At 71.2% G+C, this 57671-nt stretch carries 51 protein-coding genes (2 of these 51 running past the window's edge); 28 read left to right on the plus strand and 23 right to left on the minus strand.

All coding sequences use genetic code 11. From position 1 onward, the window contains the following. The 3 genes from BCD48_RS06810 to BCD48_RS06820 all read left to right on the plus strand — a co-directional run. Positions 1-1082: the 3' portion of an aldehyde dehydrogenase gene (locus BCD48_RS06810; protein ID WP_071047437.1), read on the plus strand. 370 nt of this gene lie to the left of the window's left edge; 1082 of the gene's 1452 nt are visible here — the last part of the coding sequence; its start codon lies off the left edge, out of view; its stop codon occupies positions 1080-1082. Between the two features lie 382 nt (positions 1083-1464). Next, complete coding sequence (locus BCD48_RS06815) at positions 1465-2760, plus strand: cytochrome P450 (protein ID WP_071047438.1); 1296 nt, start codon at positions 1465-1467, stop codon at positions 2758-2760. Then, positions 2757-2948: a ferredoxin gene (locus BCD48_RS06820; protein WP_312627215.1), complete on the plus strand. Its 192-nt coding sequence runs from the start codon at positions 2757-2759 to the stop codon at positions 2946-2948. The genes BCD48_RS06815 and BCD48_RS06820 overlap by 4 nt, the downstream gene beginning before the upstream one ends. A gap of 151 nt (positions 2949-3099) precedes the next feature. Here the strand turns inward: BCD48_RS06820 and BCD48_RS06825 are convergent, their stop codons facing one another. The 3 genes from BCD48_RS06825 to BCD48_RS06835 form a co-directional block, all read right to left on the minus strand. Continuing rightward, positions 3100-3390: a DUF1330 domain-containing protein gene (locus BCD48_RS06825; RefSeq protein WP_071047601.1), complete on the minus strand. Its 291-nt coding sequence runs from the start codon at positions 3388-3390 to the stop codon at positions 3100-3102. 96 nt (positions 3391-3486) lie between these two features. Further along, on the minus strand, positions 3487-4392 hold the full coding sequence (locus BCD48_RS06830) for an LLM class F420-dependent oxidoreductase (RefSeq protein ID WP_071047440.1): 906 nt from the start codon (positions 4390-4392) through the stop codon (positions 3487-3489). Between the two features lie 9 nt (positions 4393-4401). Further along, entirely contained in the window at positions 4402-5616 is a 1215-nt protein-coding gene (locus BCD48_RS06835; protein WP_083418267.1) for a cytochrome P450, read from the minus strand. A 294-nt stretch (positions 5617-5910) separates the two neighbouring features. Here BCD48_RS06835 and BCD48_RS06840 point away from each other — a divergent pair, with 294 nt between their 5' ends. After that, positions 5911-8376, plus strand: coding sequence for a CoA transferase (locus BCD48_RS06840; protein WP_071047441.1), 2466 nt, complete (start codon positions 5911-5913; stop codon positions 8374-8376). Between the two features lie 192 nt (positions 8377-8568). Continuing rightward, positions 8569-9948, plus strand: a complete 1380-nt coding sequence (locus BCD48_RS06845; RefSeq protein ID WP_083418268.1) for a TetR/AcrR family transcriptional regulator — start codon at positions 8569-8571, stop codon at positions 9946-9948. Positions 9949-10110: 162 nt separating this feature from the next. On the opposite strand, the gene BCD48_RS06850 is transcribed toward BCD48_RS06845, so the two are convergent. Continuing rightward, positions 10111-11319 (minus strand): amidohydrolase family protein, encoded by a 1209-nt coding sequence (locus tag BCD48_RS06850; protein ID WP_071047442.1) that lies wholly within the window; start codon positions 11317-11319, stop codon positions 10111-10113. A 79-nt stretch (positions 11320-11398) separates the two neighbouring features. Then, entirely contained in the window at positions 11399-11923 is a 525-nt protein-coding gene (locus BCD48_RS06855) for a nuclear transport factor 2 family protein (protein ID WP_071047443.1), read from the minus strand. A 147-nt stretch (positions 11924-12070) separates the two neighbouring features. On the opposite strand from BCD48_RS06855, the gene BCD48_RS06860 reads away from it, so the two are divergent. Next, the gene (locus tag BCD48_RS06860; protein ID WP_071047444.1) at positions 12071-12958 is read left to right on the plus strand and encodes an LLM class F420-dependent oxidoreductase; all 888 of its coding nucleotides are present in this window, start codon (positions 12071-12073) and stop codon (positions 12956-12958) included. A gap of 24 nt (positions 12959-12982) precedes the next feature. Here BCD48_RS06860 and BCD48_RS06865 read toward each other — a convergent pair whose 3' ends face one another. After that, positions 12983-13969, minus strand: coding sequence for an SDR family NAD(P)-dependent oxidoreductase (locus tag BCD48_RS06865; protein ID WP_071047445.1), 987 nt, complete (start codon positions 13967-13969; stop codon positions 12983-12985). A 101-nt stretch (positions 13970-14070) separates the two neighbouring features. Here BCD48_RS06865 and BCD48_RS06870 point away from each other — a divergent pair, with 101 nt between their 5' ends. Further along, on the plus strand, positions 14071-14463 hold the full coding sequence (locus tag BCD48_RS06870) for a nuclear transport factor 2 family protein (protein ID WP_071047446.1): 393 nt from the start codon (positions 14071-14073) through the stop codon (positions 14461-14463). A gap of 51 nt (positions 14464-14514) precedes the next feature. Here BCD48_RS06870 and BCD48_RS06875 read toward each other — a convergent pair whose 3' ends face one another. After that, entirely contained in the window at positions 14515-16098 is a 1584-nt protein-coding gene (locus BCD48_RS06875) for a flavin-containing monooxygenase (RefSeq protein ID WP_071047604.1), read from the minus strand. Between the two features lie 330 nt (positions 16099-16428). Between BCD48_RS06875 and BCD48_RS06880 the strand changes: the two genes are divergently transcribed. The 3 genes from BCD48_RS06880 to BCD48_RS06890 all read left to right on the plus strand — a co-directional run bounded on the left by BCD48_RS06880 (position 16429) and on the right by BCD48_RS06890 (position 19277). Continuing rightward, positions 16429-17955, plus strand: coding sequence for an acyl-CoA synthetase (locus BCD48_RS06880; protein WP_083418269.1), 1527 nt, complete (start codon positions 16429-16431; stop codon positions 17953-17955). A gap of 122 nt (positions 17956-18077) precedes the next feature. After that, a complete protein-coding gene (locus BCD48_RS06885) occupies positions 18078-18632 on the plus strand; it encodes a Uma2 family endonuclease (protein ID WP_198543134.1) in 555 nt (184 codons plus the stop codon). 144 nt (positions 18633-18776) lie between these two features. After that, positions 18777-19277: a DinB family protein gene (locus BCD48_RS06890; RefSeq protein ID WP_198543127.1), complete on the plus strand. Its 501-nt coding sequence runs from the start codon at positions 18777-18779 to the stop codon at positions 19275-19277. A gap of 331 nt (positions 19278-19608) precedes the next feature. Here BCD48_RS06890 and BCD48_RS54775 read toward each other — a convergent pair whose 3' ends face one another. Further along, complete coding sequence (locus BCD48_RS54775; protein WP_274536498.1) at positions 19609-19734, minus strand: hypothetical protein; 126 nt, start codon at positions 19732-19734, stop codon at positions 19609-19611. A gap of 44 nt (positions 19735-19778) precedes the next feature. Here BCD48_RS54775 and BCD48_RS52085 point away from each other — a divergent pair, with 44 nt between their 5' ends. Continuing rightward, entirely contained in the window at positions 19779-20135 is a 357-nt protein-coding gene (locus BCD48_RS52085; RefSeq protein WP_071047448.1) for an MDR/zinc-dependent alcohol dehydrogenase-like family protein, read from the plus strand. A gap of 22 nt (positions 20136-20157) precedes the next feature. Here the strand turns inward: BCD48_RS52085 and BCD48_RS52090 are convergent, their stop codons facing one another. Continuing rightward, positions 20158-21954 (minus strand): protein kinase domain-containing protein, encoded by a 1797-nt coding sequence (locus BCD48_RS52090; RefSeq protein WP_083418270.1) that lies wholly within the window; start codon positions 21952-21954, stop codon positions 20158-20160. Between the two features lie 91 nt (positions 21955-22045). Between BCD48_RS52090 and BCD48_RS06905 the strand changes: the two genes are divergently transcribed. After that, positions 22046-23746, plus strand: coding sequence for a serine/threonine-protein kinase (locus BCD48_RS06905; RefSeq protein ID WP_071047450.1), 1701 nt, complete (start codon positions 22046-22048; stop codon positions 23744-23746). A 626-nt stretch (positions 23747-24372) separates the two neighbouring features. Here the strand turns inward: BCD48_RS06905 and BCD48_RS06910 are convergent. Then, on the minus strand, positions 24373-25422 hold the full coding sequence (locus tag BCD48_RS06910) for a cyclase family protein (RefSeq protein ID WP_071047451.1): 1050 nt from the start codon (positions 25420-25422) through the stop codon (positions 24373-24375). A 221-nt stretch (positions 25423-25643) separates the two neighbouring features. On the opposite strand from BCD48_RS06910, the gene BCD48_RS06915 reads away from it, so the two are divergent. Beyond that, positions 25644-26348 carry a TetR/AcrR family transcriptional regulator gene (locus BCD48_RS06915; RefSeq protein WP_071047452.1) on the plus strand — a complete coding sequence of 235 codons (705 nt, stop codon included), beginning with the start codon at positions 25644-25646 and terminating at the stop codon, positions 26346-26348. An 82-nt stretch (positions 26349-26430) separates the two neighbouring features. Here BCD48_RS06915 and BCD48_RS06920 read toward each other — a convergent pair whose 3' ends face one another. The 6 genes from BCD48_RS06920 to BCD48_RS06945 form a co-directional block, all read right to left on the minus strand. Then, positions 26431-27234 (minus strand): SDR family NAD(P)-dependent oxidoreductase, encoded by an 804-nt coding sequence (locus tag BCD48_RS06920; protein ID WP_083418271.1) that lies wholly within the window; start codon positions 27232-27234, stop codon positions 26431-26433. A 15-nt stretch (positions 27235-27249) separates the two neighbouring features. Further along, the gene (locus BCD48_RS06925) at positions 27250-28029 is read right to left on the minus strand and encodes an SDR family NAD(P)-dependent oxidoreductase (protein ID WP_083418272.1); all 780 of its coding nucleotides are present in this window, start codon (positions 28027-28029) and stop codon (positions 27250-27252) included. Continuing rightward, on the minus strand, positions 28026-28859 hold the full coding sequence (locus BCD48_RS06930; RefSeq protein ID WP_071047453.1) for an enoyl-CoA hydratase-related protein: 834 nt from the start codon (positions 28857-28859) through the stop codon (positions 28026-28028). The genes BCD48_RS06925 and BCD48_RS06930 overlap by 4 nt, the downstream gene beginning before the upstream one ends. Beyond that, positions 28852-29046 carry a ferredoxin gene (locus BCD48_RS06935; RefSeq protein WP_116271445.1) on the minus strand — a complete coding sequence of 65 codons (195 nt, stop codon included), beginning with the start codon at positions 29044-29046 and terminating at the stop codon, positions 28852-28854. Before BCD48_RS06935 ends, BCD48_RS06930 begins: the two co-directional genes overlap by 8 nt. 61 nt (positions 29047-29107) lie before the next feature. After that, positions 29108-30391 (minus strand): cytochrome P450, encoded by a 1284-nt coding sequence (locus BCD48_RS06940; protein WP_071047455.1) that lies wholly within the window; start codon positions 30389-30391, stop codon positions 29108-29110. A gap of 108 nt (positions 30392-30499) precedes the next feature. After that, positions 30500-32470 carry an alpha-ketoacid dehydrogenase subunit alpha/beta gene (locus tag BCD48_RS06945; protein ID WP_071047456.1) on the minus strand — a complete coding sequence of 657 codons (1971 nt, stop codon included), beginning with the start codon at positions 32468-32470 and terminating at the stop codon, positions 30500-30502. Positions 32471-32643: 173 nt separating this feature from the next. Between BCD48_RS06945 and BCD48_RS06950 the strand changes: the two genes are divergently transcribed. The 11 genes from BCD48_RS06950 to BCD48_RS07000 all read left to right on the plus strand — a co-directional run bounded on the left by BCD48_RS06950 (position 32644) and on the right by BCD48_RS07000 (position 44713). Continuing rightward, complete coding sequence (locus tag BCD48_RS06950) at positions 32644-33801, plus strand: acyl-CoA dehydrogenase family protein (RefSeq protein ID WP_071047457.1); 1158 nt, start codon at positions 32644-32646, stop codon at positions 33799-33801. Positions 33802-33838: 37 nt separating this feature from the next. Beyond that, entirely contained in the window at positions 33839-34198 is a 360-nt protein-coding gene (locus tag BCD48_RS06955; protein WP_071047458.1) for an EthD domain-containing protein, read from the plus strand. Further along, on the plus strand, positions 34198-35166 hold the full coding sequence (locus BCD48_RS06960; protein ID WP_071047459.1) for a quinone oxidoreductase family protein: 969 nt from the start codon (positions 34198-34200) through the stop codon (positions 35164-35166). The genes BCD48_RS06955 and BCD48_RS06960 overlap by 1 nt, the downstream gene beginning before the upstream one ends. Positions 35167-35339: 173 nt before the next feature. After that, positions 35340-36590, plus strand: a complete 1251-nt coding sequence (locus BCD48_RS06965) for an amidohydrolase family protein (RefSeq protein ID WP_071047460.1) — start codon at positions 35340-35342, stop codon at positions 36588-36590. A 26-nt stretch (positions 36591-36616) separates the two neighbouring features. Continuing rightward, complete coding sequence (locus BCD48_RS06970; RefSeq protein WP_071047461.1) at positions 36617-37174, plus strand: MarR family winged helix-turn-helix transcriptional regulator; 558 nt, start codon at positions 36617-36619, stop codon at positions 37172-37174. Then, complete coding sequence (locus BCD48_RS06975; protein WP_071047462.1) at positions 37131-38069, plus strand: 3-carboxyethylcatechol 2,3-dioxygenase; 939 nt, start codon at positions 37131-37133, stop codon at positions 38067-38069. The genes BCD48_RS06970 and BCD48_RS06975 overlap by 44 nt, the downstream gene beginning before the upstream one ends. Before the next feature lie 164 nt (positions 38070-38233). Further along, positions 38234-39910, plus strand: coding sequence for an FAD-dependent oxidoreductase (locus tag BCD48_RS06980; RefSeq protein ID WP_071047463.1), 1677 nt, complete (start codon positions 38234-38236; stop codon positions 39908-39910). Positions 39911-39939: 29 nt separating this feature from the next. Further along, positions 39940-41754: a flavin-containing monooxygenase gene (locus BCD48_RS06985; protein WP_071047464.1), complete on the plus strand. Its 1815-nt coding sequence runs from the start codon at positions 39940-39942 to the stop codon at positions 41752-41754. A 236-nt stretch (positions 41755-41990) separates the two neighbouring features. Beyond that, complete coding sequence (locus BCD48_RS06990) at positions 41991-43055, plus strand: alpha/beta hydrolase (RefSeq protein WP_241841565.1); 1065 nt, start codon at positions 41991-41993, stop codon at positions 43053-43055. Positions 43056-43547: 492 nt separating this feature from the next. Continuing rightward, on the plus strand, positions 43548-44051 hold the full coding sequence (locus tag BCD48_RS06995; protein ID WP_198543128.1) for a sigma-70 family RNA polymerase sigma factor: 504 nt from the start codon (positions 43548-43550) through the stop codon (positions 44049-44051). Next, on the plus strand, positions 44048-44713 hold the full coding sequence (locus tag BCD48_RS07000; protein ID WP_071047465.1) for a zf-HC2 domain-containing protein: 666 nt from the start codon (positions 44048-44050) through the stop codon (positions 44711-44713). The genes BCD48_RS06995 and BCD48_RS07000 overlap by 4 nt, the downstream gene beginning before the upstream one ends. A gap of 255 nt (positions 44714-44968) precedes the next feature. On the opposite strand, the gene BCD48_RS07005 is transcribed toward BCD48_RS07000, so the two are convergent. Further along, positions 44969-45562, minus strand: coding sequence for a COG4315 family predicted lipoprotein (locus BCD48_RS07005; protein WP_083418274.1), 594 nt, complete (start codon positions 45560-45562; stop codon positions 44969-44971). Positions 45563-47026: 1464 nt separating this feature from the next. On the opposite strand from BCD48_RS07005, the gene BCD48_RS51090 reads away from it, so the two are divergent. Beyond that, a complete protein-coding gene (locus BCD48_RS51090; protein WP_157910444.1) occupies positions 47027-47194 on the plus strand; it encodes a hypothetical protein in 168 nt (55 codons plus the stop codon). Between the two features lie 5 nt (positions 47195-47199). On the opposite strand, the gene BCD48_RS07015 is transcribed toward BCD48_RS51090, so the two are convergent. The 6 genes from BCD48_RS07015 to BCD48_RS07040 all read right to left on the minus strand — a co-directional run bounded on the left by BCD48_RS07015 (position 47200) and on the right by BCD48_RS07040 (position 53400). Then, positions 47200-47910 (minus strand): IclR family transcriptional regulator, encoded by a 711-nt coding sequence (locus BCD48_RS07015; RefSeq protein ID WP_241841566.1) that lies wholly within the window; start codon positions 47908-47910, stop codon positions 47200-47202. Positions 47911-47977: 67 nt separating this feature from the next. Next, complete coding sequence (gene dmpG, locus BCD48_RS07020; RefSeq protein WP_071047469.1) at positions 47978-49030, minus strand: 4-hydroxy-2-oxovalerate aldolase; 1053 nt, start codon at positions 49028-49030, stop codon at positions 47978-47980. Beyond that, positions 49030-49968, minus strand: coding sequence for an acetaldehyde dehydrogenase (acetylating) (locus BCD48_RS07025; RefSeq protein ID WP_071047470.1), 939 nt, complete (start codon positions 49966-49968; stop codon positions 49030-49032). Before BCD48_RS07025 ends, dmpG begins: the two co-directional genes overlap by 1 nt. After that, positions 49965-50765: a 2-keto-4-pentenoate hydratase gene (locus BCD48_RS07030; protein ID WP_071047471.1), complete on the minus strand. Its 801-nt coding sequence runs from the start codon at positions 50763-50765 to the stop codon at positions 49965-49967. The genes BCD48_RS07025 and BCD48_RS07030 overlap by 4 nt, the downstream gene beginning before the upstream one ends. After that, positions 50762-51613, minus strand: coding sequence for an alpha/beta fold hydrolase (locus BCD48_RS07035; protein ID WP_071047472.1), 852 nt, complete (start codon positions 51611-51613; stop codon positions 50762-50764). Before BCD48_RS07035 ends, BCD48_RS07030 begins: the two co-directional genes overlap by 4 nt. Further along, positions 51610-53400 (minus strand): bifunctional 3-(3-hydroxy-phenyl)propionate/3-hydroxycinnamic acid hydroxylase, encoded by a 1791-nt coding sequence (locus tag BCD48_RS07040; RefSeq protein WP_083418275.1) that lies wholly within the window; start codon positions 53398-53400, stop codon positions 51610-51612. The genes BCD48_RS07035 and BCD48_RS07040 overlap by 4 nt, the downstream gene beginning before the upstream one ends. Positions 53401-53696: 296 nt before the next feature. Between BCD48_RS07040 and BCD48_RS07045 the strand changes: the two genes are divergently transcribed. The 3 genes from BCD48_RS07045 to BCD48_RS07055 all read left to right on the plus strand — a co-directional run. Continuing rightward, positions 53697-55373 (plus strand): class I adenylate-forming enzyme family protein, encoded by a 1677-nt coding sequence (locus BCD48_RS07045; protein WP_071047473.1) that lies wholly within the window; start codon positions 53697-53699, stop codon positions 55371-55373. A gap of 194 nt (positions 55374-55567) precedes the next feature. Continuing rightward, the gene (locus BCD48_RS07050; RefSeq protein WP_071047474.1) at positions 55568-56659 is read left to right on the plus strand and encodes an acyl-CoA dehydrogenase family protein; all 1092 of its coding nucleotides are present in this window, start codon (positions 55568-55570) and stop codon (positions 56657-56659) included. Beyond that, positions 56643-57671, plus strand: the 5' portion of a protein-coding gene (locus BCD48_RS07055) for an acyl-CoA dehydrogenase family protein (RefSeq protein ID WP_071047475.1). Its footprint extends 147 nt past the window's final position; only the first 1029 of its 1176 coding nucleotides appear in the window; the start codon lies at positions 56643-56645; the stop codon falls past the right edge of the window. Before BCD48_RS07050 ends, BCD48_RS07055 begins: the two co-directional genes overlap by 17 nt.

Raw genomic sequence — 57671 nt, forward strand, 5'->3', positions numbered from 1 at the left:
TCTGGGAGGAGAAGCGTCCCGGCTTCTACGGCCAGGACATCCTGGTACGCAAGGAGCCGGTCGGCGTCGTCGGCGCGATCGTCCCGTGGAACATGCCGATGCACCTGACGATCGGCAAGCTGGTCCCCGCGCTGCTCGCCGGCTGCTCGGTCGTGCTGAAGCCGTCGCCGGAGACGCCGCTGGACGCGTACTGGCTCGCTGGCCTGCTGGAGCAGGCCGACATCCCGCCGGGTGTCGTGAGCATCCTGCCCGCCGGCCGCGAGATCGGCGAGTACCTGGTCTCGCACCCGGGGATCGACAAGGTCTCGTTCACCGGCTCCACCGCCGCCGGCCGAAAGGTCGCCGCCGCCTGCGGGGCGAACCTCAAGCGGGTCGGCCTGGAGCTGGGCGGCAAGTCCGCCGCCGTCGTACTCGACGACGCCGACCCGGCAGCGATGGCCAAGGGCGTCGAGGTCGCCGGCCTGATGAACAGCGGTCAGGCCTGCGTCGCCCAGACCCGGGTGCTGGTCCCCCGGTCGCGCTACGCCGAGTATGTCGACGCGCTCGCCGCCATGGTCGAGTCGCTGCCCACGGGCGACCCGACCGACCCCGCCACCGCGGTCGGCCCGCTGGTCGCCCAGCGCCAGCAGGAGCGGGTCCGCGGCTACATCGAGGTCGGCCAGAAGGAGGGCGCCCGGCTCGTCGCCGGCGGCGCCGACCTGCCCGCCGGCGTCGACCGCGGCTGGTACATCCGGCCGACGCTGTTCGCCGACGTCGACAGCTCCATGCGCATCGCGCAGGAGGAGATCTTCGGCCCGGTCCTGTCCGTCATCCCCTACACCGACGAGGCCGAGGCCGTCAGGATCGCCGACGCGACCGAGTACGGCCTGTCCGGCTCGGTGTGGACCGCCGACGTCGAGCGCGGCCTCGGGGTCGCCCGGCGGGTGCGCAGCGGCACCTTCGGCGTCAACGAGGCCTACAGCATGGACCCGGCGGCGCCGTTCGGCGGCGTGAAGGCCTCCGGCATCGGCCGCGAGCTGGGCAAGGAAGGCATCGAGGGCTTCCTCGACTCCAAGTCGATCTCGATCGCGGCGAGGCGCTGAACGCGCTCGCCCGCGTGTCGGGCGCTAGGGCGCCCTCCCTGCGCTGGTCCGGGGTGAGGCCATGTGGCGGTGGCTGGCCCGATCTGGGGCCGACGGGGTGGTTGCGTTGGCGCTGCGCCGATGCGCTGTCACCTTCTGTGGCTGGGTTTGCGCTGTGTGCCCACGCGGAAGGCGCCGCGGCCGGACGGTGTCATGCCGGCCGGCCGCGGTCGTTTCGGTCTCGGACGCGTCTGCCGCGCGGGCGTCGTACGGTAGGTTGAGATAGCAGCTTCCGTTAGTCGAGAATGCTGCTCTCAGCACTTTTTAACGCCGTTGCCCCCTCTGGCGGCGGAGAAACAGGTCCCGCGCCCGGCCGGCGTCGCGGTGTCGAAGGGAGCCTTCAGTGGCGAACGACCTCGAGTCGTTGGACTTCTTCCTGGGCAAGGAGCTTGTCGATAACCCGTACCCCTACTTCGACGAGCTGCGGTCCAAGTGCCCCGTGCACCGGGAGCCGCACCACAACGTCGTGATGGTCACCGGCTACGACGAGGGCATCGAGGTCCTGCAGGACAGCGAGAACTTCTCGTCCTGCACCTCGGTGACCGGCCCGTTCCCGGGGTTTCCGGTCCCCATCGAGGGCCGCGACGACGTCGCCGAGCTGATCGCGCAGCACCGGGACTCGCTCCCGTTCTTCGACCAGCTGCCGACGATGGACCCGCCGCTGCACACCGACCATCGCGCGCTGCTGATGAAGATGATCACCCCCAAGCGCCTCCGCGAGAACGAGGAGTGGATGGGTGTCATCACCGACCGGCTGCTCGACAGCCTTCTCGAGGGTGGCAAGGGCGAGTTCATCGGCGACTTCGCCGGCCCGCTCGCGCTCCTGGTCATCGCCGACCTGCTCGGCGTACCCGAGGAGGACCACGCCGAGTTCGTCAGCCACCTGAACCGGGCCGCCAGTGGCACCATCGGCGGCACCAGCGGCGAGTCGATCTCGCACACCCCGCTGGAGTTCCTCTACGAGAAGTTCAAGGTCTACATCGAGGACCGCCGCAAGGAGCCGCGCGGCGACGTGCTCACCGGGCTCGCGCAGGCGACGTTCCCCGACGGGTCGACGCCCGAGGTGATGGACGCCGTGCGGGTCGCGGCGAACCTGTTCTCGGCCGGCCAGGAGACCACCGTCCGCCTCGTCAGCACCGCGGGCAAGCTGATCGCCGAGGACCCCGAGCTGCAGGCCAGGCTGCGCGCCGAGCCCGGCCTCATCTCGAACTTCCTCGAGGAGACGCTGCGGACGGAGAGCCCGATCAAGGGCGACTTCCGGCTCGCCAAGGTGCCGACGACCGTGGGCGGCGTGGACGTCCCCGCCGGCGCCACACTCATGGTGGTCAACGGCGCGGCCAACCGCGACCCGCGGCACTTCGAGGACGCGGACAAGTTCGACATCAGCCGGCCGAACTCCCGGCACCACATCGCGTTCGGCCGCGGCATCCACACCTGCCCCGGTGCCCCGCTCGCCCGTGCCGAGGCCCGGGTCGCGATCGAGCGGCTGCTCGCCCGCACGAGCGACATCCGCGTCGACGAGACCGTCCACGGCCCCGCGGACGCCCGCAAGTACCGGTACCTGCCGACTTTTATCCTGCGCGGCCTCGGGTACCTACGCCTGGAGTTCACCCCGGCGGAGAACCCGAGCGAGGCATGATGAAGGTCTTCATCGACGAGGACATCTGCCGCGGGCACGGCGTCTGCGCGGCGGAGTGCCCGGCGGTGTTCGGCATCAGCGACGACGGCTACGGCGAGGTCCTGGTCGACGAGGTGCCCGCGGATCTCGAGGCGGAGGTCCGCACCGTCTCGGGCCACTGCCCCGAGCGGGCCATCACCGTCGAGTAACACGCCGACGCGCCAAGGGGCGGTGGTGGGCTCAGGCCCACCACCGCCCCTTCGTCGTTATCGGACAGACCGCCAGCCAGGCTCGCTCAGCTCGACGCCCAGGGCCGGCTCGCCCGTCGGCGCTCTTCTTCGTCTCAGAAGCTTCTTCGTGTCAGAAGCCGGGAACGATCGCGGCATTGCAGTCCGCGGCGGCCTGGCGCAGCGGGATCGCCTTGGCATAGGCCTCGGACGTGTACCAGGCCTTGGCCTCCTCGACCGAGTCGAACTCGAGGATGACCGTCTGGTTGCCATGCCACTCGCCCTCAAGGACCTCGGAGACCGGGCCGAGGGCGAGTGGCCGCCCGGCGACGCCCGCGAACGAAGCCCCGGCGACCTTCGCGTACTCGGCCATCCCGTCCGGGTCCTTGATCGCCTCTGTCAACACGACATACGCCTTCGGCATGGCCCGCTCCTTCATGTCCGCACAAAACGTCCCGCGGCGATGCAACCACAGCCCTCCACCACGCGCAGCCGCCGTCATCGCCGGGCCGGTCCCCGGTCAGGACAGGTATGTCCCGCCGAATGCCTCGATGAAGTCGAAGGTCTGCTCGGGGGAGGTGGAGTGGCAGGAGATCACCAGCCAGGTGACCCCGATCTTCTCCAGCTCCGCCCACTGCTCGCGGTGCCGGTCGGCGTCCGCCGTCGGCGCGTCGGTGAACGTGGCGTCGTTGTAGGACGACGTGAAGTCCAGCGGACCGGGGCGCCCGGCGGCGGCGGCCGCGTCCTTGACTCCCTGGATCAGGGTGGCGAGCTGCTCCCGCGAGGTGATCGCCATCGTCTGGGCGGTGACGGCCACCTGGGGGCTGGCCATCATTGGCAGCCAGCCCTGCCCCTTCTCGGCGGCGCGGCGCCGGGCACGGCCCGAGTTGCCGCCGACCCAGATCGGGATCGGGTCCTGGACGGGCTTCGGCCGGGCGATGACGTTGCGGGCGTCGAAGTGCAGGCCCTTGTAGCTGAACGGCTCGCCGCGCCAGTGCAGCGGCAGCACGTCGAGCGTCTCGTCGAACAGCGCGGCCCGTTCCGCCAGGTCGACGCCGAGGGCGAAGAACTCGGACTTCTGGTAGCCCGTGCCCATGCCCAGGATCAACCTGCCGCCGGAGAGCTTGTCGACGGTCGCGGCGGCCTTCGCCAGCGTGAACGGGTTGTGGTACGGCGCGACGACCAGGTTCGTCATCAGCCGCAGCCGGGTGGTCGCCGCCGCCGCGAAGCCGAGCGCGACGAACGGGTCAAGGCTCTGGTGCCCGCCCGTCTCCAGCCACTTGGCGCCGGGTACCGGGTGCTCGGTGAGCGAGATCGCGTCGAAGCCGGCCTTCTCGGCGGCGACGGCGACCTCGTCCAGCGGCCCGGCGTCGAGCATGTCGCGGCTGGTCCCGTTGGTCTCCGGGTAATGCAGGATGAAGCGCATATAACCCTCCTACACCGTGCGGATCGGCAGACGCATCCAACCGCGTGTCGTGGACGTGTGGTCGAGGACCGCGTTCGGATAGTCCACCTCCCAGTCCGTCCACCGCTTGAGCACTTCCTCCAGCACAACCCTGCCCTCGGTGCGGGCAAGCGAGGAGCCCATGCAGAAGTGGATGCCCCGGCCGAACGCGAGATGGCGCTCGGCGTCCCGGTTGATGTCGAACCTGTCGGCGTCGGGGAAGCGCCGCTCGTCCCGGTTGGCCGAGCCGTTCAGCAACAGCACGATGCTGCCCGCCGCCACGTCCTGGCCGTGCAGCTCGACGTCCCGCGACAGGACCCTGGCCTGCACCGGCGACGGCGACTCGTAGCGCAGGATCTCCTCGATCGCCTGGTTGACCGTGGAGGTGCCGGCGGCGATCGCCCGGCGCTGGTCCGGGTGGTCGGCGAGCAGCTGGCCGGTCCAGCCGATCAGCCGGCGGGTCGTCTCATTGCCGGCGCCGGCCAGCAGAATGACGTAGAGAAGGATCTCGGTACGGTTCAGCCGGCGGGTCGTCCCGGTCTCGTCGCGGAACTCGACGTTCAGCAGCGTGGTCATGAGGTCGTCCGACGGGTGGTCGACCCGCCAGTCGACGTACTCGGCGAACTCCGCCATCGAGGCGGTCATGTCGGAGATCCTCGGGACCTCGCCCTGCCTGAGAGTGTGGCGCGCGTTGCTCCGGTCTCGGATCGCCTCCTGGTCGCTCTCGGGGATGCCGAGCAGCATGCCGATCACCCGCATCGGGATGTAGGCGCCCAGGTCGGCGACGAAGTCGAACCCCGGCTCGCCAACGAACTGGTCCAGCGTGCGAACGGTGAGCTCGCGCACCCGCGGCTCCAGGGCGGCCATCCGCTTCGGGGTAAACACCCGGGACAGCAGCGCGCGGTGCAGGTCGTGCAGCGGCGGGTCCTCGGCCAGGATCATGCCCGGCGGGATCGGCGCGTCAGATTTGATCATCTCCAGGACGGAGCCCTGGCCGGACAGATAGGTCCGGTGATCGACGAGCGCCTCGTCGACGTCGTCCCACCGGCTCAGGGCGTAGAAGCCGTGCTCGGCGTTGTGGTACAGCGGCGCCTCGTCGCGCATCCGCTTCCACACCGGGTACGGGTCGTTGTCGATCTCCACGTCGTAGGGGTCGTAGTAGACCCCCCGGTCCGCCACGGCGGCCGATAAGTCGAGCTCCGTCACGCCTGAACGCCTCCATCCGCCCCAGGGCACCGACCACCGGCCACAGCGGCAGCCAAGCCATATTCGCGGCAGCAGCATGTCACCGATATGAAGGCCGAGGCAACCATGGTGGACGCCTCCGCCGCGCGCCGAGTCATCGCCGACGGCCGCCCACGGCCGCTTCCGGCCGCGGGCGGGCAGGCGAAGGGCAGGTCGCCTGTTGCGCGCATCTGCACCGGCCGATGAGTATCTACTCATTAATGATAAATCCGCGGCCAGCCCGGTGCCGGCCGCCGCGAGGCGGAAGGAACGCGGATGACCACCGAGACGATGGGTCAGGGCCCGCTTGCCGGCATACGAGTTGTCGAGGTCGCCTTCGGTACCAGCGTGGTCGGGGCCGGCCTGGCCGGTAGCCTGCCGGGTGCGATGCTGCGCGATTTCGGTGCCCAGGTGACCCGGGTCCGCTCGGCACGGCGACCGGCGCTCGACACCGGGGTGGAGTTCGCCCGTGTCTGGGACCGCGGGAAGGAGATCGTCGAGGTCGACGACGACGCGGACCCCGAGGGCGCCGCGACGACGGCCGCGGCGCTCGCCAGGTCCGCCGACGTCCTGTTCCTCACCGGCCCGGAGGAGGCGATCGAGCGCCGCGGGCTGGGCTACCCGGACCTCGCCCGCGCCAACCCGGCCCTGGTGGTGGTCCGCACCCGGCCCAGCTACACCGCTCGCGGCGCGCTCGCCGACCTGGAGCTGCTGCTCGCCGCCCGCACCGGGCTGCTCACCCAGATCAGATGCCACCAGCCTGGCCGCCCGGCCTTCGCGGACCTCACGGTCGCGAGCGCGGGCGCGGGGCTCGCGGCGACGGTCGGCGCGCTCGCCGGGCTTTACGAGCGGGCCGCGACCGGGCGCGGCGGCTGGGCGGAGACCTCGCTCGCCGACGGCCTGCGCGCCCTGCTCCCCATGATCATCGGCCGCGTGGAGCACCCCTCCCCCACGACGACGCTGCTCTGGAAGGATCAAGGCCCCAAGGAGAGCCTCGCCTACCGGTGTGCCGACGGCGAGTACATCCAGCTCTGGTTCGGCGCCAAGGGCGCCTACGAGGAGTTCCTCGCGTACCTCGGCGAGCCTCCCAGTGAGCGCGGCTACAACGCCGACCTGATGAGCGGCGCGATGGTCGAGCGCGGCGCCCGCTGGGCCGCGGCGTTCGCGGGCCGACCCCGCGCCGCCTGGCTCGCCGACCTCGCCGGCCACAACTTCCGCTGCGAGCCGGTGCTGCGCCCCGGCGAGGCGCTCCTGGACGACCACGTACGCCGCACCGGGCTGTCCGTCGGCCATGGCGACCCCGACCACGGCCGGATCACCGTCCTAGGCCCGATAGCGCGCGTCACCCCCGCGGCCCCCGCCGCCTCGCCCGTCCCCGCGCCGACGAACGGCCCCACGGCGGGCACCGGGCGGCTGCTGTCGGGTGTGCGGGTGCTCGACCTGTCCGCCTACCTCGCCGGGCCGGTCGCGACGGCGGTGCTGGCGGAACTGGGCGCCGACGTCGTCAAGGTCGAGCCGGTGACCGGCGACATCCACCGGAACATGGAGCCCATGTTCGCCGCCGGCCAGCGCGGCAAGCGGGCCGTCGCGCTCGACCTCAAGGCGCCCGGCGCCGCGGGCGTCCTCGCCGCGCTCTTCCGCGACAGCGACGTCGTCCACCACAACGCGCGGGTGGGGCTCGCCGAACGGCTCGGCTACGACGAGGCCACCGTGCGCGCTGCCAACCCGAACGCCGTCTACTGCCACGCGAGCGGCTTCGGCGCGACCGGCCCGCGCGCGAAGCTGCCGGCCAACGACCACCTCATGCAGGCGCTCTCCGGTGTCGAGGGCTCCCAGGGCGGCGCCGGCCAGGCGCCGACGTTCCTCGTCTGGGGCGCGATCGACTCGGCGAGCGGCTGGGTCGCGGCCTGCGGGATCCTCGCGGGCCTGTACGCGCGCCGCCGCCACGGCGGCGGGCAGTCCGTCAGCACGTCACTGCTCGGGGCCGGCCTGATGCTGAAGTCCGGCGCGTTCGTCGTCAACGCCGGCGACCCAGCCGACGCGAGCGACCCGGCTGACGCGGGCGGCCCGACCCGCCTGGGCGGCCCGGGCTCGGACGGCGCGCCGGCCGGCGGGGCCACGGTGGTCGCCGGGCCGGCGCTCGACGCCGAGCAGACCGGCTACGGCGCGGCCTACCGGATCTACCAGGCTGGTGACGGCGCCTGGCTCGCCCTCGCGGTCCCGGACGCCGAGGCGTGGGGGCGCCTGCGCGACGCGGTCACGGCCGGTCTGCCGGCGGGGCGGGGGACGCTGCTCGCGAACCTGCCCGCGACGCCGCCACCGCTGCGGACCCTGCCGGGCGAGCGCCAGCCCGCCGAGGAGATCCTCGAGGCCGCCTTCCGCGAGGACGGCGCGGCGGCCTGGACAGCCCGGCTGCGCGCGGCCGGCGTGCCGGCGGAGCTGGTCGCCGAGGTGGACCGGTCGGGATTCGTCTCGAACATCGTCGACGACCCGGTGGACCGCGAGCTCGGCCGCACGGTCGCCTTCGACTGGGGAGCGCGTGGCCTGACCGAGCAGCCCGGGTTCGCGCTGCGGCTGGGCCCCGAGGGCCGCCCCGCCGTACGGGTCGCGATCCCCGGCCTCGGTGAGCACACCGCCGAGGTCCTCGACGCCGTCGGCTTCGACGCGGACGCCCGCGCGGCCCTCGCCGCCGGCGGCGCGATCCCCGCCGAGGCACCGCGCGCCGTCGGCACGCCTGGCTGACGCCTCCCGGCCACGAGCCCGCCCGTTCCCAGGCCGGGCTCGTGGCCGGTCGTCGGCTTCGTAGCCAGGCCTTCGTCTCATGGCCAGGCCTTCGCTTGATGGCCAGTGACGGCCAAGCCTTCGTCACACGCTCCAGGTCGCTGGTGAAGTCCGTACGTTCGTTCTCGTTCAATTTGAGATACTGACAGGATCATGGCGAGCGATCCGACCCGCTCAGCGGGCCGGCCCGTGGAGCGGGCACCCATCGTCGACGCAGGGGGTGTACCCGCGCCGGAGTCGATCGCCCGCCGCGTCCCGTTCGCCAACAACCCCACGGTCGGTCAGCGCGGGCGGCTCACCCAGCAGCGCATCGTGGCGGCGGCGCTGCAGGTGTTCGGCGAGGGCGGCTACCACACCGCCAGCGTCGCCGACCTCGCCAAGCGCGCCGGCTGCTCCCGGGTGGCGTTCTACCAGTACTTCTCCAGCAAGGAGGACGTGCTTCGGTATCTGGCCGGGCAGGTGGCCCGCCAGGTCGGCGCCTCGGTCGAGGCGATGGGGCCGCTGACCCCGGACGCGGCGGGCTGGACGACGATCCGCGAGTGGGTGGAACGGTACGCGGACATCTACGAGCACTTCGGCGCCGTGTTCCACGTCTTCGAGAGCGCGGCCAGGGAGACCTTGAGCCTCAAGGCGCTCAATGTGCAGGCCGCGACGACGAACATCGCGCTGATCCGGTCCAGACTCACCTCGACCACGCTGGCCCACCACGAGGCCGACGCGGTGATCGGCCTGCTCCTGGGTGCCACGGCCCGCACCTACTACTCGGCCGAGATCCTGCGCCACGCGGCCCCGCGTGCGTACCCCCGCGCGCGGGTCGAGGACGCGCTCGCGGACGTCATCCACCGGGCCTTCTTCGGCCTCGTTCCCGGCGTGAACGCGCACGGCCACGACGCCGGCGAGGTGCCGTTCATCGACTTCGACCGCCGGGCGGGCGCGGCGCCGGCCCGGCGCTCCGCGCTCACCGACGCCGCGCGGGCCACCTACGACGCGCTGCTCTCGGCCGGGTACGAGGTCTTCAACAAGCGTGGGTACCACGGCGCCCGCGTCGACGACGTGGCCGCGGCCGCCGGCCTGTCGCACGGCATCTTCTACCGCTACTTCGCCAACAAGGCCGACCTCGCGCGCACTCTCGTGCTGACCGCGATGACGCCGCTGTCCAGCACGCTCGCCGCGATCCCCACACCACCCGCGCCCGGGTCAGGAAAGGCCTGGTCGACGGCGGCCCTGCGGGACTGGCTGCGCACGTACAACGAGACGCAGGTCTCCGAGGCCGGGATCATCAGGATCTGGGTCGACGCGACACTGCACGAGGCGGTGCTCGGCACCGACGCGGCCGCGGCCCTCGACTGGGGCCGCCGCCAGCTCGCCCACTTCCTGGCGCCGCGTGGCTTCGGCGACGTCGACGCCGAGGCGATCGTGGCGATGGCGCTGCTGGACGTGTTCGGCGGCGGCCACCGCTCGGCGGAGACATTGGAGGCCGCCGTCCACGTGCTCGAGGGCGGCCTGCTCGGCCAGCAGCGCGCATCCACCTGACGGACGGCCAGACACACGGCCCCGCGGCCGAGTCACGGGCCGTCGTGGCCGGTCTCCCGCCCGCTCTGAAAAAAGCTCCGGACCGGTACCGCGTCATCGGCGCGGCACCGGTCCGGAGCGATGGACTCGAACGTCCGGGACTCGTGCGGCTCCCGTCGCGTCTCAGACGCCGACGGGGCTTTCGAGCTTTGCCGGGTAGCCCAGGAGCTTGGCCATGTTGCCGCCCATGAACTTGGCGACCCGCTCCTCGTCGTCGATGTAGGCCAGCAGGTCCTCGGCGTACTTGGCCGGCTCGGCCAGGCCCTCCGGGTGCGGGTAGTCCGACCCGAACAGGACGTGCTCCTCACCGAGCAGCTCGGCGAGCTCCGCGTAGTTCTCCTCCCAGAAGGGGGAGATGTAGATGCAGCGGCGGATGGCCTCGACCGGGTTCTCCGGGAAGTCCTGCGGCATCTTCTTGTAGAGGTCCTTCAGCGCCTTCATCAGCGGAGCCACCCAGGCGGCGCCGTTCTCGATGACGGCGACCTTCAGGTCCGGGAACCGGGTGAGCGCGCCGTGGCAGGCCAGGGCCGCCACGGAGTCCTCGATCGGGCGCCACGCGGAGAGCATGCGGAACGCCTGCGGCTGGAACGGCAGGAACTCGCTGTTGTTGCCGTACCAGTCGTTGGTGTAGCGCTCGTAACCCGAGTCGGACGAGTGCATGCCGACGACCAGGTTGTTGTCGACGATCTTCTGCCACACCGGGTCGAACTCGGGGAAACCGAAGGACCGCGAGCCACGGAAACCCGGCACCGGCGCGGGCCGGATGAGCACGACCTTGGCGCCGCGCTCGATCACCCAGTCCAGCTCCTCGAGGGCCTTGTCCACGATCGGCAGGGTGATGACCGGCGTGGTGAAGATCCGGTCCTCGTAGTTGAACTGCCACGTCTCGTAGATCCACTCGTTGAGCGAGTGGACCACCGCGTGAATCAGGTCCGGGTCGTCGCGCATGCGCTCCTCGACCAGGCTGGCGAGGGTCGGGAACAGCAGCGTGCGGTTGACGCCCTGCTCGTTCATGAGCTCCAGGCGCGCGGCCGGCTCGCGGAAGGCCGGGAGCGCCTTGATCGGTGCGCCGAAGATCTCCCGGCGGCTCTTACCGTCCGGATTTCCCTTCCGGTAGTACTCCTCCTGGGCACCGGGGCGCGCGACCACATCGAACGTCGGGTTCGGAATGTAGTTCGAGATCTGCCCCCGCACCACGATCTTCGTGCGGCCGTGCACGTCGACGTAGTCGATGGCGCCCTTGTACCTGTCGGGCAGGTACTTCGTGAGTGCATCGCGCGTCTCGTACAGGTGGTTGTCCGCGTCGAACACAGGGAACCTGGCACTGGTCATGTTCCGACCATAGGGCGTTTCTAACACTCGTGTCAACACCCGGGCAGGATGGCGAAGCCTCCTGCCCGGAGGCCGCGCTTCAGGTGTCGGCGCGCAGGCCGCGGAACAGCTCGTAGGACGGGTCGGCGGTGTCGCGGCTGCCACCACCGGGCAGCCGGGCCGTCGCCGGCCGGTCCTGCTCGTCGAATTCCAGGACCCACACGCGATGGTCGACGGCCCACCGGCCGTCCCGGCGCGACCAGCGGTCCAGGTAGCGGCCGACGTAGAGCTCCTCGGTGAAGCCACCGGCCACGGCGGTGCGAAGGCGCACCGTGACGTACGACTCACTGGCCGCGCGGTCCCCCCGGACCTCGATCCCGATGGTCGCGATCTGGTGGGAGTGCGCCGAGCGCCGGAGATGGTTTCGCGACACCTGATCCACGAAGTCGCGGCCCGCGCCCTGGAAGACCGACGCGCCGTAGTCCGCCGTGCCGTCCTCGTGCCAGACGGCGTATCCGAGCTCGTCGTCGCGGCGGTCCATCGCGCGGCAGTAGTTGTGCAGCTGCTGGCGAATCGCCTCACGCGCCGCGAGCTCCGCCAGCGTCTGGGCCTCCGTGCCGCTCACCGTCGTCTGATCGCTCTCCGCTCGGTGTGGACCATATAGTGCACGGCCAGGTGCATCATATGAACCGTCGACCTGGGCCGCCAGGGCTCGGACGCACTGCGCCGCGACCATGAGGGGCCCCGTGCAGGGACTACGGAGGCGATCTGGATGAGGCTGGGCGTCACCTTCCCGCAGAACGAGCTGGCCGGCGATCCCGAGGCGCTCCGCCAGTTCGCGGTGGCCGCCGAGCAGCTCGGGTACGACCATCTGCTGCTGTACGACCACGTCGTCGGCGCCGTCCACGGCGTGGACCGGCAGCCGCCGTTGCCGGAGCGCTCCTATGACGAGAAGGACCCGTTCCACGACCCGCTGGTCGCCTTCGGCTACCTCGCCGCCGTCACCCGGCGGATCGAGCTCGTCACGGGCATCCTGGTGCTCCCCCAGCGCCAGACCGTCCTGGTCGCCCGGCAGGCGGCCGACGTCGCCCTGTTCTCGGATGGACGGCTGCGGCTCGGCGTCGGCATCGGCTACAACGCCGTCGAATATCACGCGCTCGGGCGGGATTGGACCACCCGTGGCCGCCGGCTCGACGAGCAGATCCCCTACCTTCGCCGGCTGTGGTCCGGCGAGCCCCAGCAGTTCAGCGGCCGGTTCGACCAGATCGACCGCGCCGCCCTGTGTCCACCGCCGAACGGGCCGATCCCCATCTGGCTCGGCGGCTCGTCCGAGGCCGCGTTCCGCCGCGCGGCCCGCCTCGCCGACGGGTTCATCTTCGGCTACGGACTTCGCGAGGAGGCCACGCTCGCCTGGCAGCGGGTCCAGGAGCTGCTGCGCGCGGAGGGCCGCGCCCCGGAGGACTTCCGGGCGTTGTTCAACCTGCTGCCGAACGAACCGGGCAGCTGGCTCGGGCAGACGGTGGCGGCCCTCCCGCGGCTGCGCGACGCCGGCGCGACCGACGTCGCCGTGACCAGCGCCCGCAACGGGCTGACCACCCTCGACCAGCACCTCGACTTCATCGCCGAGATGAAGCAGCGAGCCGACGCCGTCCTCGGCTAGCGACGCCGCTACTCGTAGAGGTGGCTACTCGTAGAGGTGGCTCATGAAGTGCGTCGACCAGTCCACGGGGTCGCTCGGCACGTAGTAGCCGGTCTCGTCCTGGATGGCCGCCCAGTTGGCGGCGACGTCGTCGACGTCGACCTTGGCCGGGTCGGGGTTGAGGTAGCCCTCCGTGACACCGACGAAGAGCCGGGCGAACCGGCCCCCACCCGCCAGGTACACCTCGCCGCTGACCCCGCACTCCTCGTGCGCCAGGTAGGCGACCATGGGGGCGACCGCGGCCGGGCTCAGGTCCAAGACGGGGCGGAATCCCTCGCTTATCGGGGCGTCGTTGCGCGGGGCGGCGTCCACCGGCGCATCGCCCGTCGGGGTGCCGTCGGTGGGGGCGCTGGCCGCGGGCTTGTTGGCAAGCCGGGTCATCGCGTTCGGGCCGATGCAGTTGATCCGGATGTTCTGCTTGCCGGCCGCCGCGGTCATGCTCCGGGCCATGCCGATCATCGATGCCTTCGACGTCGCGTAGCCGAGGTTGTCCGAGAGCCCGAACATGCCGATCGACGTCGTCAGCACGATGCGCCCGTAGTCCTGCTCCACCATGTACGGCCACGCCGCGCGCACGGTGTTGAACGAGCCCTTCACGTGTACGTCCAGATGCGCCTCGAGATTGGCGAGGTCGATGTCAGGGAGGCCCGCCCACACCATGTTCCCGGCATTGTTGATCAGGACGTCGATGCGCCCGAACTCGCCGATGGCGGCGTCCACGACCGACTGTCCGCCCTCGACGGTCGACACGTCGCTGAGGTTCGCGATCGCGGTGCCACCGGCGGCACGGATCCGGTCGACGACCTTGTTCGCCGGGGCCGGATCGGCCCCCGCGCCCGTCGAGGAGCCGCCGAGGTCGTTGACGACCACCTTGGCCCCGAGCTGGGCCAGCAAGACCGCGTAGGCCCGTCCGATGCCGCGGCCGGCGCCCGTCACCGCCGCGACCCGTCCGTCGAAGGAGATCCTGCTCATCGGGGTGGCACCCTTCCTCTCCACGGCGGGCGCCCGCACCAGGGCGGACGTGACGCTAGGCTTTCTTGTACCGATCGGTCAACCTACTCCGGAGGAGCCGCATGAGCGCCGACTATGCCGATGCCGTCGCGAGGATCCGCGACACCATCGCCGCGTACGCGCAGGCTGTGGACGACGCCCGCACCGAGGACGTCGTCGCCACGTTCCTGCCCGACGGGTCGGCGTCCTTCCCCGGCTCGGAGGTGCTGCACGGCCACGACGCGATCCGCGCGACTTACTCCAAGCTGACGCCGGGGGTGCCCCAGCGGCACGTCGTGCTGAACATCCACGTGACCGACTTCGACGGCGAGTCGGCGTCGGCGACGAGCGACCTGCTCTTCCTGGTCAAGGGCGAGAAGGGCTGGTCGGTCAGGCTCGTCGGCCGTTACACCGATCGCCTGCGCGCCAGCGGCGAGCAGTGGCTCTTCGCGAGCCGTGAGCTGGTCTTCGTCTGAGCGGTTCGAGATCCTGGGCCACGCGGCCGCGTGGCCCAGGATTCGGCCCGGTCAGGCAAGGAAGCCCGCGTAGCCGCTCTCGCCGGATTTCGCCATCACCCGCAGCAGGGCCGGCCGGCCGGCCGGGTTCAGCAGGAACCGCCGTGGCTTGCCCGGCACGTTCGTCCCGTAGTACTGGCCGTGTTCGATGAAGGTGGAGTACTGCAGGGCCTTCGTCATCGTGGCGGCCCATCTCTCCTCGGCCTCGAGCGGGACCTCGATGCGGTCGTGGCCGTGTTCGCGCGCGTGGTCGAGCAGATCGGCGACGAAGTCGACCTGGTCGCCGCCGTAGCGCGGGTTGTTGCCCGCCGCCCCATGCGGGCCACCCGGGAAGAAGAAGTTCGGGAAGTGATGGCACATCACGCCCAGGAAGGTATGCGGGCCGTCCGCCCAGTACTCGTTCAGGGTCAGCCCGTCCGCGCCGCGGATGCCCATCCGCAGCATCGCGCCCGTGCCGAAGTCGAAGCCGGTCGCCCAGACGATGATGTCGAACTCACGCAGTCCGTCCGTCGTCTCGATGCCGGCCTCGGTGACGCGGACGAACGGGGTGTGGCGGGTGGAGACCAGCTCGACGACCGGGTTGTTGAACATCTCGTAGTAGCCGGCGACGAACGGCGGCCGCAGGGCGCCGTACCCGAGGTCGGGAACGAGCAGGTCGGCGACCGCCTGGTCCTTGACGAGGCCGCGGATCTTCTCCTCGAGGAAGTCGCACCATTCCTTGTTCGCCTTCGGGTCCAGCAGCATGTCCTCGTAGTTGCCGCTCATCTTGGCGAACCCGGGGCTGTTCCAGACGCGCTCGTAGAACTCCCAGCGCTGTTCCCGCGTGTCGTCGAAGGTCTTGCGGCCCGAGGGCTCGTGCAGGAAGCCCGCGACCGAGACCGCGAGAGCGTCCCGGATCTTCTCGAAGCTGGCCTTGAGCTCGGCCTGCTGTTCGGCGGAGATCGGGTGGTTGTTGAGCGGGGTGCACCACGACGGTGTCCGCTGGTACAGCGTGAGCGACGCCGCCTGCTCGGCGATGAGCGGCGCGACCTGCACGCCGGAGGACCCCGTGCCAATCACCGCCACGCGCTTGCCGGCGAAGTCGACGGGTGTCGCCGGCCAGCGCCCGGTGTGGTATTGCTCGCCGGCGAACTCGGCGCGGCCGGGCACGTCCGGGTAGAACGGCACCGAGAGCACGCCGGTCGCGCCGATCAGGTAGGTCGAGCGGACGACGTGACCGTCAGCGGTCCGCGTCGTCCATGTCCGCGAGGCCTCGTCCCACTCGGCGGCGACGACCTTGCTACCGAACCTGATGGAGCCGCGAAGGTCGAACCGGTCGACCACGTGGTTGATGTAACGCTCGGTCTCCGGCTGGGCGGCGAACTCCTCGCTCCATTCCCACTCGCGCCAGAGCTCCTCCGAGAAGAGGTATCCATAGGTGTAGCTCTCGGAGTCGAAGCGGCACCCGGGGTAGCGGTTCCAGTACCAGGTACCGCCCACGCCGTCACCCTGTTCGAGCAACTGCACGGAGTACCCGTCCCGCCGCGCACGGTAGAGCTGGTTGATCCCCAGGATGCCCGCGCCCACGATGACGATGTCGACGTCTGCTTTTCCCATGTCTCCCACATCGGTCGCGGCGGCACTCATGGAGATCTCTTGCATCGAGATTCTCTGAATCAAGATCTTTTGTACCGACCGGTCCAGAGATTCCATGAAGCTATCCCGACGCGCTCAGGAGCGTCAAGGCGACGAAGTTCCCGGCCGGACGGGCCAGGCGGGCCCCCGCCTGGCCCGAGACATCGCGGGCACCCATTGAACCGGCCGGGAGATCCGGCTACCGTCACGCTGTTTGTACCGGTCGGTCCAGAGGCCAAAGGGTGTGCGAAAATGATCTTCTTTCGCACACGGAGGCCGCTGTCTCGAGATCACTAGGTGGAGGCAGGCACGATGAGCGCTCCGGACATGAACTGGGTCGGCGTCCTCGCCCACCACGCGGACCGCGCTCCGGAGAAGTCCTTCGCCGTCTATGAAGGCGCCACCGTCACCTACCGGCAGGCGCTCGAGGACGCGGCGGCCGTGGCCGCCGGCCTGCGGGCGCGCGGGATCGGCGCGGGTGACGTCGTCGCCCTGCTCGCCTACAACAGCGTCGACTTCCTGACGACGATCTTCGCGGCGAACTACCTCGGCGCGGCCGTCATGCCGCTCAACTGGCGGCTCGCCGCGCCGGAGCTGGAGTACATCCTCGACCACGCCCAGGCCCGCGCCCTCGTGGTGGACCACGAGCTGGTCACGCTCGGAACCGACGCGACCAAGCAGCTGCCGGCCCTGTCTCGCATCGCCATCGCGCCGGAGGCCCCCGACGGGTGGGAGCGCTTCGCCGACCTCGGCGACGACTCGGCGCCGCCGGCCGAGCGCGCCCAGACCGCCGGCGACGACCTCCAGCGGCTCATGTACACCTCGGGCACCACCGGCCGCCCCAAAGGCGTGATGATCACGCACGCCAACCTCGCGTGGAAGAACTACGCACACATCACCGAGTTCGGCTTCACCGCCGCGGACATCGGCCTCGCCTGCGGCCCGCTGTACCACGTGGGCGCCCTCGACCTCGTGACCACGTCGATCATCGCGGCGGGCGGGACGACCCACATCCACCAGACCTTCGACGCCGCCCGCGTGGTGGGCGACATCGAACGGTCACGGATCACCGTGGTGTGGATGGCGCCGGCGATGGTCCGCGCGGTCCTCGACCTGCCGGGGGTCGACGAGCGCGACCTGTCCTCGGTCCGCGTACTCATCGGCGGCGGCGAGAAGATGCCGCTGCCCCTCATCGACCGCATCCAGAAGGTCTTCCCGTCGGCCTGGTTCGCCGACGCCTACGGTCTCACCGAGACGGTCTCCGGCGACACCTTCCTCGACGCCGGCAGCATCCGCGCGAAGCGCGGCAGCGTCGGCCGGGAATGCCTGTACCTGGAGCTCGACATCTGGGACGAGGACGGTCGGCCGCTGCCCGCCGGCGAGGCCGGCGAGATCGTGCTGCGCGGGCCGAAGGTCTTCAAGGGCTACTGGCGGGACCCCGAGGCGACCGACCGTGCCTTCGCCGGCGGCTGGTTCCACACCGGCGACATCGGCACGCGCGACTCCGACGGCTACGTCTTCATCGTCGACCGCCTCAAGGACATGATCCTCTCCGGCGGGGAGAACATCGCCGGCTCCGAGGTCGAGCGCGTCCTCTACGAGCACCCGGCGGTGCTCGAGGCCGCCGTCGTCGGCCGTCCCGACGAGAAGTGGGGCGAGGTGCCGGTCGCGTTCGTCGCGCCGCGGCCGGGAGTCTCCGTCACCGCGGACGAGCTCATCGACCACTGCCGCGGCAGCCTCGCGAAGTTCAAGGTGCCGAAGGCGGTCACCTTCATCGACGCCCTCCCCCGCAACCCGTCAGGCAAGATCCTCAAGCGCGAGCTGCGCGGCCAGCCGTAAGAGCGGTCCGAGAAGCCTGGTCACCGCGTCAACGCCTCGGTGCCATGGATCGGCCGCGCTACCCTGACAGGGGAGATCAGAGGATCGCTGTGGAGTCCCGGGAGGCCGTCGTGAGCACGGAGATGGTCGCTCCCGCCTGGATGCACGAACAGATCACGGCGGAGCAGTACGACTCGTGGTCCAAGGAGCAGAGCGCCGGCATCGAGATCGTGGACGGGATGGTCGTCGTGGCCCCCAGCGCCCTGAAGTACCACAACCGGCTGGCCCGGACCGTCGCGAACGCGCTGGACGCCTCCGGTCGGCCGGACTGGATCGCGGATACGGACTTCGATGTCAGATTGCAGGACGTGCCGCTCACGGTCCGGCGCCCGGATGTCGTCGTGTATCGCGCCGACACGCTTCATATCTATCCGACCCGTCCGGAGCACGTGCTGCTCGTCGTCGAAATCGTGTCACCCGGCTCGGAGGCCACCGACCGGTTCTTCAAGCCCACCCAGTACGCCAGGGCCGGCATCCCCTTCTTCTGGCGGATCGAGGTATCTCCATCCGGCGTGCCGCTCGCGCACACCTATGCCCTCGACCAGGCGACTGCGAGCTACCGCGCCGGCGTCAGTCACACGGGCATCGTCGAGGCCACGGCTCCGTTCCCCGTGAAGATCGACCTGATCCACCTGTAGCCGTGCGCGGCCTTCGCCCTCCACGGTCGTGACCGGGGCCGGCTAGATAGCTGCTGGCCCGCTGGCGGCACGCCTGTACACGGACCACGGATCGAATCTCCACCGGTGCCGCGCAGGATGGTGTCGCGGGCTACGGTCCTCGGCATGGAACCATCTCCGCGCCCGCCGGCCCTGCGGGTGATGCAGGCGAACACCGCCGGGGAACGCGAGATCCTGGAGGCGTTCCTGGACTTCTACCGGGACGTCGTCGCGCACAAGGTGCTGGGCGTCGGCGACCAGGAGGCCAGGCGGCGGCTCGTGCCGTCGGCCACCACGCTCGCGGGCCTGGTCCGGCACCTGACCACGGTCGAGCGCAACTGGTTTCACCGGCTGACGGGCGAGAACCCGGATCTGCCCGAGAGCTCCTGGGCGCTCACCGACGCCGACGCGCTGGGCGCGCTGCTCAAGGAGTACGACCAAGCCTGCGCCCAGTCCCGTGCGGCGGCGGCCGGGTTCGCGCTGGACCACGTCGTGCCGCACCCAGACGCGGGCGAGGTGTCGGTGCGCTGGATCTACGTCCACATGATCGAGGAGACCGCCCGCCACGCGGGCCACGCCGACATCCTGCGCGAGCTGACCGACGGCGCCACCGGCGTTCTCGGCTGACCCCTCGCCCGTCTCGCGACTGCGACGGGTCAAGCCGGGGTCAAGCTGGAAATCCGCTACTCATTGCGCCCCGCTCAAACCCGGCCGACGGCGAACCGGGGGCGCCCGTTCCCCTACCCAGCCGGCGATCATCATGCTGGCGCCGACCGGGTCGAGCCCGTGATCTCCCGCTGGGTATGCGGTCGGGCGCGCCATCGCCCGATTTGTCGCATTTCCGCATACACAACCGCTGATCAAGCTCGCGGCGCGCTGATGCCGCCTGGGCCGGTTCGAGTGGCTGAGCGAGACGTCGACGTCGGCGTCTGTCTTCCGCCGGGAGTGTGCGAACCCGCTACCACGCCGTTTCCGGAGGGTCGAAGAACTGGCAGGTGGTGATCGTCTTGGTCTGTTGCGGCCCGGTGAGGTCTATGCCGTGGGCGGTCAGCACGGTCGCGGTACGCGCGGCGTCCGAGAGCACTTCCGGCCGCCGTCGTCACCGACCTCGCGGACGTGGCGGGCCCGGTGGACATCGTGATCGACATCGTCGGTGGCGCCGTCCTCGCGGCCGCCGTGCCGCTGCTGGGCGAGGGCGGGGCGGCGGTCGCGGTCGGCGCGATCTCCGGCGAGCCGACGGTGCTCGCGCCGGATGTCCTGGCGAGCCCGGCGCGCCGGCGGGTGCAGGGCTACTGGGGCCACTGGCCGGTCGGCGACGAGCTACGTGAGCTGACCGGGCTGGTCGCGGGCGCCACCCGGAGGCGTTGGCCGTCTCAGGACCGGGAGCCTCCTGGCCGGATGCCGGGCTGGCCGGACGGCGCGTCGGGCTCCGCCGCCTGGCCGCCGCCGGCCCGCAGGCCGTCGAGAATCACCGTGGTCAGGTAGTCGTCGGCGCGTGCGCCCGGGACTACCACTGCCAGTAGAAGTCCTGGGCATTGCTCGGTCCCACGGCACTGATGGAGTTCGTGCCGGGAGCCACGTCGAACAGGACCACTCCGTCGGCACCCGCCGTCGCGGTCGCGCAGTTCTGGTTCGGATCGCTGGCGGATGACGCCGTTGACGGGAACGGGAAGAACATTGACGGAAAACCAGCCGGCACGACGAACGGGTTCTCCATACCGCCGATCGACATCAGGCCTAGGATTCGGCCGGTTGGCGGGCCAGCTGAGAACGCCAGCAGCGAGAAGGAGCTCCGGGTGCACTGCGTGGCCTGGACGCGTACCGACGCGACGATCCACATGCCCTTGCGCGCGGCGGAGACAGCGCCGTTCGCGAGCCGGAGCGTCGGGGATGTTCGCACGTCACGGACGGTGAGAACGAGGGTGGTTCCCACCGGCCCGGCGGCGGACGGGCTGACCTCGGAGTAGACGCCGATGGCGTCGGTGCCGAGCGGGAGCGCCGCCGGTTCGGGGCGAGACGACGTGGCGGTGGGAGTGGGCACCGGAGTGCGTGCCGCGGCCGGCGGGCTCGATGTTGGCCGACTGGTCGGCGTCGCGACCCCTGGGAGTGCTGTCGTCGGCTCGCCGCCCGCCGGCGCGGACCTGACGACGGCGAGCCAGGTAGCGGCCACGGCCGTGACCACGGCGACCACGGCCAGAATGATCATGATGGCGACGGCCCGGGAGCGCGGTTTCCGGGCCGTCGTGTCTCCGGTCCGGTGGCTCCTCGCCTCCGGGGTGCCCAACGACCGCCACCAGCCCTCGGACGTGGGCGCCTCAGGCCCTGGGCCGGCGGAGTCCAGGACCTCTGAGGCGAGGGCAGCCGCCAGGTCGGCGGCCGGCATCCGTACGGCCGCCCGCTCGATGTCGTCGACGACTGCCGCCGGCAGCCATTCGATGTCATCGGAGGCGTCGGCCTGCGTCCCGTCGGCCGACGCCCCCGACTCCGGCGTCAGGAGTCCGTCACCGGGATCCAGCCGGTCGAGTACCTCGGCTGGTGTCGGCCGGCGAGTGGGATCCTTGTGGAGACACGCGGCGGCCAGCCTACGAATGTCCGCGTCGGCGATTCCGTCCAGGGCCGGTGGCGAGTGGACGATGCGGTACAGCAGCTCGTGGCTCGCCCCGCGACCGAACGGGTTGGCGCCGGTCGCGGCGTAGGCCAACACCGCGCCCAGGGAGAAGACGTCCGCCGCGAAGGTGACGCGGGTGCCCAGTGCCTGCTCCGGTGCGAGATAGCCGGGGGAGCCGATGGCCACACCGGACTGGGTGAGCCTGCTCTCGTCGACGGTGCGGGCTATGCCGAAGTCGATGACCCTCAGCCCGTTGATCGCAAGCATGATGTTGGACGGTTTGAAGTCGCGGTGGACGACTCCGGCGGCGTGGATGACACCAAGCGCCTCGGCGAGGCCCCCGGCGAGTACCCGCACGGATGACGATGGCAGTGGTCCCCGCTTGGCCACGGCCACCGAGAGCGGGATCCCGACGAGGAAGGCGGTTGCCAGCCATGGAATCGGCGCATCCGGGTCGGCGTCGATCACCGGCGCCGTGAACGCGCCGCTTACGGCGCGAGCCGCGGACACCTCCCGCGCGAATCGGGACCGAAACTCGGAATCATTCGCAAACTCTTCGTGCACCATCTTGACCGCCGCCAGGCGTCCGCCGGGCGAGCGACCCAGATACACCTGCCCCATGGCGCCCGAGCCCAGGCGGGCTTCCAATCGGTAGGGGCCCACCTGTGTCGGATCCTCGGGGAGGAGTAGTTCCACGGCTCTCCCGTCCAGCGCGTGACCCTGCAACTGATCATAGTGGTCCGAGGTGAAGACTGATCCGTAACCCGCCTCTTGGCGGAGGACGACTGTGGCAGACTCGGCGACATCGGTCTCGGCCGGCTGGCGGAGGTTTCCGCCAGCCGGTTACGCGCCGACCAAGGCCGCGAACCTTCCCGCCGAGGCCGGCGGCATCCGGGGAGGGCATGTGCAGCCGCTGCTGCCCGTCGATCCACCGCGCATCGGCAGGTACCGGCTTGCCGGGCGCATCGGCGCCGGCGGAATGGGACGGGTCTACCTCGCGTACTCGGCCGGTGGCCTCGCGGTCGCCCTCAAGGTGATTCACCCACACCTCGCCGGCAACCGCGAGTTCCGCTCCCGTTTCCGCCGCGAGGTCGCCGCGGCCCGGGCGGTCAGCGGCGCGTTCACCGCCGCGCTCGTCGACGCCGACCCGGACGGCCCGGTCCCGTGGCTGGCCACGGAGTTCATCCCAGGTGTCTCCCTGCACGAAGCCGTCACCACGCACGGTTCGCTGCCCGGACCGGCGGTGCGGAGCCTCGGAGCCGCGCTCGCCGAGGCACTCGCCGCCATCCATGCGGCCGGAGTCATTCACCGAGATCTGAAGCCGACAAACATCATGCTCGGCGTGGACGGGCCGCGGGTCATCGACTTCGGCATCGCCCACCCTTCTGAGTCCACGGTTCTCACCCGGAAAGGAGCGACGATCGGCTCGCCGGGCTTCATGGCTCCCGAGCAGGTGAGCGTGGGGAATCCGCCGGTCGGCCCCGCGGCGGACGTTTTCGCATTGGGTGCGGTGCTCATCTATGCGGCGACCGGCGAGAGCCCGTTTGGACGAGGATCGGCCGCCGTACTGCTCTATCGGGTGATCCACGAGGAACCCCGCCTGAACCGGCTGACCGACCCGGCTCTCACCGCTCTCATCGCCACCTGCCTGAACCGCGCCCCCGCCAGTCGGCCCACACCGGAACAGTTGCTCGAGGCGCTGTCAGCCACCGGCAGTCTTTCCGCGAACGAGTCCGGGCGCGGGGCAGAGGAAGGCTCCGAGCCGACCGGCGCCGCCGCCGCCGATGAAGGCGAGGATGAAGGCGAGGGCGCGGACGGCACCACCTGGCTGCCCGCGCCGGTCACCGCCGAGATCACCCGGCGGCTCGCATCCGTTCCCGAGCCGCCGCCGCCCCTCCGCAGGTCGTTCACTCTTCCCCTGCTTCCCGCGCTCAGTGACCTGCCCTATTTCTTGGGCGCCGCACGGAACCTGCTTGTGTGGCTGGTATTCGTGGCGGCGACGGGCGGCTTCCTCGCACTGGTAGCGGCATTAGTCTATTTTGGCTTTGGATGGGACAAGCGTGATACACCGCCGTCGCTCTGTGGACTCGTGACGGCGACGGACCTGGGGCAGGCCGGGAGCGCCGGCGCCGGATACCTGGAGAGCTGGGATGTGTCGCCCGACGCGGAGCCGCAGATTGACGGCGGCTGCGGCTACCGGGTCACATTCAGTGTCCGGCCGCAACCCAATGACCCGTTCGGCGCGACCAAGGTACTTCCAGGAGTATTGATCGCGCGGTACGCGGAGGACGACAGGCTCACCGGCGACCCCAACCTGTACCCGGTGCGTGGGGCACCGGCCCGGCGTGACGGCAGCGTCGTCGAGGTACTCACCTCGGCCGGCCGGATCGACGTGCAGATTGTGGCGTCGGAGGAGTTATTCGCCGTGGATGATTTCGAATCCATCGCGACAAGGATAGCCCAGGTATTCGCCCCGACGTCGCCCTAGTAGGACGACCGCCGTATTATGGTCATTCTTCTTCGTTGGGGAGAATCTCACACGCACCAACGGCAGTGGCGTGCCATTCAGCACGAGGCCGGAATCAGGCCGGAATGGGCTGTCGAGGCAATCACCGATCTGGACGAAGGCGTCCGGCAGTCCATCGCCCGTGTCACGGCGTTCGACGTGCTGGACACGCTCGTTCTCGGCGCCCGGCACTACCGCCCGGAGCGCCGGGAGACCGCGGAGGGGTTCGAGGCTGGCCCGGTCGGCAGCTCGAAGATCGCCAGTTGGGTACCCGCATCCGAACTCCGAGCCCTCGCCGGTTCGGATCCCAGTACCCGGTCCGCGATCAACGGATGGCACACCCCCGGAAGACGTCGACGATCGCCGGACGGGTGCGCATCCCGGCCTTCACCACACCCGCAAAGATCGACAGACATGAAGATCGGCTTGAAGGGGCCCGGCCTGAACGCACCGCTCCCGTCTCACCAGCACCGCGCCCACCGCTCGTCCCAAGAGATCGCCGCATACGTGTTGCCGACGTCGCGAATCCGCCGGAATCACGACGCTGGCAACACGTCGGCGGTGATCAAGAGGTCGGGAGCGAGGGGCGAACGTCAGCGGGACGGTGGCTAGACGGTGGCTACTGGGGTGAGCGGGCCGCCGGCGGTGCCGGGGAGGCGCAGCGGCGGGGCGGTGAGCAGGAAGCTGGTGCGGTTGTTCTCGCGGAGCCAGGTGGCCAGGTCGTGCAGGTACCAGAGCTCGCCGAGCGGGACTCCGAGCTTGAACAGGCACAGGTGGTGGATCGGCAGCAGCGTGTGCGGCTCGGGGCTCGCGGGCGCCCAGCCTTCGACGGCGTAGTTGTCCGCGATGAGCGCCGACAGCCCGGAGTCGAGGATCCACTGCAGGATCCCGTCGTCCTGCGCGTCGAGGTAGGGGTACATCGCCTGGATACGCGACGCGTCGGGGTTGCCGTTCCACTCCAGGATCTTGGTGGCGAACCCGGTGTGGAGAAGCACCATGTCGCCGGGGCGGATCTCCACCTGGTCGGCGTCGATGATGTCGCGCAGCGTCTTCCAGCCGACCGCGGTCCACTCCTCGGTGTTCCCGAGGTGGTGGGCGAGGTCGATCAGGACGGCGCGGCCCTGCACGCCGTGCGCGGCCATGTGCTCGAGGCCGAGGTGCCGGGCGAAGCTGAGGCTGCCGCTGCCGTCGCCCTTGGCATCCTCCCGCGGCCCTATCACGTCCTCGCCGGGCCGGAAACCGTTGTAGTACACCGGCTCCTCGACCCCGTCGCCGTCCGCGTCGAAGAGCGCGCCCTGGTGCACCAGCGCGTCCCACTGCGTGGAGTACTGCAGCCAGAGCGTCACCAGGTCGTCGGACCAGAGGTCGGTGAACGAGTGGTGGAGCTGGTCGCGGGCGACGACGTTGTAGAAAACGTCGGGCTTGTACTTCAGGTCCTCGGTGGGCCGCAGGATCGGCGGGTAGCGGCGCTGGTTGAGCGAGCTGCCGCCAGGCAGGTCGAGCGGGAGGCTCAGCGAGAAGGACCGACCGGCGGAGATCTCGCGGACGCCCTCCAGCACCTTCTCCGGCGTGATCAGGTTGATGCGGCCGAGCTCGTCATCATCACCCCAGTCGCCCCAGGTCGAGTCCTGCGGACGCTGCTTCCAGCGTTTTGCCACTGTTCCCTCCTCAGACCGGGGACGGCCACCGCCTCAGGGAACCTAGTCAGCCTTGTACCGATCGGTCAACAATTGACGGCCGCGTATCCTGACCGGCGGGGAGACGCACGCGGCGACACCGGACTCGACCTCGAACGGCACAGGCCCGCACCTGGCCTCGGACGACGCAGGCCCGCACCTGGCCACCAACGACACAGCTGAACGGAGCGACGGCGAAGGCCATGACGGAGGTCAATGTTCGGCGTAGCGCCAAGTGGGAGCTGCGCCGCCAGGCGATCATCGACACGTCCGCGCACGTCTTCGCCCAGCGGGGATTCCACGGCACCAGCACGGCCGAGCTCTGCGAGGCCAACCAGGTCGGCAAGGGCGCGCTCTACTACTACATCGGCTCCAAGGAGCAGCTGCTCGTCGCGATTCACGACCGGGTGATGGACGAGGTGATGGTCGGCGCCGACCGGGTGGCGAACTCCGAGGGCACCCCGCCCGAGCAGCTCGCGCAGCTCGGCACCGAACTCCTCGACGTCATCCACCGCTACCCCGACCACGTCTGGGTCTTCCTGCACGAGTTCCCGGCGCTCACCGGCGAGAACGCCGAGACGTTCCGGCGGCGGCGCCGGGACTACGAGATCCGCGTCGAGGACATCTTCGAGGCGGGCCAACGCTCCGGCGACTTCCGCGACATCGACCCGCCGATGGCGGCGAAGGCGTGGCTGGGGATGCACAACTACACGTACCTGTGGCTGCGCCCCGGCGGACGTGTCGGCGTGCCCGACCTCGCGGCGCAGTACGCCGACATCTTCGTCCGCGGCATCTCGGCCGCGCCGTCCACCGGTGCCGTCGCCATGCCGTCGCCGGGCACGGCCAGCGCGCCGCCGGTCCCCCCGGCGCGGACCGGCGCGAAGAAGCGGCGCCAGGGCGCGGCGTAGCCGAGGGGCGTCTCGGCGGACGCGCACACCCGGCGCGCACCGAGGACGCCGCCTGCCCGGGGCGGCTACGGCATGGAGGCGGCTACGGCGCGGCGTAGCCGCCGTCGACGACGATCGCCGACCCCGTCGTCCACCGCGAGGCATCGCTGGCCAGGTAGGAGTAGGCGCCGACCAGGTCGTCGGCCGCGCCGAGGCCGAGCGGGTGCTTCGCCGCGATCGCGTCGATCGCGTTCTGCGGGAGCTCCGTGTGCATTCCCGAGAGGAAGGTGCCGGGGCAGACAGCGTTCACCCGGATGCCGTCGCGGGCGTACTCGACGGCGGCGACCTTGGCGAGGTGGATAACGCCGGCCTTGGTGACGCAGTACGGCGCCGAGTGCGACCACGCGGTCATTCCCGCCACGGAGGCCGTCAGGATGATCGACCCGCTGCCCTGCTTGCGCATCGGGCCCACGGCGGCATGGATGGCGTTGACGGCGCCCAGCACGTTGACCCGGAACGACCGGTCCCAGTCCGCGGTCGTCAGGTTGTGGATGCGCCCGTTCTGCGCGAGCACGCCGGCGTTGCTGATGAGGACGTCGAGCCGGCCGAAACGCTCCACCGCCAGGCGCACGACGGCCTCGACCTGGGCCAGGTCGCTGACGTCGGCGACGGCGGTCTCCGGCTTCGCGTCGCCACCCTCGATGCCCTCCACCGTCGCTGCCAGCGCCGCCTCGCTGACATCGGCCAGGACGAGGTCGGTGCCGGGCTCGGCCGCGAACGTGCGCGCCAGGGCTGAACCGAGGGTGCCGCCCGCGCCGAGAAGCACCACCACCCGCCGCCCGGCGGCGCCCTGCCGAGAGACAACCTGTTCGGTGACCTGCTCGATGACGCCGTGCTGATCGGACATCTGACCTCTTACCTTTTACTTGAGTAGGTAGCCGCCATCGACGGTGAGGACGGCTCCGGTGACGAAGTCGGCGGCGTCGGAGGCCAGGAACAGGTAGGCCCCGGCGAGGTCGCCGGGCCGGCCCCAGCGCTGCTGCGCCGTGTGGTCGAGGATGGACCGCTCGAGGCGGTCGTTGCTCTTCCAGCCGGCGGCGAGCGGTGAGTCGAACCAGCCCGGAGCGACCACGTTCACGGTGATCCCCGCCGAGGCGAGGTCCAACGCCAGCGCCTTCGCCATCGCCACCAGGCCGGCCTTGGACGCGCTGTAGGCCGCCAGGCCGCGCGCCGGCCGCTCCCCCAGCACGGACCCGGTGAAGATCAGGCGTCCACCCGCGGTCATCACCCGCGCGGCGGCACGGGCGCCCAGGAACGCCCCCGTGAGATTGACGTCGATGACGTCACGCCAGACGTCCGGATCGGTCTTCAACGGACCGGCGACGACCGGGGAGATGCCGGCATTGCAGATCCAGGCGTCGACCCCGCCCCACGCCTCCACCGTGCCGTCGGCCACCGCGTCGTTGAACGCGGCGTCGCGCACGTCGCCGCCGAACAGCAGGACCGGGCCGGGCAGGGTGTCGGCGACCGTCTTCAGATCGCGTTCGGTGCGCGCGACCAGGGCGACGCTCGCGCCGGCCCGGGAGAACGCGTGCGCGAGCAGCTCCCCAAGGCCCCGCCCGGCACCGGTCAGCACCACGCGTGTACCACGGACGTCGCCGACGGTCGGAAACGTCGGCGGGATCTCGATCCGGTCACTCATCGCCCACTCCACCGCGGCGAGCGCTTCTCGATGAACGCCGCCAACCCTTCCTTCGCGTCATCGGAGTCGAGCAGCTGCCTGAACTCCTGGTCGGACATCGCCCGCAGCGTGTCGTCGTCGGTGGTCGCGGCGGCGCGCACGATCCGGCGGCTGGCCCGCACCGCCAGCGGGGCGGCCGCAGCGACCTGTTCGGCCAGCCGCAGCGCCTGGGCGAACGCCTCACCGGGTTCGACGAGCCGGCTGACCAGGCCGAGCGCGAACGCGCGCGCGGCGTCGATCGGCTCGCCGGTGAGGATCGCGTCCAGGGCGACCGCCCGGCCGACCGCCCGCGGCAGCCGGAACAGGCCGCCGGAGGAGGCGATGAGGTTGCGCTTCACCTCGGCGAGCCCGAAGGCCGCGCGAGTGCTGGCCACGACCAGGTCGGCGGCCAGGACGATTTCCAGCCCCCCGGCGGTGGCCAGGCCGTCCACGGCTACGACCATCGGTTTGGTGCGCTCGCGGAACACGAAACCCGCGAACCCGCCCCGGGCCGTCATGAGCGAGTCGAGCTGCCCGGCCTCGATCGCCTTGAGGTCCGCGCCGGCGCAGAACACCGGGCGCGCCTGCCCGGCGGAGTTGGCGCACAGCACGCCCACCCAGACGTCCGGGTCGTTCTCCAGGGCGTCGATCGCCGATTCCAGTCCGAGGGCGACCTCGTGGTTGACGGCGTTGCGCGCCGCGGGCCGGTTCAGCGTGATCACCGCGACGTGGCCGGACGCCTCGTAGCGGACGACGTCGGACCCGGTCTGGGTCACGGCGTCGGACACGGCGCCCGACGTGGCGTCAGACATCGACGACCGAGATGGCCTGCGTCGGGCAGCCACTGACGGCGCTCATGAGCTCCGCCTCCGTGTTGCCGTCGGGATCGGCGACAACCGCGATCGCCTCGTCGTCCTGGTCGAAGGTGCCCGACGCGTAGATCGTGCACTGCCCGGAGCCCATGCACAGGTCACGGTCGATCCGGATCTCACGAGGCACTCCGACTCCTCCCATCACACGGGTTCCTCCATGCGCACGCTGGCGCTCGGCATGGCTGATGTCAGGCAACGGGAGTCAGCTCCACATGCAGCTTCATCAGGCCGTGGAACAGGTAGGTGGGCATGTACGCGTAGCGCCGCGCGCCGGCCGGCCCGTGGAACTCCTCGGAGATCGTGATCGCGGACGTGCGGTCGAAGAGCCGCTCGAGGACGATGCGCACCTCGGACCGGGCCAGCGGCGCGCCGGGGCAGGTGTGCACCCCGTGCCCGAACGCCAGGTGCCGGCGCGAGTTGGGGCGCTCGAGCCACAGCGCGTCCGGGTTCTCGAACTGGCGCGGGTCCCGCCCGGACGCGGTGTTCATCAGCAGGACGACGGTGCCCGCGGGCAGGTCGACGCCACCGACGCTGGTCGATCGGCGCACCAGGCGGAACGCGCTCTTGATCGGCCCCTGCAGCCGTAGCGCCTCCTCGATGAAGCGCGGGATGAGCGTCCGGTCATCTCGCAGCTGCTGCTGCAGTTCCGGGTTGTCCCCGAGAATCTGCAGGCACGCGCCGAGAAGACGCACCGTGGTCTCCTGCCCGGCGGCGAACATGTTGGCGCCGATCCGGGCGACGTCGATCAAATCCGGGGTGCTGCCGTCGGGGAAGGTCGCCTCCGCCATGCCGGTGAGGACGTCGCCCTGGGGGTTGGCACGCCGCTGCTCGATGCGCTCGATGAAGTAGTCGTAGAGCGGGTCCAAGGTGTGGTGGCCGAGGTCCTTACCGTCGACGTCGCCGGGCAGGACCCCGATCCCGGTCGACTGCAGCAGCATCGGGTGGTCCTCCTCGGGAACCCCGAGGAGGTCCGCGATGACCAGCAGCGTGTAGGGCTGCGCGAAGTCGTTGATGAACTCGCACGTGCCCTTCGCGAGGATCGCGTCGAGCTGGCGGTCGGTCAGCCGCCACATGAACTCCTCGTTCTCCTTGAGCCGCTTGGGCGTGATCAGCCCCATCAGCAGAGAACGGTGCGCGGTGTGCTTCGGCGGGTCGAAGGTGACGAGCTGGTCGCTCTGCGGCAGCACGTCGCGGTGCGCCTCGATCAGCTCGCTGATGTCGTCGCCCTGCCCCTTGATCTCGACGGGGAAGGCCGGCCTCGGCCCCGCGATGAGGTTGCACGAGGAGAAGGTGTCGGGGTCACGGAAGACCGTGAGCGCCTCTTCCCAGCCGGAGACCATCGCGACGCCGTACTTCGGCTCGATCCAGATCGGACGGTCGGCCAGGAGGAAGTTGAAGTACGCCCAGGGGTCGACCGCGACCTCCTGGTCGCGGAAGAAGTTCACCGTGCTGAGGTCCGTCAGGTCCGTCATCTGGCTGCTCCGGTTCGGTCGCGCTCGGCGTACGGTCGCGCTTGGCGTTCGGGTGCGTTGGGGTCTCGATGCGCTCGGGTTTGGGTGCGTGGTGCGCTGGCGCGCGGGTTACGCGCTGGCCGACTCGCGCACCGCGGCGGCGATCCGCTCGACGTCCGGCAGCCAGGCGCGTTCGAGCGACGGCGCGTACGGCGCCGGGGTCGGCTGGGCGCCCACCCGGATCACCGGGGCGTCCAGCGTCCAGAAGCCCTCGCGCACCGCCGCCGCGGCCAGCTCCGCGCCCACGCCGAACGGCGTCACCGCCTCGTGCGCGATGACGAGCCGGTTGGTCTTCGCCAGCGACCCGAGGACCGTCTCGTAGTCCAGCGGCGCGATCGTGCGCAGGTCGATGACCTCGACGCTGATCCCCTCGCCGGCCAGCTGCTCGGCGGCGGTGAGGCAGTTGTGCACCATCTTCGAGTAGGACACGAGCGTGACGTCCGTGCCCTGCCGGCGGACCGCCGCCTTGCCGAGCGGTATCAGCGCGTCGGGCGCCGGGCGCGGCCCCTTGCGCCCGTAGAGCAGCCGGTTCTCGATGAAGACCACGGGGTTCGGGTCCCGGATGGCGCTGCGCAGCAGGCCGTAGGTGTCCGCCGGGGTGGACGGCATGACGACCGTGAGCCCCGGGATGTGCGCGAGCAGTGCCTCCAGGCTCTGCGAGTGCTGGCTGCCCGACGAGCGCCCCGCCCCGAACTGGGTGCGGATGACCAGCGGCATGCTCACCGCGCCGCCGCTCATGAAGCGCATCTTGGCTGCCTGGTTCATGATCTGATCTAGGCAGACGCCGATGAAGTCGAGGTACATGACCTCGACCACCGGCCGCAGGCCCGCCATCGCTGCACCGACGGCCGTGCCGATGACCGCGCTCTCCGAGATCGGCGTGTCGCGCACGCGGCCGGGGTACTTCGCCGCCAGTCCCCGGGTGAGGCCGAAGACGTTGCCGCCGGCGCCGACGTCGATGCCGGCGACGAACACGTCCGGGTCGTGCCCGAGCTCGTGGTCCAGCGCCTCGTGCACCGCGTCCATCGTCCGGAAGATCTCGCCGGCCGGCTCGGGCGGCTCGGCGACGGCCTCGCGCGGGCTGGTGACGTAGTGATACAGCGTCTCCGGGTCGGGCTCGGGCGCGGCGGACGCCGTCGCCACCGCCTTCTCGATCTGCTCGTCGATGTCCCGGTCGATCGTCGCGACCTGCTCCGGTTCCATCCGGCGCGCGAGCACGAGCAGGGGATCGCCGGTCTTGGCGGTGTCGACCTCGGCCGTGTCCCGGTATCGCTCGGGGTCGCCCTCGTAGTGGCCGTGCCAGCGGTAGGTCTCGGCCTCCAGGAGCACCGGCCCGGCGCCGGTCCGAAGGTCGCGGACCAGCCGCGACGCCGCCTGCGCCACCGCGAGGACGTCGTTGCCGTCGACGTGCGCGTAGCCGATGCCGTAGCCGCGGGCCCGGTCGGCCAGCGACGCGCGGTGCTGGTCGGACTCGGGCGAGAACTCGGCGTAGTGGTTGTTCTCGCAGAAGAAGATCACCGGCAGGTCCCAGACGGCGGCCAGGTTGACGGCCTCGTGGAACATGCCCTGCCCCACCGCGCCGTCCCCGAAGAAGGCGACGACGACGCCGCCGGTCCCCCGCAGGCGCGCGGCGGTGGCGGCGCCGGCGGCGATCGGCAGCCCCGCCGCGACAATGCCGTTCGCGCCGAAGATGCCCTTGCGCGGGTCGGCGATGTGCATCGAGCCGCCGCGGCCGCGGTTCGTTCCCGTCTCGCGCCCCATCAGCTCGGCGAACATCTCGGTGACGTCGAGGCCCTTGGCGATGCAGTGCCCGTGGCCGCGGTGCGTGGACGTGATCACGTCCCGGTCGTCGAGCGGCCAGCAGGCCCCTACCGCGGTCGCCTCCTGGCCGATGGACAGGTGCAGGAAACCGGGGATCTGGCTGTCGCGGTACAGCACCGACGCCCGTTCCTCGAAGCGCCGGATCAGGCGCATCCGCCGGTAGAGCTCACCCAGCGTCGCCGGATCGGTGCCGATCTCTTCCACGTCGGTGGACGTCAACGCCTGCTGCCTTCCTTCCGGCCCGTGCGCCACCGGCTCGTGCCCAGCCTCGGGCGACCTGGCCCGAGCCCAGGCCTCCGGTGGCGCCGCCGACCGCTTGACATCGGGCGACAACGCGACATTCTTGTACCGCTCGTTCCAAAAATGCAACCCTTCGTCGACGGGAAGCGGTCATGGACTTCGATCTCCCCGAGGAGACGCTCGCCCTCCAGCGCGTGTGTCGCGAGTTCGCTGCCAAGGAGATCGAGCCGCACGCCGCCGACTGGAGCGAGCGTGAGTACTTCCCGGCCGAGATCTTCCCCAGGTTCGCCGAGCTGGGGATCATGGGCATGCTCATCGACGAGGAGTACGGCGGCGCGGACGCCGGCTATGTCTCCTACGTCGCCGTGATGGAGGCCATCGGCGCCGCGGACCAGTCGGTCGCCGCCGCGTGGAACGCCCACTCGACGATCGCCTCGCTGCCGCTCGCCGCCTTCGGCACGGACGAACAGAAGAAGCGCTGGCTCGTCCCGCTGGCCACCGGCACGCACCTGGGCGCGTTCGGTCTCACCGAGCCGACCGCCGGCTCGGACGCCGCGTCCGTGCGCACGAGCGCCGTCCGCGACGGGAACGGCTGGCGGATCAACGGCACCAAGATGTTCATCACCAACGCCGGCACGCCGATCAGCCTCGGCGTCACGATCCTGGCGACGACCGGCACGTCGGCCGACGGCAGGAAGCGCTTCGGCACGTTCTTCATCCCGGACGGCACCCCGGGGTACTCCAAGGGAAACGCGCTGCGCAAGCTGGGCTGGCACGCGATGGACACCCGCGAGCTCATCTTCACCGACTGCTGGATCCCCGACGACCACCTGATCGGCGAGGAGGGAAACGGCCTGCGCCAGTTCCTGGAGGTCCTCGACGCCGGACGCATCAGCGTGGCGGCGCTCGGGCTCTCCCTCGCGCAGGCCGCCCTCGACCTGGCGCTGCGGCACGCGAACGAGCGGGAGCAGTTCGGCAGCAAGCTCTCCCGGTTCCAGGCGATCGGCCACAAGCTCGCCGACATGGCCACCGAGGTCGAGGCCGCTCGCGCGCTGGTGTACCGCGCCGCGTGGCTCGGCGACCGGGGCCGGCCGTTCGCCAAGGAGGCAGCGATGGCCAAGCTCTACACCTCCGAGGTCGCCAACCGCGCGGCCAGCGCGAGCGTGCAGATCCACGGCGGCTACGGCTACGTGCGCGAGTCCGCGATCTCCCGGTTCTACGCGGACGCGAAGGTCCTGGAGATCGGCGAGGGCACCAGCGAGATCCAGCGCAACGTCATCGCGCGGCACCTCACGAAACGCACGCCGTGACGGCCGAGACGTACGCCATGACGGTCCGGCCCGCACGATGATCAAGATCGTCGCGCTGATCAAGCGCCGGCCGGACCTGACACTCGGCGAGTTCCGGGAGTACTACGAGCACCGGCACGCGGCGCTCTTCCAGCGCGTGATCCCGGCCGAGGTGGCGGACGCGATCATCCACTACGTGCAGAACCACACGGTCGCGCTCGGCCGCGGCACCACCGAGACGGCATACGACTGCGTGACCGAGATCGGGTTCCGCGACCGCGCCGGGCTCGCGACCTGGAACCGCTGGTACCTCGGCGACGAGGGCGGGGTGCTGCGCGACGACGAGGAGAACTTCATGGACAAGAGCAGGCGGTACGTGCTCGTCACCGAGGAGTCCAACCTCGGGGTCGGCCGCTGATGCTGGCCGCGACGATCACCGCGGCCGACCAGGCCGACCCGCTGTCGGGATTGCGCGTCGGTGACCACCCGGAGCCGGCCGTTCCCGAGGGCTGGACCCTCGTCGAGGTCAGGGCCGCGTCGCTGAACTACCACGACATCCTGTCGCTGCGCGGGCACGGGCCCAGGAACGCGCCATTCCCGCGCGTGCTCGGCTCGGACGTGGCCGGCGTCGACGAGGCCGGCAACGAGGTTCTGGTGCACGCACTGGTGGGCGACCCCGCCTGGACGGGCGACGAGGTGCTCGACCCGAGGATCTCGATGCTGTCGGACTTCCACGACGGCGGCCTGGCCGAGCGCATCGCCGTGCCGTCCCGCAACCTGGTGGCCAAGCCGGCCGAGCTGTCGTTCGAGGAGGCGGCCTGCCTGCCCACGGCCTGGCTGACGGCCTACCGGATGCTGTTCGTCCAGGCAGGCGCCACCGCGGGCACGACGGTCCTCATGCAGGGGGCCGGCGGCGGCGTGGCGACCGCGGTGATCTTGCTGGGCCGCGCCGCCGGCGTACGCGTCTGGGTCACGGGGCGGTCCGAGGCGAAGCGCTCGCGCGCCGTCGCGCTCGGCGCGGCCGCGGCGTTCGAGCCGGGGGCGCGGCTCCCGGAGCGGGTCGACGCGGTCATCGAGACCGTGGGGGCGGCGACCTGGGCGCATTCGATGAAGGCCGTGCGTCCGGGCGGCACGATCGTCGTCGCCGGCATGACGTCCGGAACGAACCCGCCCCTGGACATCGAGCGGCTGTATCTGGCCAACCTGCGGATCGTGGGCACGACGATGGGATCCCGCGACGACCTCGAACAGGTCGTGAAGATGGTCGCGGACCACGGTCTGCGACCGCCGATCCACGAGGTCATCCCGCTCGCCGAAACGCGGGCCGGCTTCCGGGCCATGGTGGACGGCGACGTCTTCGGCAAGGTCGTCGCCCGCCCCGAGTAGCTGCTCCCGGATAACGGCGACGGGTCCGCGCCGGCCGGACCGGGCCGTCCGCCGCGGCGGAGGCGGGTGCCCCACAGATACTTTGCCTTCAAACGGTATTGACTCCAACTATCCGGACGGGCTAGACCTTGATGGACCGGTCGGTACAGCCGACCCCGAACGGATGGTGTGGCATGTCCAAGGACTTCGTTGTCTCCGCCGATGGGCACATCCTCGAGCCGATCGACCTCTTCAAGACCCGCATGCCCGTCCACCTGCGCGACCGCGCGGTCTGGGAGGAGGACATCGAGCTCGAGGAGCCGCTCGTCGAGGGCGGAGCGAAGGTCTTCCGCAAGCTGCACACGCCCGGCTTCGAGGGCTGGACGGTCTCCCGCTACCGGCAGACCACGGGCCGCACGCCCGACGGCGCCCCGGAGACGATCGTCGAGGACCTGGAAGCCGACGGCGTCGACGCCTGCGTGATGCACCCGAACCTGTCGATCTTCGGGCTGTACTCCGACGACCACGAGCTGTCGATCGAGCACGCCCGGGTCTACAACGGCTATCTCATCGAGCGCTTCCTGCCGTACCGGGACCGCATCGCCCCGACCTGCCCGATCCCGCTCACGGACATCGACGACGCCGTCGCCGAGATCGAGCGGGTGACGGGCGCCGGCTTCAAGGCCCTGTTGCTGCCCGGCATCCCGCCGACGACCTACTGGGACCCGGCGCTCGACCGGGTCTGGGACGCGGCCCGCGCCGCCGGCGCGCAGATCTTCTTCCACACCCAGACCGGTGGCGTGAAGATGAAGAACCCGTCGTCCTCGACGATGCGGGTCGTCAAGGAGAACGCCCGGCAGGTGAACCAGCCGGTGACCGCGAAGTCCGCCGCCGAGCGGCTCTACACCCAGTCGGTCCTGTCGACGCTCACGCCGCAGAAAGTGATCTGCGACCTGATCGGCGCCGGCGTGGCCGAGCGGTACCCCGAGCTGCACTTCAACCTGATCGAGTTCAACGCGCACTGGCTGTCCTCGCTCGTCGGCGCCATGGACAAGGCGTGGACGACCGGCATCGGCCAGGACACCGACTGGTGGATCGGCTCGTGGAACGACGAGGCCCCGCCGACCCTCGAGGGCCAGGACACGATGGCGCGGATCTTCCTGCTCAACGAGAAGTGGCCCTACCCGCTCATGCCGAGCGAGTACGTGCAGCGCCAGTTCCACGTCTCGTTCTCCGACGACCTGGCCGCGGTCGCCGCCCGGCACATCACCGGCGTGAGCTCGATCATCTGGGGCAACGACTACCCGCACGCGGAGGGTACGTTCCGGGGCAGCAAGGAGCTGCTCGCCCAGCAGTTCGCCGGCGTCCCGGACGCGGAGCGCAAGGCGATCGTCGGCGGCACGATCGCCGAGGTGATGGGCTTCAAGCAGCCCGCGACAGTCTGAGCCGAGACGAGACGAGCCGAACCGACGTGCCCAAGCAGTGGAACCGCGATCCGATCCAGGCCGCGTACGACCTGTGGGTCGACAAGGGCTGGGACGACACCGCCGACGGCATGATCGCGGTTACCTCACTGCTGCGGGTACACCAGCTCCTCATGGCGCGCGCCGACGAGATCCTCGCTCCCGTCGAGCTGTCGTTCGCGCGCTATGAGGTGCTCGTCGTCCTGTACTTCAACGAGGACGCGGTGCCGCTGTCGTACCTCGCGAAGGCGCTGCAGCTGCACCAGGCCAGCGTCACGAACCTCGTCAACAAGCTGGAGAAGCAGGGCTATCTGGAGCGGCGGGCGCACCCCACCGACCGCCGGATCACCCTCGCCCAGGCCACCCGTATCGGCCGAGCCCGTACCCGCACCGCCATCCGGCGGCTGAACTCCGAGCTGTTCTCCCAGCTCGGGCTTACCACCGAGGAGACGCGGGCGCTGGTCTCGGTCTTCGCGAAGATGCGCCACGCCTGGGGAGACGCCCAGGAGGACGGAGGAACCGATGCCGCTGGCGCTCTGCTGCATGTCGCACAGTCCCCTGCTTGACATCACCACGCAGCGCCCGGAGCTGGAGGCGGACGTCACGGGGGCGCTCGACACGGCCCGCGACTTCGTCGCCGCCGTTGACCCCGACGTCGTCGTCATCTTCGTCCCGGACCACTTCAACGGCTTCTTCTACCGCCAGATGCCGCCGTTCTGCCTGGGCGTCGCGGCCCGGGCGATCGGCGACTACTCCAGCCTCGCCGGGGACCTGGCGGTGCCGAGCGCGCTCGCGCGCGAGCTCGCCGGCGCCGTCCTCGACGCGGGCGTCGACCTGCCGGTCTCGCATCAGATGGAGGTCGACCATTCCACCGCGCAGCCGCTGCGTGAGCTGTTCGGCTCCCTGGACGCGCGGCCGGTCATCCCGGTCTTCATCAACGCGGCGGCGCCGCCACTCGGGCCGTTGTCGCGGTCCCGGGCGCTGGGCACGGCGATCGGGCAGTTCTTCGCGGCCCGCGACGAGCGGGTGCTCTTCGTCGGCTCGGGTGGCATCTCGCATGATCCGCCGGTGCCGGCGCTCGACACCGCTCCCGCGCCGGTGGCCGAACGGCTCGTCTCCGGCCGGCCGCTCACGGCCGAGGAGGCGGAGCGGAAGCACACCGGCGCCGTCACCGAGGGTGAGCGGCTGGCCGCCGGGACGAGCGACCGGCTACCGCTGACCCCGGAGTGGGACGAGGCGTTCCTCGACCTGCTCGGGGCGGGCAAGCTCGCCGAGCTCGACGGCTGGAGCAACGACGAGATCGGCGCCCACGGCGGTGGCGCGCACGAGATCCGCACCTGGATCGCCGCCTACGCGGCGCTGGCGGCGGCGGGGCCGTACGAGGTCGGCTACCGCTACTACCGCGCGATCCCCGAGTACATCGCCGGCTTCGCCGTGACCACCGCGCTGCCCACCGGCTGAGCTGCCGCCCGAGCCGACGAGGTCTTGCCTCGGTCCGACCACCAAAGGTAATCTCCGTCTGCTGCACTATTAGAACGGGATCGTGCATTATCTGCACATGATCTCCTATGGGAGATCTCGTGCGCGAGATTTGTGGACGCGGTCCGCGGCGGTAGGGGCGTGCGATGCACAACAGATCTGACGTCGTGAGATACGACGTCGTGGTTCTCGGCTCGGGTGCGGCGGGGCTGACCGCCGCGCTCGCCGCGGCGGTCGAGGGAGCTGCGCGGGTCGCCGTCTTCGAGAAGGCCGAGCTGGTCGGCGGCACGACCGCGCTGTCCGGCGGGACGGTCTGGATCCCCGGCAACCAGCCCGCCCGCGAGCTGGGCGTCGACGACTCGCGTGCGCGTGGCCTCGAGTACCTGGCCAGCCTGTCCAACGGGATGATCCTGCCCGAGCTCGCCGAGGCGCTCGTCGACGGCGGTCCCGAGTACGTCGACTTCATCCACCAGCACACCGAGTTACGTTTCCAGCTCGTCGAGGGCTACCCCGACTACCACCCCGAGCGGCCGGGCGGCCTGCCCGGCGGCGGGCGGTCGATCGAGGTCGGCCTCGTCAGCCTGGCCGAGCTCGGCGAGTGGGCCGACCGCATCGCCGGCACCCCGAGCCGGCTACTCATCCGGGAGACGCCGCTGGGCGGCGGCACCGGCGTGCTCCCACCGGCGGAGCTCGCCAGACGCGACCAGACGGGCGCCGAAGGCCTCGGCCGCGGCCTCGTCGCCGGCCTGTTGGGAGCCTGTCTACGCCGCGGCGTCGAGGTGTTCACCGACTCCCGAGGGCTGCGCCTGCTGACGACGGACGGAGCCGTCACCGGCGTCGAGATCCAGAGTTCCACGGGTGTCCGAGCGGTGTCGGCCGGCGCGGTCGTGCTCGCCACCGGCGGCTTCGAGTACGATCCGGAGCTCGTCCGCGACTTCCTGCGCGGGCCGCTCACCCGGGCGATCGGGGCACCGACGAACACCGGCGACGGGCTGCGGATGGCGATGCGCCTCGGTGCCCAGCTCGGCAACATGCGCGAGGCCTGGTGGGCCCCGGCGGTGAGCTTCCCGGGCGTGCGCCGCGACGGCGGCGCGAACGGGCTGCTGGCCTCGCGGGAGCGGGCGCTGCCCGGGTCGGTGATGGTGAACGGGTACGGCCGTCGGTTCGCGAACGAGGCCGCCAACTACAACGCCTTCGGCGGCGCGTTCCACGAGCTGGACGCGTCCCGCTTCGAGTACCCGAACCTGCCCAGCTACCTGATCTTCGACCAGTCGACCGTCGACCGCTTCGGCGTCCTGGGCGGCGGCCCCGGCGCCACGGTGCCGGAGTGGGTGACCCGCGCGGACAGCCTCGGCGAGCTGGCGGGAAAGCTCGGCCTTCCGGCCGAACAGGTCGAGGCGGCCGTCGCGGCGTTCAACGAGCACGCCCGCGCCGGCGTCGATCCCGACTTCGGCCGCGGCGAGAGTGCGTTCGACCGGTTTCCCGGCGGCAGGACGACGCTGGACCCCGACTCGCCCCATTCGACGCTGGGGCCGGTCGAGACCGCGCCCTTCTACGGCGTCCGCGTCGAGTCGTCGCTGCTCGGCACGAAGGGCGGCCCGCGCACCGACGGCGAGGGGCGCGTGCTGGACGTCGACGGCGACGTGATCGGCGGGCTTTACGCCGCCGGCAACGTCATGGCAAGCCCCACCGGCATGGTCTACGGCGGCGCCGGCGCGACCCTCGCGGTCGCCGGGGTGTGGGGCCGAAACGCCGGCCGCGCCGCCGTGCGCGACCGCGCCGTTGTCCCAAGTGGCGCGACCGACTCCGTCGGCAATGGCTGAGATCGGCAATGGCTGAGGTAGGAGAGACGATGACGCAGACGGTTGACCGCACCTTCGGGGAGGTCACGGCGCAGGAGGCCGCGCAGATCTTCGCCGGATGGGTCTCCGACCTGGCGGCGGCCGTCCACGACGGTTCCGAGTCCGCGCTGGCGAACCTGTTCACCGAGGACGCGACCTGGCGCGACTTCATGGCCTTCCCCTGGGACTTCCACCACACCGTCGGGCGGGACGAGACCGTGCCGCGGTTCCTGGAGCTCGCCAAGGAATGGCGCGCCGCCGACTTCGCGCCCAACAAAGAGCAGGCGCCCGTCGCCACCGAGGCGGGCATCAACGCCTTCTTCGACTTCACCACCTCCGACCGCGTCGACCGCGCGTACGTCCTGCTCGTCCCCGGCGAGGACGGATTCCGCGCGGTGACGCTGCAGACGCAGGTCATCAGCCTGGCCGAGCACCCGGAGCAGATCCGCCACCACCGCCGGGAGGGGAAGGTCTACGGCATCGTCGAGGGCCGCACCCGCTGGTCGAGTGACCGGGCCAAGGAGACCTCCTTCGCCGACGAGGACCCGGCGGTGCTGGTTCTCGGCGCGGGCCACAACGGCCTGGCGATCGCGGCCCGGCTCGGCGCCCTCGACGTCCCGACGCTCGTCATCGACAAGGACGCGCGCATCGGCGACCAGTGGCGCCGGCGCTACGCCTCGCTCGCGCTGCACAGCACCGTCTACGGCGACCACCTGCCGTACATGCCGCTGCCGCCGAACTGGCCCGCGCACACCCCGAAGGACAAGTTCGCGGACTTCATCGAGTCCTACGCGACGCTGATGGACGTCAACGTCTGGACCTCCACCACCTTCCTGCGCGGCCGGTACGACGACGAGACGCAGCGCTGGTCCATCCACGTGCGGCGCGGCGACGGGTCGATCCAGGAGCTGCGCCCGCGGCACTTCGTGGTCGCGGGCGGGATGTTCGGCGCACCGAGGGTTCCCCAGATCAAGGGGCTGGAGACCTACCAGGGCATCTGGACGCACTCCGACGAGTTCCAGAACGGCGCCGACTTCCCCGGCAAGAAGGTCCTGGTGGTCGGCGCCGCGGTGAGCGGCCACGAGCTCGCCCACGACCTCTACGAGCACGACGCCGACGTCACCATGGTGCAGCGCGGCGCGACCTACGTCGTCACCTACGAGTCCTACCACCGCTACTGGTCGACGCTGTTCACCGAGGACATGCCCTACACCCCGGACTTCGCCGACCAGATGACCTACTCGCTGCCCAACGTGCGGGTGGACGAGCTGAACAAACGACTCGTGAAGGAAGCCGCCGCCGCGGACCGCCCGCTGCTCGACCGGCTCGAGGCCCAGGGCTTCAAGCTCGAGTGGGGACCGGACGGCACCGGCATCATCGGCGCGCACATGTCCGGCCGCGACGCCTACCAGATCGACATCGGCGCCTCGGAACTGATCGCCGACGGCCGGGTGAAACTCAAGCAGGGCGTCGAACTCGCCGAGATCAACGGCAAGACCGTCACCTTCACCGACGGCACGACCATGGACGACGTCGAGCTCATCGTCTTCGCGACCGGCTACCACCAGTTCTGGGGCCACCTCCAGCCCGTGCTCGGCGCGGCCGCCGAGAAGATCGACAAGGCCTACGGCCGCGCCGCCGACGGCGAGTACGCGAACACCTGGCGCCGCTCCGCCCAGCCCGGCCTCTGGTTCGGCACCGGCTTCATCCGCATGGCCCGCTTCTACACCCGCTTCATGGCCCTGCTCATCAAGGCCATCGAGGAGGGCATCGAGCCGGTCGACCCGGAGAGCCGACCCGGGCCTGACGGGTCGACCGCGTCCTGACGGCCGAAACGTCAGGCCCCGCGCCGCGGAAGCCGCGGTGATCACCAGGCACGTGTCGTCCGGGGTTCCTGCCAGATCGGCGACAGGGTCCCTGCTCGATCGGCGGAGCCGATCGGGGAGGTAAGCGATCTGGGAGGTCTGGGTCGCGTTCCAGCCCCGAACGCGACCGCGACCGCGACGACACGTAAGTCGCGATCACCCACCGACGGGAGGACGCAGTGCCCCAGGACGACGCAGTGCCCCAGGACGACGCAGTGCCCGAGGCCACGGTGCCCGAGGACGACGCCCCGGTAGGTCCGCCGGGTCCCGCCATCAAGGTGACCGCGCGCGTGGAGCCCGGGACGGTGGCGGTCCTCGACCGGCTGGCCCGCTGGGACCTGACCTCCGTCGAGACGATCCGCGCCTCCTACGGGGCGATCGCCGCTCCCCCGGCGCCGCCGAAACCACAGGTCACCCGTCTCGACGAGAAGATCCCCGGCGTCGACGGCCGTCCCGACGTCACGGTGCGCTGGTACCGCCCGGCCGGATCCGACGCCGACCCGCACCCAGCCGACGGCGACCCGGCCGCGCCGCTGCCGTGCCTGGTCTGGCTGCACGGCGGCGCCTACATCATGGGCAACCTGGACGAGAACGACGACCGCCTCGACCGCATGGTGATCGAGCTCGGCTGCGCGGTCGTCTCCGTCGACTGGCGGCTGGCCCCGGAACACCCGTACCCTGCCGGCCTCGACGACGCCGACACGGTCTGGCGCCGCCTCGTCGAGGACCCGGCGGCATACGGCGTCGACCCGGAACGCCTCGTCCTCGGCGGCGCGAGCGCCGGCGCGGGCCTCGCCGCCGCCCTCTGCCTCCGGCTACGCGAGACCGGCCGCGCCCAGCCGACGCTGCAAATGCTCATCTACCCCATGCTCGACGACCGCGAGCTCACCCCGTCGATCCGCGCGATCCAGGATCCGGGCCACTGGGGCCTCTGGCACCTGCGCGCCAACCGGCTCAGCTGGGAGGCCTACCTGGGCGGCCTCGCGGGCGACGACGTCCCGCCGACCGCCGCGCCGGCCCGCGCGACCGACCTCACCGGCCTCGCGCCCGCCTACCTCTGCGTCGGCGACGTCGACGCCTTCATCGACGAGAACCTCGACTACGCCGCCCGCCTGTCCCGCGCCGGCGTCCCGACCGAGCTACACGTCTACCCAGGCGTCATCCACGGCGGCTTCGGCGCTGTCCCGAAGACGCCTCGCACCGCCCAGCTCCTCCGCGACGTCTACACCGCCCTCGCCACCGCCTTCACCCCTGCCGGGTAGTCGCGCGCTCGTCGGGAGTTGCGCCGCGCGGAGACGTTCGCGGCGATGCCCTGCACGCTCCTACGTCTCGCGCACGACGCAGGCCAGGTCGGACGTCGCCTCCGCAGTCGGGCCCGCGCGCGGCGAGGCCGCCAGTGCCAGAGCACCCGCCACCGAGGTCCGCCGGGCGTGCGGGCGTGGGCGATCGAGACTGATCCTCGGATCTCGTACCTCGCCACCGCCCTCACGCCCGCCGCTTAGTGATCCTGGGGACAACGGCCGCCGGGCGTGCGAAGGAAGATCATTTTCGCACGCCCTTTGGCCCTCTAGGCTGCCGGTCGAGGTACCGGCGCCGGCCGCGCCGCGGCCCCTGGTCGAGTCGGACGCGCCGTTGAACCGAATGCCCCTGGCTTACGTGTGAAGGGGAATGGGCGGCAGGGTTCTTCAGGACGGGGCCGGCTGGTGAGTCGCGCGCTCGCGCGGGACGGCGGGCGGTCGGGTCCGGAGGAGGGCGTGAGCGACGAGAACCTGCTGCGCGCGTTGCACGACCAGCACGCTGGCGCGCTGTGGACCTATGTCCTGGGGCTGACCGGCGGCGACCGGACCCGGGCTCAGGACATCGTGCAGGAGACCCTGCTGCGCGCCTGGCGCAACCCGCGGGTGCTCGACCCTGCTCGCGGCTCGCCGCGGCCGTGGCTGTTCACCGTGGCCAGACGCATCACCATCGACGAGTGGCGCGCAGCCCGCAGCCGCCACGAGACCGTGACCGACCGCGTTCCCGAGCAGCCGGTCAACGACCCCGCCGAGCACGTCGTCGACCGCCAACTGGTGGCGGCCGCGCTGCGCCGACTGTCCAAGGAGCATCGGGACGTGCTGAGGGAGTGTTACTTCCGCGGCAGCTCGGTCGGCCAGGCGGCGCAGGCCCTGGGGATCGCGCCGGGCACGGTGAAGTCGCGCACCCATTTCGCGCTGCGGGCGCTGCGGCTGGCCATCGACGAACTGGGAGGTGTCGCATGAGCGCCGATCCGTACGCTCACCTCGACGCCGCCTACGTGCTCGGGGGGCTCGATCGGGCGGAGCGGGCCGGCTTCGAGGCCCATCTCGCGACCTGCCCGCGGTGCCAGGCCGATGTGGCCGAGATCGTCGGGGTTCCGCCGTTGCTGGCCGGCCTCGACGAAAGCGCCTTCGCCGAGCCGGCAGGCGCCTCGGTCGAACCGGTTCCCGACACCCTGCTGCCCGGGCTGCTGCGCGTCGCCGGCAGGGAACGGACCCGTCGGCGCTGGCTCACCGCCGGCCTGGGCTTGGTCGCGGCGGCGAGCCTGACCGCCGTCGTCGTCACCGCCGTGCCACCGAACGGCCAGGCGACGCCGGCGCCACGGGCCATGACCGCGCTGGTCGCGAGCCCGATCAGCGCCACCGTCGCGTTGCGGGCCACCCAGTGGGGCACCGAGATCGACCTGACCTGCTGGTATCGGCCCGACGTCTCCGTTGCCCCGGGCTACGAGTACAAGCTGGTCGCGTACGACGCCGACGGCGACGCGTACGACGCGGGCAGCTGGCGGCTCGATCCCGGGCGGAAGGTCTCCCTCACCGGCGGCACAGCCCTGACGCCCGAGCAGATCTCGAGTGTGAACATCACCAAGCCGGACGGGACGGCGATCCTCACCCTGGCTGTCTAGAGCCGCACGCTGGCTGTCCAGAGCCGCATCCGCCGAGGCCTCCCCCGTCGCACCGCTGGCGGTCGTGGAAAGGACGCGTCCACGACCACCAGAGTGCGTAGGCAGCGTCAGCGCGTGCAGGGCGAGGGGGCTACCGAAGGACACGGCCGCGACTCCGGTGAGCGCTCACTCGCCGATCGGCCGCCCGCGCGGCCGATCGGCGAGTGAGCGCGTCCCGCCGCGGCTGGTGCGCGGCGGCGGGACAGCCACGTCGAATCAGTACCCACCGCCGCCGGCGCCCGCGCCGGTGCTGCCCGACCCGCCGGTGGTGATCGCCGAGCCGGACGGCGCGACCAGCCACCACTTGGCGCCGAACTCGGTACTGCCCTGGCCCTCCGTCTGCCCGGCGCTCTTGTCGTCCTCGTAGTAGTACAACGGGTGGCCGTGGTAGGTCACCTGCGTCGTGCCGTCCGAGCGCATGGTCGTGCCAAGGTCGCTGGCGATCGCGGCCCCGGACGCGGTCGGCGCGGCCGTCGTCGTGAGGGGAGGCCAGGCCCTGGCACACGCACCCGTGCAGGTCGACGCGCCGGCCTTGTCGGCCATGAACAGGTAGAGGGTCTTGCCGCTGCCGTCGGTCAGGAAGGTGCCCGTCGGACCGGACCCCGTGGCGACCATCGTGCCACCCGCCACCGATCCGGTTGCCGGCGCCGATGCGCTCCCCGCCGTGGACGGGTTCGCCACCGCGGTCGCCGGGCTGGTCGACGTTGACGACTTCCCGCCGCCGCACGCCGCGAGCAGCAACGCCGTAGCGGCTACCGGCAGGGTCAGCGTCACCGGGACCGGCAGCCGACGCATCCTTGACTCTTTCATGATCGTCTCCTCGTCGGCCGCTCGCCCCGGCGGCCAGGCCTCGTCGCGTCCACCGGTTCCGCGGTCACCCCAAGGCACGGCGCCGGGACGAAATCGGTTCAACGAGTCGGGAGAGCGACAGTGCGCCGCCGGACGCCACCGGTCACCCAGTGGAGCCAGTCGTCGGCGATGTCGCTTCAGCGCAGCCGTGAAGCGGGTAGGCGACCCCGAACGCGCCCTGCGCCGCCTCACCCAGCAGGCCAACGCCCTCGGCTACACCGTCCGCTTCGATCCCCTCTTCGAAGCCGCCTGAACCGAGCACCGCTGTCCCCTCACGTATTTTTCGGGTCAGTCCCACGGCGACGGGCGTCCCGACGTGACGGCGCGCACCGCCCAGCTCCTGCGCGACGTCTACACCGCCCTCGCCACCGCCTTCACCCCTGCCGACAGCTAAAGCCAAAGCTCGCTGTCGCATCGCCGCCGTCAGCGCTGTCCAGCACCTACCTGTTGGTGTTCAGCGACCTGACGACCGCCCGCGGCACTTCACGCTCCGACGGCGGATCGTTCGGCGGGCCGGTATCTCCCTGGCAAGCACCCGGGTTAGATAGCCCGCCGGAAAGCCAAGCACCGACGGCCTTCCCGACGCCAGCGAAGGCGAGGTCGGGGTACTCCGCCCGCTGCGCCAGGTGTTACAGCCGAGTGCTATAAGTGTCATCTCCGCGGCGTACCGGAATTATCGGACGCCCACTTCTTGAGTGGGACGGTCAGCGACCAATGGTCGAGTTCGAGAGGGCATCAGGACCAGACAGGGACGACGCGACGCGTCTTGCCTCGTTATCTGGTCGGCACGGGCCCGGGCAGCATCTTCCCGCCGAGCACACCGGCCCTCGGCCACACGATCCGGGCTCGAGCGTCGGCCTCGGCGGCGGCCCGCGACCGTCCAGGCGCAGGCGGCTCGCCCTGTCGACCGCGGGGACCGTGACGTCGCTGGTCCTGCTGGCCGGCGTCGGCATGACCCTGACCTCCTGCAACCAGGACGCCGACCTGACCTCGTCAGAAGCCCCGGCGACGGCGCCTGCCACGACCCCTGCTTCCACCGCGGCGACGGACCCCAGTACTGCCCCGGCCCCGAGCACGGCCCCGTCGTCGAGCGAGGCCTCGGCCCCAGGTACCGTCCCGACCCGACGTGTTACCCCCACCCCGCGCGGGACCCGGCCGGCCGTCGTTGCCACCTCCAGCAAGCCCAAGCCGGCCACGGCCGCCGCTGCCGCCCCCAGCCAGGCGAAGCCGTCCACGGCCGCCGCCGCGGCTGCCGCGCCCAACCAGGCACCGCGGCCGCAGCCGACCACAGCCGCCGCTGCCGCCCCCAGCCAGGCGCCGCCGCCACCACCGACCACCGCCGCCGCTCCCAGCCAGGCGCCTCCGCCACCGCCACCGACCACGGCCGCCCCAGCTGGCGGATCGCAGCCATCCCTCGGAGGCTTCGTGTCAAGTTGCACCAACGTCGGCGGCAACAGCCTGGACTGGTGCAACTGCGTCCTGGCGGGTCTCCAGCAGCGCTACTCCGCCGCGGCGTGGGCGGCGCTGTCAACCAGAGAGGCGCAGGAGGCAATCGTGGGCATCGGCCTGGGAAGCTGCTCGCAGTACGAGTAGCCGGCTCACCCCTGGGTGCGCAGAGCGCGGGCGACCTTGTCGGCCGCGCGGCGCATCTCGGGGCCGGCGGCCTCCGCGACGTCCTCGCGGTAGGTGATGAGGTTCAGGCAGGCGCGGGTCGCGGTGCCCGTCATCGGGATCCAGGCCGCGACCGCGTACTGGCCGGCCTCGACCTCCGCGTGGCTGCGGGCGTAGCCGCGGTCACGCGCGACCGCGACTTCCTCGGGCTCGCCGCCGGTGGGCGGGTCGGAGGCCAGGATCGCGTACCCCGCCGCACCCCGGGTCAGCGGTGTGCGCATGCCCGGCCGGAACGCCAGGTGGTGCGGCGCCGTCGTGGGCTCCGTCATCGCGATCGCGACCGCGTCGTCGCCCTGGGCGACGAAGAGCATGACCGTCGACTGCAGCCGGTCGGCGAGCGAGCGCATGATCGGGGCCGTCGCGTCGCGCAGCGTGGGCAGGAACGCCTCGGCGAGGGTCGCGAGGCGGGCGCCCGGGATGTAGGTCCCCTCGCTGCTGCGCGCGGCGAGGTCGAAGTCGACCAGCGTCTGCAGCACCCGGTAGGCGATCGAGCGGTGCACGCCGAGCATGTCGCCGACCTGCTGCACGGTCATCCCCTGTTTGGAGTCGGCGATCGCGAGCAGCACCCGCAGCCCCCTGGCGAGGGTCTGGTTCCCGTCGCGCACCTTGCTCGGCGTGCTCGCCGCCAACTCCGGCACGCTGTTCAGCATAGTTTCGGCCCCGCCGCGGCCCGGTCGGCGCGCGCTGTGATGATGCTGATGATGCTCAGGACGCCCCGGCCTGCAGGGTGAGCGCGATGTCGGTGAGCATGTCCTCCTGGCCGCCGACGAGCTTGCGCCGGCCGGCCTCGAGGAGGATCTCGCGGGCGTCCACGCCGTAGGTCGCCGCGGCGATCTCGGCGTGCCGGAGGAAGCTGCCGTAGACCCCGGCGTAGCCGATGGTCAGCGTCTCGCGGTCGACGCGCACCGGCCGGTCCTGCAGCGGGCGGACGATGTCCTCCGCGGCGTCCTGCAGCGCGAACAGGTCGCAGCCGGTCTCCCATCCCAGGATGTTCGCCACCGCGATCAACGCCTCGATCGGGGCGTTGCCGGCCCCGGCGCCGAGGCCGGTGAGCGAGGCGTCGACCCGGAACGCGCCCTCCTCGACGGCGGCCACCGAGTTGGCGACCGCGAGCGAGAGGTTCTCGTGCGCGTGGATGCCGATCTGCGTCTCGGGCCGCAGCGCCTCGCGGTAGGCACGGACCCGCTCGCGGATGTCGGCGACCGTGAGCCGCCCGCTGGAGTCCGTGATGTAGACGCAGTGCGCGCCGTAGGACTCCATCAGCAGCGCCTGCTCGGCCAGCTCCTTCGAGCCGATCATGTGCGCCATCATGAGGAAGCCCGAGACGTCCATGCCGAGGTTGCGGGCCTCGGCGATGTGTTGCGCGGCGACGTCGGCCTCGGTGCAGTGCGTGGCGATCCGGACGGAGCGGACACCCATGTCGTGGGCACGGCGCAGGTCGTGGATCGTGCCGACGCCGGGGAGCAGCAGCGTGGTGAGGACGGCGTCCTTCACGTGCGCGGCGGCCGCCTCGATCCACTCCCAGTCGGTGTTGCTGCCCGGGCCGTAGTTCAGGCTCGCGCCGCCGAGGCCGTCGCCGTGCGCGATCTCGATCGCGCCGACGCCGGCGGCCTCGAGGTTGTCGACAATGCGGCCAACCAGCTCCGGCGTGATCCTGTGCCGGAGCGCGTGCATGCCGTCCCGCAGCGTCACGTCCTGGACGTAGGGCTTCGCGGTGGGGGCCGGCGTCGTGACGCCGGTCGTCGCGGTGTCAGTCATCACGCCGCCGCCTTCGCACGCTGGGCAATCCGTTCCGCCACGCGCATCGCGGCGGAGGTCATGATGTCGAGATTGCCCGCGTAGGCGGGCAGGTAATGGGCCGCGCCCTCGACCTCGAGGAACACGGAGACCTTGGTGTCGACGGGACCAGCACCCGCGGGCAGCAGGGTCGCCACCTCGGCCGGGTCGACGGGCGTGAACTGGACCTTCTGCACCAGCCGGTAGCCCGGGACGTAGGTCGCCACCGCGGCGACCATCTCCTCGATCGAGGCCCGCACCTGCTCGTGGTCGACGCCGCCGATGAGACACAGGACGGTGTCGCGCATGATGAGCGGCGGCTCGGCCGGGTTGAGGATGATGATCGCCTTGCCGCGGCGCGCCTTGCCGACCTGCTCGATGCCGTGCGCGGTGGTCTCGGTGAACTCGTCGATGTTGGCCCGCGTCCCCGGGCCGGCCGACTTCGACGCGACCGAGGCGACGATCTCGGCGTAGGGCACCTCGGTCACCCGGGACACCGCCGCCACGATCGGGATCGTGGCCTGGCCGCCGCAGGTGACCATGTTGATGTTCGGCGCGTCGAGGTGGTCCTCGAAGTTCACCGCGGGGATCACGAAGGGGCCGATCGCGGCCGGGGTGAGGTCGACGAGGCGCAGGCTGTAGGGCTCCAGCAGCTTCGCGTTCGCGATGTGCGCGCCGGCGCTGGTGGCGTCCAGGACGATCTCCACCTCGCCGAACTGGGGCATCTTGATCAGCCCGGCCACACCCTCGGCCGTCGTGGCGACGCCAAGGCGGGCCGCGCGGGCGAGGCCGTCCGAGTTCGGGTCGATGCCGACCATCGCGACCACGCGCAGGTCCGACGACCCGCGCAGAATCTTGATCATCAGGTCCGTGCCGATGTTGCCGGAGCCGACGATCGCGACCCCCGTCTTCTCCGTCATCCCTCGTCCTTTCCTGAGAACCGTGCCGTCACCGCGCCGAGCGGCGCGATGTCGGCGACGAAGACGTCCCCGGCCGAGACGGAGACCATCGGACCCAGCGCGCCCGACAGGACCAGGTCGCCCGCGCGCAGCGGCGTCCCGACCTCGATGAGAGTCGCGGCGAGCCAGGCCAGGGCGTTCAGCGGGTCGCCCAGGCAGTCACGGCCGGTCCCGGTCGAGACGACCTCGTCGCCGCGGCGCATCGTCATGGTGACGTCGACGGGTGCCACCGCGTCGAGCGGAGTTCCCGACGTACCGATCACGAAGACACCCGACGACGCGTTGTCGGCGACCGTGTCGGTGATGCCGATGCGCCAGTCGGCGATCCGGCTGTCGACGATCTCCAGCGCGGGGAACGCCAGCTCGACCGCGTCTCGGACCGCCGCCGGGTCGGAGGCGTCCTCGATGTCGCGGGAGAGCAGGAAGGCGACCTCCGCCTCGGCCTTCGGCTGCAGCAGCCGGCCCACGGGGATCAGCTCGCCGTCGGCGTAGCTCATGTCGTCGAACAGGACACCGAAGTCGGGCCGGTCGACACCGATCTGGCTCTGCACCGCGGCCGACGTGAGACCGATCTTGCGCCCGACGATCCGCGCACCGGCCGCGAGCCGGCGCTCGGTGAGCCGGCGCTGCACCTGGTACGCGACGTCGATGTCGCCGGCGGGGACCAGGTCCGTGATCGGGGCGCAGGCGTTGCCGCTGGTGGAAGCCAGCTCCAGCCGGTCGGCGGCGGCCTCGATGGAGGCGGGGGTGGCGATCATCGGGCCCGCCCGAGGAACTCAAGCGCGATCGTGTCGAACTCCTCCTGCTGCTCCCACTGGGGCCAGTGGCCGGCGTTCTTGATGAGGCGGAACTCCCCGCCCGGGATGCGCTCGGCCATGTCGAGGCCGGCCTTCGCCGGGCCGGAGGGGTCGTCGCTGGTCCAGACGACCAGCGTCGGCGCCGTGATCGCGGCCAGCTCCTCGTCGGTGACCAGGTTGCGGCGGCGGACCTCCGGGTCCTGCAGGCAGAGGATGTGCCGCATCGACTCGGCGAAGCCGGGCCGGCTGTATACGCCACGGCGGATCGCGACCAGCTCGTCGGTGACCGAGGCAGCGGGATCGGCCATCAGCCACGACAGCCGGGCGCGGATGCGTTCCTCGCTCGGGTCATCGGCCGCGGCCTGGGACAGCGACCGGATGCGCTCCATCACCTCGGGGGTGGCCATCGTCCCGCCCGGGGTGTTGAGGACGAGCCGGCCGACGCGCTCCGGGTAGCGGGCGGCGAACTTGACCGCGACCCAGCCTCCGAGCGACTCACCCGACAGATGGACGCGCTCGAGGCCGAGGACGTCCAGGAGCCCGACGAGGTGATCGATGTAGTCGTCGATCTCCAGGTCCTTCGTGGTCGTCGTCGTCCACCCATGCCCTGGGTAGTCGTAGGCGATGACCCGGTACTTGGCGCTGAGCGCGCGCAGGTTGCGGGTGAACGCCTCCAGATGCCCGCCGGTGCCGTGCATGAAGACGAACGGCTCCCCGGCGCCGCACTCCAGCACCCGGGTCGACCAGTGCCCCACGTCGACATGGCGGACCGTGTAGTCCAGGCCGGCCAGGTCCGTCCACAGCGTCATGCGTTCTCCTTCAGCGCGGGCTCCGCCGCCGTCAAGGCGGACGCCGCCTCGGGCGGCGCGGCCACCGCGTCGCTCAGCGCGGCCACCGCGGGCGCCGCGTCGGGCAGCGCGGGCACCGCGTCGGGGATGCCGACGGTGGCCCCGAACGCCCGGACCATGTCAGAGGCGGCGTGCGCGGGGCTCGCGCCCGCCACGATGCGGTCCGGACGCAACAACAGCACGGACTCCGGGTGCGCGTCGAACCAGCGCTTGAGCGCGCCGTCCAGGTCGCCGACCACCAGCACCGAGTCGTCGGGCTGCTCGCCACCCTCCGGCGTGGGCGCGTTCCAGCGCAGCTGCACCGCGGGGCGGGCCTCGACGAGGCGGGCACCGAGCTGGGCGAGCCGCCGCTGCGCGTCGTCGTCCAGGATCTGGCGGGGGTCGTTGTTCCAGGCGACGAGCGCGAACCACGGGCCGAGCGCGTCGTCCAGCTTCACGGACGGGAGCGCGCGGGTGGCCACCGTCGGCTGGATGAACAGCCGTCCCACCGGGCTCGGCTCGCTCTCCGAACCGAGCCGGGTCAGCGCGCCCTCCCGCATCGTCGGCATCGGCTTGAACTTCATCGTCACGATGTAGGTCTTCGCCTTGGGGATCGCGGACAGGCCCCGGAAGAAGAGGTCACGGGCCAGCGCGCCGAACCGGTTGGTGACGGAGACCGCCTGGCCCACCCGCCGGGACAGGTCGATCATCGCGCGGGCATGGTCGCGCCGCTCCGACTCGTAGGTGTCGAGCAGCTCGTCGCCGGCGAGCCCCTGGCACACGCTCGCGAGCTTCCAGGAGAGGTTGAGCGCGTCCCGGATGCCGCTGTTGTAGCCCTGGCCCTGCCACACCGGCATGATGTGCGCCGCGTCGCCGACGAGGAAGATCCGCCCGACGCGGAAGTGCTCCGCGAGCCGGGCGTGGTGGTTGTAGACCCGGCGGCGGATGACGTCGACCTTCGCGGTCGGCGGGACGATCGGCGCGAGCAGCCGGGTGAGGAACTCGTCGGTCATCGCGTCCGCCTCGGTCTCGCCGGGCTTGAGCATGAACTCGAACCGGCGGATGCCGTGCGGGATGCTGATCGAGACGTAGGGGCGGCGCGGGTCGCAGCAGACGTACGCGCCGGGGCGGCCGAGCGGGTCGTTGCGGATGTCGATGACGAACCACTGCGCGGCGGCGGTGCTGCCGTCGAAGCGCAGCCCGAGCAGCGTCTCGCGGGTCACGCTGGCGCCGCCGTCCGCGCCGACGGCGTAGGCCGCCCGCAGGGTCCGCTCACCTTCCGGCGTCTCGACGGTCAGCGTCACGCCGTCGGCGTCCTGCGCGTAGCCCGTGACCCGGGACGAGAAGCGCACGTCGACGTTGTCGAAGCGGGTCAGGCCCTCGAACAGCACCCGGTCGGCCAGCGGCTGGACGAAGCCGTTGCGCCGCGGCCAGCCGAACTCCGCGGTCGGCGGCGCGAGCCGGGCCAGGTCGCGCTGCTTCGCGTCGACGAAGGCGAGCACCTGGTGCGGGATCGTGTGCGGCAGGACGTCGTCGGCCAGGCCCACCGCCTGGAAGGTCCGCAGCGTCTCGTCGTCCATCCCGACGCCGCGGGGGAAGTCGATGAGTGCCTGGCCGGCCTCGAGGACCAGGACGCGCAGTCCGTAGCGGCCGAGCAGGTTGGCGGTCATCAGCCCGCTTGGGCCCGCGCCGACGACGGCGACGTCGACGTCCGCCGAGCCCGCGGGCGGCGGCGAGCCAGGCTGTGCCGTGCCGACCTGAGTGGACACCTCGACTCCTCGGGTGGCGGGTGCCGGATGCGGCGGGTGCCGCGCCCAGCGCGCTCATCGCCGCGGTGATCGGCACCGCGGCGATCAGTGCTGTGGCGATGGATACCGGTTGCGATCAATGCGGCAACGATCGAGTTGCGTGCAGTATATGCAACCAGATATTCAATAACTGCGAAAAATCTAGTAACGTGCGCCCGACGCGTCAACCCTGCCCGGGCGTCCCAGCCCGTCCATCCTCGACGGCCGCGCGGGGCCGGACGCACGGACGGGGCTCCCCCTCACCGAGGACGTGATCAATGTCGACCGGTCCCCTGCCTCCGTGGCTGGCCCTGTACCCGGCGCGGGTCGACCCCGCGCCGGAGATCACCCATGGGTCGGTCGTCGAGGCGTGGCGGGCCCGCGTCGCCGCGAACCCCGAGCGGGCGGCGGTGCGCTACTTCGACGGGTCGCTGTCCGCGGCCGAGCTCGACGCGCACGCCGACGCGCTGGCCACCGAGCTCCAGGACCGGGGCGTCCGGTGGGGCGACCGCGTCGGCATCTACCTGCAGAACGTGCCCTACTACCCGATCAGCCTGCTCGCGATCTGGAAGGCCGGCGCCACCGCCGTCCCGCTCAACCCGATGTACCGCGGCCAGGAGCTGCAGCGTCTGATCGACGACTCGGGAACCTCCGGGGTCATCGCGGCCCGGGGCACGGACGGCGAGGTTCGCGAGACGCTCGCCGGCGGCACGGTGGGCTGGGTGCTGTCCGCCTCGTCGCGCGACTTCCAGACCCGCGACGACCCGCGCGTCTTCCCGGAGCCGGTGGAGCCCGCGCCGTCGCCGGAGGGCGACCTCGGCGCCGTCCTCGCCGCGCGGCGCGGGCAGCGCCCGCGGCCGGTCGCCGTCGGGCTCGACGACACCGCGTTCATCACGTACACGTCGGGGACCACTGGCCCGCCGAAGGGCGCGCTGAACACTCACCGCAACTACCTGCACGCGGTGCTGAACTACGGCGACTGGCTGGGCCTCGAACCCGGTGACGTCTCCTTCGCCATCGCGCCGCTGTTCCACATCACCGGCCTCTCGCTCAACGCCGGCATCGCGCTGCTGAACGACGCCACACTCAGCATGAGCGGGCGCTTCGAGCCCGCGGTCGTCCTCGACGCCTTCCGCGAGCACGGGGTGACCACGACGATCGGCTCGATCACCGCCTTCAACGCCTTCTTCCGGGTGGCGGACGCGGGACCTGAGCACTTCAAGACGATCAGACTGCTCTTCTCCGGCGGAGCACCGATCCCGCCGGCAACCATCGAGGCGTTCCGCGCCCGTTTCGGCGCCTACCTGCACAACATCTGGGGCATGACGGAGACGACGGGCGGCGGTATCGCCGTGCCGCCCGGCGCCACCGCTCCCGTCCACCAGCCGAGCGGCACGCTCTCCATCGGCGTACCGGCGCCGAACGTCGACGTGGAGATCATCGACGCGCAGGGCGTGCCTCAACCGCCCGGCGCCGAGGGAGAGCTGGTCTTCACCGCGCCGCAGGTGGTTCCCGGGTACTGGCACAACCCCGAGGCGACCGCGCACGCGTTACCGGGCGGCAGGTTGCACACCGGCGACGTCGCCGTGATGGACGCCGAGGGCTGGATCTACCTCGTAGACCGGATCAAGGACCAGATCAACACCTCCGGGTTCAAGGTCTGGCCGCGCGAGGTGGAGGACGTCCTCTACGAGCACCCGGCGGTCTTCGAGGCGGCGGTGGTCGGCGTGCCGGACGAGTACCGCGGTGAGCAGGTGACCGCCTACGTCTCGCTCCGCGACGGCGCGACGGCCAGCGAGGAGGAGCTCATCGCCTTCACGAAGGAGCGCCTCGCGGCGTACAAGCGCCCTCGCCGCGTGGTCGTCATCCCGGCGCTGCCGAAGACCGCGACCGGGAAGATCCAGCGGGCGGTGCTGCGTGAGCGGCACGGCTCGCCGCGCAGCGAGCGGCGCTGACCGCCGCCGCTCCCCCATGTGTTGAAAGTCCTGTTCTCGCGCGCCTCGAGAGCGCGGTGCGGTAGGAGGGTGACTCGTGGCGACGTATGTCCCAGCAGGCCAAAGGAGGTGCGAAAATGCTCCTCCTTCGCACCTCCGGCGGCCCCCGCTTTCGGGAGAACTGAGCAGCTCGGCGTCCGACATCGGAGGTCGGGATGCTGTCTGAGTTCGACGAGGACCAACGGCTGTGGCGGAGCACCGTCCGCGACGTGCTCGCCAAGGAGTGCACGCCGGCGCTGGTCCGCGGTGCCGCCGACGCGGCGGCCGACACCGGCGGGCCTGGGGGCCAAAGGGGGTGCGAAAATGATCTTTATTCGCACCCCCGGCGGCACATGCCCTTGGAAGCGCTGTGGCAGACCTACACCAACCTGGGCTGGACCCAGCTCGTCGATCCCAGTGAGATGGTCGAGCTCGCGATCCTGGTGGAGGAGCTGGGCCGGGCCACCGACCCGACCCCGTTCCTCGCGACGATGACCCAGTTCGTCCCGCTGGCGCCGGGCGTCGCCGGGGCCAAGCAGTCCGGTGCCGCCCTCCCCGAGGGCATCACCGCCCGCCGCGACGGCGACGGCTGGCTGTTGGACGGCACCGCGCGCCACGTGCTGGATGGCGACCGGGCCGACTGGCTGGCCGTCGTCACCACCGAGGGCGTCTTCGCCATCCCCGCGGCGCAGGCATCGGTGACCCGGGTTCCCGTCTTCGACCCCGTGCTGCACGTCGCCGAGGTGGCCCTGGCCGACGTTCGCGTCGGCGGTGACAACCTGACCGGCGCCGACCCGGAGAAAGCACGCCACCAAGCGCTCACGGGCATGGCGACGACCATGGTCGGTGCCTGCCAGCGCGTCCTGGACCTGGTGATCGAGCACGTCAGGACCCGCCAGCAGTTCGGCGCGCCGATCGGCTCGTTCCAGGCCGTCAAGCACAAGGCGGCCGACATGCACGTGGCCATCGAGCGAGCCCGGGCCCTGGCCTATTTCGCCGCGCTGACCATCGCCGCGGACGACCCCCGCCGCCGCCTCGCGGCCTCGATGGCCAAGGCGTCGGCCGGCGAATGCCAGTCGCTCGTGTTCCGGCACGGCCTGCAGCTGTTCGGCGGCATGGGCTACACCTGGGAGAACGACCTGCAGTTCGCGCTGAAGCGGGCCAAGGCCGGCGAGGTGCTCCTCGGCACGGCGGACGAGCACCGGGCCCTGATCGCGAAGGAAAACCTGACTTTGGCGGGGGTGGACAGCCGTGCAGCTCACGTTTGACGACGACGTCGAGGCGTTCCGCGCCGAGTTCGTGGCGTTCCTCGACGCGAACCTGCCGAGCGCCGAGGAGGCCGACCGGCCGTCGCGCTCTAGCGCCGACGTGCCCGAGTGGGCCCGGCGCTGGCAGCGCCTGCAGTTCGACGCGGGCTGGCTGCTGCCCGGCAACCCGCCCGAGTTCGGCGGCCGCAACGCCAGCATCCTGCAGCAGTACGTCCATCTGGAGGAGCTGTCGAAGCGGCGGATCCTGCGCAGCTTCAACCCCCAGGGCGTCGGCATCATCGCGGCATCACTGCTGTCCTTCGGCACCCCGGAGCAGAAGAGGCGCTGGGCGGTGCCGATCCTGCGCGCCGAGATCACCGCCGCTCTCGGGATGAGCGAGCCGGGCGCCGGCTCCGACCTCGCCGGCCTGCGCACCCGGGCCACGCTCGACGGCGACCACTTCGTCGTGAACGGCCAGAAGGTGTGGACGTCGGGTGCCCACGACGCGGACGTCATCCTGACGTTCGTGCGGACCGACCCCGACGCGTCCAAGCACAAGGGCATCAGCGTGTTGCTGATCCCGACCGACACCCCAGGGGTGACCCGCCGGCCGTTCGGCTCCATCGCGAGCCCGGACGACCTGGACTTCAACGAGGTCTTCTTCGACAACGCCCGTGTCCCGGCCGAGAACCTGGTCGGCAAGCTGGGCGGCGGCTGGGCCGTCGCCCACGGATCCCTGGGGCATGAGCGCACCCTGCTGTGGCTGATCTTCGCCGAGCGGCTGGCGGACCTGCTGGTCGACTTCCGCCCGGTCACGACGCTCGACGAGGACCGGTACGCGACCCTCGTGATGGATGCCCACGCCCTGCGGTGGATGGGCTCCGCGGCGCTGGCCAGGGAGGCCCGCGGCGAGCAGGACGTGCCCGCCCTGTCGGTGCTGAAGCTGTTCGGGTCCGAGGCGGCGCAGGCGGCCACGGAGGCGGCGTTCGAGTCGGCGGGCGCGGAGGCGCTCGACCACCCCGCGCTCACGGGC

This window comes from Pseudofrankia coriaricola (genome assembly GCF_001854805.1).
Taxonomy (GTDB): Bacteria; Actinomycetota; Actinomycetes; order Frankiales; family Frankiaceae; genus Pseudofrankia.

Coding starts and splice junctions, on each gene's coding strand:
- BCD48_RS06820 (WP_312627215.1), top strand. CDS start 2,757: ATGATGAAGGTCTTCATCGACGAGGACATCTGCCGCGGGCACGGCGTC.
- BCD48_RS06825 (WP_071047601.1), bottom strand. CDS start 3,390: ATGCCGAAGGCGTATGTCGTGTTGACAGAGGCGATCAAGGACCCGGAC.
- BCD48_RS06830 (WP_071047440.1), bottom strand. CDS start 4,392: ATGCGCTTCATCCTGCATTACCCGGAGACCAACGGGACCAGCCGCGAC.
- BCD48_RS06840 (WP_071047441.1), top strand. CDS start 5,911: ATGACCACCGAGACGATGGGTCAGGGCCCGCTTGCCGGCATACGAGTT.
- BCD48_RS06845 (WP_083418268.1), top strand. CDS start 8,569: ATGGCGAGCGATCCGACCCGCTCAGCGGGCCGGCCCGTGGAGCGGGCA.
- BCD48_RS06850 (WP_071047442.1), bottom strand. CDS start 11,319: ATGACCAGTGCCAGGTTCCCTGTGTTCGACGCGGACAACCACCTGTAC.
- BCD48_RS06860 (WP_071047444.1), top strand. CDS start 12,071: ATGAGGCTGGGCGTCACCTTCCCGCAGAACGAGCTGGCCGGCGATCCC.
- BCD48_RS06865 (WP_071047445.1), bottom strand. CDS start 13,969: ATGAGCAGGATCTCCTTCGACGGACGGGTCGCGGCGGTGACGGGCGCC.
- BCD48_RS06870 (WP_071047446.1), top strand. CDS start 14,071: ATGAGCGCCGACTATGCCGATGCCGTCGCGAGGATCCGCGACACCATC.
- BCD48_RS06875 (WP_071047604.1), bottom strand. CDS start 16,098: ATGGGAAAAGCAGACGTCGACATCGTCATCGTGGGCGCGGGCATCCTG.
- BCD48_RS06880 (WP_083418269.1), top strand. CDS start 16,429: ATGAGCGCTCCGGACATGAACTGGGTCGGCGTCCTCGCCCACCACGCG.
- BCD48_RS06885 (WP_198543134.1), top strand. CDS start 18,078: ATGGTCGCTCCCGCCTGGATGCACGAACAGATCACGGCGGAGCAGTAC.
- BCD48_RS06890 (WP_198543127.1), top strand. CDS start 18,777: ATGGAACCATCTCCGCGCCCGCCGGCCCTGCGGGTGATGCAGGCGAAC.
- BCD48_RS06915 (WP_071047452.1), top strand. CDS start 25,644: ATGACGGAGGTCAATGTTCGGCGTAGCGCCAAGTGGGAGCTGCGCCGC.
- BCD48_RS06920 (WP_083418271.1), bottom strand. CDS start 27,234: ATGTCCGATCAGCACGGCGTCATCGAGCAGGTCACCGAACAGGTTGTC.
- BCD48_RS06925 (WP_083418272.1), bottom strand. CDS start 28,029: ATGAGTGACCGGATCGAGATCCCGCCGACGTTTCCGACCGTCGGCGAC.
- BCD48_RS06930 (WP_071047453.1), bottom strand. CDS start 28,859: ATGTCTGACGCCACGTCGGGCGCCGTGTCCGACGCCGTGACCCAGACC.
- BCD48_RS06940 (WP_071047455.1), bottom strand. CDS start 30,391: ATGACGGACCTGACGGACCTCAGCACGGTGAACTTCTTCCGCGACCAG.
- BCD48_RS06950 (WP_071047457.1), top strand. CDS start 32,644: ATGGACTTCGATCTCCCCGAGGAGACGCTCGCCCTCCAGCGCGTGTGT.
- BCD48_RS06955 (WP_071047458.1), top strand. CDS start 33,839: ATGATCAAGATCGTCGCGCTGATCAAGCGCCGGCCGGACCTGACACTC.
- BCD48_RS06960 (WP_071047459.1), top strand. CDS start 34,198: ATGCTGGCCGCGACGATCACCGCGGCCGACCAGGCCGACCCGCTGTCG.
- BCD48_RS06965 (WP_071047460.1), top strand. CDS start 35,340: ATGTCCAAGGACTTCGTTGTCTCCGCCGATGGGCACATCCTCGAGCCG.
- BCD48_RS06975 (WP_071047462.1), top strand. CDS start 37,131: ATGCCGCTGGCGCTCTGCTGCATGTCGCACAGTCCCCTGCTTGACATC.
- BCD48_RS06980 (WP_071047463.1), top strand. CDS start 38,234: ATGCACAACAGATCTGACGTCGTGAGATACGACGTCGTGGTTCTCGGC.
- BCD48_RS06985 (WP_071047464.1), top strand. CDS start 39,940: ATGACGCAGACGGTTGACCGCACCTTCGGGGAGGTCACGGCGCAGGAG.
- BCD48_RS07000 (WP_071047465.1), top strand. CDS start 44,048: ATGAGCGCCGATCCGTACGCTCACCTCGACGCCGCCTACGTGCTCGGG.
- BCD48_RS07005 (WP_083418274.1), bottom strand. CDS start 45,562: ATGAAAGAGTCAAGGATGCGTCGGCTGCCGGTCCCGGTGACGCTGACC.
- dmpG (WP_071047469.1), bottom strand. CDS start 49,030: ATGACTGACACCGCGACGACCGGCGTCACGACGCCGGCCCCCACCGCG.
- BCD48_RS07025 (WP_071047470.1), bottom strand. CDS start 49,968: ATGACGGAGAAGACGGGGGTCGCGATCGTCGGCTCCGGCAACATCGGC.
- BCD48_RS07030 (WP_071047471.1), bottom strand. CDS start 50,765: ATGATCGCCACCCCCGCCTCCATCGAGGCCGCCGCCGACCGGCTGGAG.
- BCD48_RS07035 (WP_071047472.1), bottom strand. CDS start 51,613: ATGACGCTGTGGACGGACCTGGCCGGCCTGGACTACACGGTCCGCCAT.
- BCD48_RS07045 (WP_071047473.1), top strand. CDS start 53,697: ATGTCGACCGGTCCCCTGCCTCCGTGGCTGGCCCTGTACCCGGCGCGG.
- BCD48_RS07050 (WP_071047474.1), top strand. CDS start 55,568: ATGCTGTCTGAGTTCGACGAGGACCAACGGCTGTGGCGGAGCACCGTC.